Origin of the sequence: Clostridium puniceum (assembly GCF_002006345.1) — a bacterium.
In the GTDB taxonomy this organism is placed as follows: domain Bacteria; phylum Bacillota; class Clostridia; order Clostridiales; family Clostridiaceae; genus Clostridium; species Clostridium puniceum.
Map to the genome: position 1 here is coordinate 1 of NZ_LZZM01000199.1, position 40,408 is coordinate 40,408.

Genomic DNA, 40,408 nt, shown 5'->3' on the forward strand with positions numbered 1-40,408 from the left:
CTTTCGGGTATTTTTTGTATAGATAACTTATTAATTGTCTTGTCTTATAAGAATTGAAGTGCTTTTTTATTATTTCTAACAAAACCTTTTGCCATGATTTTTTAAAATATGGATATGGAATATATTCAACTTGCTTCCACCACTTTGTTTTTTTATCAACAGCACCTTCAGTTACTAACGCATGTACATGTGGATTCCATTTTAAATCTCCACCAAAAGTATGAATTACTGCAATTACTCCAACTTCATAATTAGAGCCTTTCTTTTTATTATGCCAATACTTAATTACCTCATTTACTCCATCTTGTAATTCCTTTAATAATTCTCTCTTAGAATAAAAATAATTTCTTAGTTCCTTCGGTAGTGTAAATACACTGTGTCGATGTACAACTCTTAGCATGTTTTATCTTTGTTTTTCAGCCCATTTCATTGTATATAATCTACCACATCTATTACAAAATTTACTTTTACATGTAAATGGAACTTTTGTGCTCTCTCCACATGTTTCACACTTATATTCTGCAAATCCATACTTAATATCACTACACTTTAAAGCCTTACTTACTGCTTCATCAATATGCTTTCGCATATATTTCGGTACCTTATTCCAATATTTATTTTTGAAATCATTATAGTTATCATTTAATATGTCTTTTACTGTTATTTTCTCTTTCATCATAATATCTATATTTTATTAATTATCCACAGATTGTCCAACAATATAATTTCCTAGAGAATTATATTTATAACTTGCCATAATCCTGTCACAAATTCATCTTATAATAAAAACATAAAGTAATTAAAGCATTATTATTTCCCCAAATAATAATTTATTTATTAACCTAGTATTCAGGATAGTCTGTTACACCCTAGCAGACTATCCTTTTTTCATTTTTATTTAACTATATGTATTTTTATGTAAAATTTTAATATTATTTGTATTACGTTTTGTTTTGCTAAATAATTCTATATAGTTTATAATCTATAAATGTGTTCCAAGTAAATTATGTAAAAAGAGGCATTATTATGAATAACTTTAAATTTTTTCGACTAAAATATAATATACGTTTAAGAAAGTCTATTCTAAATAAAATGTTGAATACTCTTTCACCCAATAACAAATTTGTTATTATTGTTTCTCAAAATTTAGACAAGCATATTGTTGCATATCATAAAAAAATGCATGCAGTATATCGTTCAAAACTTCTAAAACACTAATTAGTCATTCTTCTCTATTTCTAAATCTCCTCTCAACTCTTGTTTCAATGTATTATAAGATTTATTTATATAAAATAGTCTTTTGTTTTTACACCTTGACATTTTTTACATTTTTATCCTATAATATTATTGTTCAATATCTCTAAAACATTTTATTTTTTCCCTATAAATAAAAAGAATGATTCATACGTGCATGTGAACCATTCTTTTTGTTTGTGTAGATTATCTATTAACTTCAAGTATATTGCCAAAGGCTGGATTATAACTTTCTTGTCTTTTGTTCTAAGTACTTCTAAATAACTTAGAATTTAGTAATATATTTTAAAGTTTACTACTTGACTTTGTGTTGCGTCAGTGATATTGTTTGGGAATTTGCGAGTTATTTTTTGACGTAATTATTTTACCTACATCTACACAAAATTAATTATGTAGACATAAGTAAAATAATTATTGATTGTTTGGTTTATTCGCTGAGAATCCCCTTTCATACTCTTATTATTACGCTATTAAGCACTAAGTTTTACCATTAATATCTTTTCCTTAATGTTGAATTACTTAGCTTTACCGACTCATTAGAGTCCCAAAATACCACCATGACTATTATTTTATAGGTTATTGGATGCCACGCTCCTACGCTTATATACTACCCTGCTATAGTTACAATAAGAGAAAATACTATAGAATATATAAGCATGGTCATTTTATAGCATCGGCTGACCAAACCCTATGAGATGTTTTATACTTGTCCCATTGCATAGCAAGTAAATCCACCATTTTTAAGCGACTTTAACTAAGCCCTATTGACATCCCATTTTTTTGAATTTATAATATAAATAGCGCATGGTTGATATGAGAATGTCAATAAGAATAATTAAAACAGTATTCAGTTTTAGGGTAGGAAGTGTTGCAGCACCTCCTATTTTTTTATTGCAAAATTTCTATAATCTTTGTTAATTTTTTAATCTCACTTTCTGTATTAGGTATAAATTTCTTTAATCTTTCATCATCAGATTTTTTATATTCTTTATTTTTTTCTTCTAAAGTTTCTAATCTAATTTTAAGACAAATAACAATTTCTGTGTATTCTTCTACTTCTATATTGGTAATATCTCTTGTTGCATAACCTTTTACTGTATTGGTTCTATTAATATTTACTTTCATATTAAACACCTACTTTCTTAGATTAATATTCATTAAAGGACTAGTTCTTACACTCATCTCCACTATATCTCCATCATTTATAGATTGTAAATATCTCTTCGTTATAGAAATGTTTTCATGTCCCATCAAACGACTAAGCGAATATACGTCAAGCCCATTACGGAGCTGTGCCTGAGCAAAAAAATGCCTGCAAGTATGAGGGCTACAGCGTAAATCCTTCCTAATATTAGCATTCTGACCACATACTTTAATAACTCTCTCTAAACCTTCTACAGTTAGCGCTTTAAACCTATACGATAAAAAAAATGGTGTATCACTATTTATAACCCTATCTTTAAACCTACTATCTCTACATTTTACATATCTTAGAATTAGTTTTTTTACATAAGGACTAATTGCAACTATTCTTTGCTTATTTCCTTTCCCATTCTTTATGAGTAAATTATTTTCTTTAACATCACCATCGTTGATTGAGCATAACTCTAAGCATCTTATACCAGTATCAAATAAAAATGCCATTATCAATTTATTTCTAATCACCAAGTATTCACTTCCAACATAAACTTTCATCATTCTCTCTACCTCATCATCTGTAAACGCATTAATTAATGTTTTTTTCTCTCTTAACCAATCTATATTAAGCATTGGATCGATTTTAATAACGTCTTCTTGAATTACATACTTAAAAAATGCTCTAAAACACTTTATTACACTATTGATGTAAATTGTTTTATTTCCTTTACTTTGTAAAAATTTTATACAAGCTTTTATATGAACTGGTTTTACTTTTTCAATTTCTTTCAAATTAAACTCTTTATCTATGAAAGTGAACATTAATAAATTATTATTTTTATAACTTTTTATTGTTCTTTGACTGTAATTTTGTATCTGTAATTCTAAAATAAATTCTTCTAATATATTATTTAATAACAAAAAAACCATCTCCTATCTAATTAAGATAGAAAATGGTTTCTAAAATATTACATATATCAATGTATTTTACAAAAAATGATGTATATCATAATCAATATTCATTTTTACAATTAATTCGAATTTGCTTAATGTTAGTTATATCAACGGTTCTACATCCTATTCATCCCAACCTTCTGGGAACTCTGCACTATGATAAACATTTTGAACATCATCATCGTCTTCAAGTAAATCTAACATCTTTTGGAACTTCTTAGCATCAGCTTCATCAATTTCAGTATATGTATCTGGTATCATTTTTACTGCTGCTTCTATAAATTCAATTCCTTCTGCTTCTAAAGCTTCTCGCACCTGTCCAAAATCATCTGGTGCTGTAGTTACTACAAATACTTCTTCTTCATCTGCTGAAAAATCCTCTGCACCTGAATCTAGAGCTATCATCATAATTTCATCTTCATCTTTGTCACCTTTTTCAATGATGATTTCTCCCTTTTCTTGGAACATGAATGATACACATCCTGAAGTTCCCATATTTCCGCCACCTTTTGTAAAGGCACTTCTTACATTTCCAGCTGATCTATTTTTATTATCAGTAAGAGTTTCTACTATTACTGCCACTCCACTAGGACCATAACCTTCATAAACTATATTTTCGTAGTTAACTGCTGATAATTCACCAGAAGCTTTTTTGATTGCCTTTGATATAGTATCATTAGGCATATTTTCTGCCTTTGCTTTAGCAATCACATCGCGTAATTTTGCATTTGTATCTTGTTTAGCTCCACCATTTTTAACAGCCATGACGATTTCTTTACCTAGCTTAGTAAATATTTTACCTCTTTTTGCATCTGTCTTTCCTTTTTTTGCTTGAATGTTATGCCACTTTGAGTGTCCTGACATGTGTTTTCCTCCTTACTTTAATCTAAATTCCATATTTGTAATAAATATATTCAGTTATGAAATATCCATACAAATTTTATTACAAATCTATCATCTTATTAATTTATTTAATTTTGTTTTCTAACACAAAATTCAACAAATATTATACCACATTTTTCATAAGTTAACAATGTAGATGTTTTGTTTTATCTTAAAACAGATTTTTATAGTGCACATAAAAAACTATTTTAATTACCAATCGAATTTAATTTTTATGCTTATAATTTATTTATATTTTAGCATAAAGCCTGTTTCCTTCTTTAAAATAAACACCTTCTTCACTTTTTCTAACTATGACTTTTCCATTAGTAGCTTCTACAATTTCATTTTTCATTGTATTCGAAATCGTATTTTCAGATAATATATGGACAATTACTTTATCAGTATATTCAGTATCTTCAATATGCCAAGAATTTTGACCACATATATATTGAATTTTCCCAAATAAATCATATTCTAATTCAAAGCTTAATTTTAGCCCTTCAACTTTTTCGACAACTCCAGCCGCTTTTATGGCTATGCTGGCTCCTTTTGTATATGCCCTAGTTAATCCGCCTGTACCAAGAAGTATTCCTCCAAAATATCGAGTCACAACAACTGCACAATCTGTTACCCCACTCTTTTTCATTACTTCAAGAATAGGAATTCCTGCTGTTCCTTGTGGTTCGCCATCATCCGAATATCTTTGTGTATTCATCTTACTTCCAATAATATAAGCTGAGCAATTATGTCTAGCTTGTTTGTGCATATTTTTTATTTCATTTATAAAATCTTTAGCTTCTTCTTCATTTTCAACTCTTCTGGCATATCCAATAAATTCTGACTTTTTTTCTTCAAATCTATCTTCTCCAAAATTTTTTACTGTAATGTAAGCCATCTTTACTTAACTCCTTTTCAGTTTTAATTTCCTTAGGCATATATGATAAACTTACTACTTTATGAAATAGGTCTTATTAAATAATATTTAGTTGACATCATATTTATTCTTTAAATATTCAACTTCTGGTCATTTCTGAGTTTAGTAGAAAGTAATTCTTCTTTAATTATTTTCATGCCTTTTTCTATTTTTTCAATATCAGTTTGATAAAAACCTATTCTAAAAGAATCTTGTCCATCATCTTTTGCTGTAAAAAACATAGCTCCTGGAGTGATATATACATTTTTTTGTTTAAGTCGTATAAAAAGCTCCTTTGTATTAATAATAAAACCTTCCCTTAAAGTTAAATAAAAACTCAAACCACCTTTTGGATCTTTATATGTTAATATATCTTTAAATTCTTTCTCTAATATTTCTTTCATATAAGCATATCTCTTTATATATTCACAATTTAAATTTTTTATATTTTCTCTCCATTTATTATCTGAAATATACAATTCTAATGCTCTTTGCATTAAACTAGAGGTTGTTATGTCTGTATTATGTTTTGAATTTTGAAGTGTTTCCCTAAATATATATGGCGCTACTAAGTATCCTAATCTTATTCCTGGAAGAAATATTTTTGAGAAACTTTTTATATAAATAACTCTATCGTTTTTATCTAGCCACTTAAATGGTACATATTCTAAGGAATTTTCATATATAAGTTCTGATAAATAATCATCTTCAATTATGTAAAAATCATAAATTTCCGCAAGATCTAAGATTCTTTTTTTCTTTTCTATACTGTAGCTTATACCTGTTGGATTTTGAAAATAACTCATTGTATAAAAACATCTTATTTCATTTTTTTGAAGTATTTTTTCAAATTTATTCAAGTTTATTCCATCATTTTCAATTGGAACTTCAAATACATTAACCTTTCTCCATTTAAAAACTGATAATGCTCCAACATAAGTTGGCTTTTCAACTATTATGTTATCATTTATATTCAATATTCCCTTTGAAGCTATATCTATTCCTTGTTGTGCTCCTGATACAATCAATATATCTTCATTATTTAATTTATAATCCCAAAACGCTTTGTTTATAGTATCTATAAGGTTTGTATATCCATTTCTATTATCCGAAAGTAATGCATTTGCACCGTCCCTCTCTAAAACTTCGTTTATTATATATTTTAAATCATCTATTGGAAATAGTACTTCTTTTGAAGTTTCTCCAGTAAAATCAACTATATTTGTTAAATCTTCCGTAGAAATCTTTTTTAAGGTATTTGAATATTCACGCCTAAAATTTGACACCACTTCTTTTCTCTTAGCATAACTTCCACTGCCAACCTTTTGATATGCATAACCTTCTGCTTTAAGCTTATTATAAGCACTAACTATGGTGACATTATTTACCCCTAGCTTTTTTGACAATTGCCTTATTGCTGGAAGTTTATCACCTTCTTTTATTTTCCTTTTATCAATTAAAAGCTTTATAAAATTAGCTATTTGAACATATTTAGGTATTTCCTCGTCTTTAAATTCAAAATCTTTGTAAATATCCATAAAATCCCCCATCCCAATTGACAATGTATAATACATAATTTACCATAAAACTTTCACGAAATTTTTATTAATATAGTTTTAAAACTCATAGTCTTTATTCTTTAATTGTCACTTGTAAATTAATTATAAACCTTATATGAATATACATTCTCACTTATTAATTTTTCATTAGATGATAATTCTAAACTCTTGGTATCTTTTATCACTAGTTTTCTCTTATATAATTCTTTGAGTATATCTTCTATTTTTATATCAAATTCTTTAAACGCTTCACTATTTCTTATTTCATATGAACTTAAAGCAGTGTTTTTTTCATATAAATAATCCAATAACAATTTGGCTGCTTGGTTTATATTATCATCTAAAAAATTTTCTACGTAATCTACAGTATTTTTTATATTTTCATTTGTACACTTATTATTAAACAAATTTTCAACTATTATGCCAAAATTATTATTCAGATTTGTAACCATTTTTACAGCATCTTTACTTACAGTATAACCATTTAAGTTCAAATACAACTTTGCAAAACTATCTAATACTCTTATTAACACTTCATAAGATGTAAAGACACTATCATTTTGTAAATACTTTTTAGTCACTCTTAAATCTTTTATAATGTTTCCCAAATATAACAAATTCCAATTTTCCTTATATTTATCTAAGCTATATTTAGCTTTATTAAAAACACTTTCAATTTCTTCATCTCTTGAAAATATTATTTTTGAGGATACAAGTAAATTTCTTATACTCCCCTTCTTACCATCACTTTTATATAATTCTAAAAATTTCCCCTTATTTAACACTTTCATATGTACTGGTATATCTAATATTTCTGAATATATGTCTCTAACATCCTCAAATATATCTTTATATACAATAAATAAGTCTATGTCAGATTCTTCCCAAAGATCTCCGCTAATTATGCTTCCAAATGCAAATATAGCTAGCACTTTCTTATTGACCTTTAGTACATTAATTAACTGCTCAGAGGATCTTTGATAATCCACTATAGATTTTGACATCTAATCTTCACCTTCTTTGTCTAAATAAAACCCATTAACATTATAACTTATAGAAATCTTTATTTAAAGTTAATGTCTTTTTTTATTTGTATATGTTGTAATTTTAATTATTTACCAAATTAAGTTTCAATAACTAATTTTAATTCAGATTATTTTTAGCAGTATATATTATCTTTTAAATATCAAAAAGATTCTTAAATCATTAAATCTAAGAATCTTTCCTTGAATTGAATGGTGGACAGTTTTTATCAATATTATCTATTTGCTTAAGAAAAATTGTTAACCTTCTCCCTAAAGAATTTATAATATCATCAATTTCTCCATTCATTTTATAACTTAATTTTAATGCTTCTTTAATTTCTTTTCTATCTCCAAAAGCATTAGTTTGAAAAGCTGTTGCAGTAGCGGACATGTTTGTAGATGCAAAAGAAATTATATTTAAAGCATCTAAAAGTGGTCTTACTTGTCTTGTAAAATATAATTCTGTTAAATTATCAACTCTAATAGAATTAACATTATCTCTAATTAAGGTTATAGCTATAAGTGATTCACTTAGATTTTTAAGTTTATTGAAAATCTCTTGTTGGTTTGTTTTTATTTCTTCACAAAAATCATTGAAATCAGTGCTAGTATTACCATTAGTATTAGCGGTACTATCTGTAGAAGTTTCTGTAGGATTAGTTTCTGATCCTTTATCTGATGAAGCTTGAGCTCCACTTTCATCAGTATGTATATCACTAACATTGGATTCTAAATCATCCTGCATTATATTTTCAATATAAACTTCCTCTCCTACTTTTTGCGTATTTTCTTCTTCTATTGTATATATCTCAGCTGCATTTTTTTTCTCTCTATGCTTCTTTGATTTATGCTTTTTATGACTACTTTTAGACTTTCTATGTGCCATATTTACACAATCCTTAATCAATGCTCATATTTAATATATTATTTAAAATCTTTAATTATTCTTCGATGACATATTCTCTAGTCTTGTTATATACCTCATCATCAACCTCAGCCACCATATAAGTACCATTATCTCTATATTCTTCTTCTATAATCCTAGCATTTCTATGTAAGAAGGATTGTATATCACCTTTTTCATAAGGTATTAAATATCCTACTTTTCTATAATTATATGGCAATTTTTCTTCAATTAAACCTAAAAATTCTTCTAAATTAGTTCCTTCCTTAGCTGATATTTCTATTAATTCCTTATCACCTATGGCTTCTTTTATAATTGCTATTTGTTCTTCTGTTGCTTTATCTATTTTATTTAAAACTAATATCATTTCTTTATCAGCTGCACCAAGTTCGTTTAAAACTTCATTTACAGCAATATACTGTTCTACTGCAGTATCTGAAGATGTGTCTATAACATGACACAAAAGATCTGAAAATATCACTTCTTCTAAAGTTGATTTAAATGCTTCCACTAAATCGTGCGGCAGTTTCCTTACAAATCCAACTGTATCTGTAAGGGTTATTACTCCCTTATTTTTTAAAGTTATTGCTCTTGTTGTCGTATCTAAAGTTGCAAAAAGCATATCTGCTTCAAATACCTTTTCTTTTGTTTGATTATCTTTTTTAGACGCTAAATCACAAAGTGTATTTCTCAATGTAGATTTACCTGCATTTGTATACCCAACTAAAGATACTTTAGGTATATTTTCTTTATTTCTCTTTTCTCTTTGAACTTCTCTAGTCTTTTTAATCTTTTTAAGTTCATTTTTCAGGTCGTATATAGTTTCCATTATATGTCTTCTATCTGTTTCTAGTTTCTTTTCCCCCGGGCCTCTGGTTCCTATTCCTCCTCCAGTTCTAGATAATACAGTTCCTAATCCTTGTAATCTAGTCAACCTATATTTAAGCTGTGCTAATTCTACCTGTATCTTAGCTTCTTTCGTTTTTGCTCTAGTTGCAAATATTTCTAATATTAATGTGGTTCTATCAATTACTTTGGCACCTATTGCCGATTCTAAATTTCTAACTTGAGAGCCTGAAAGTTCATCATCGAATATTATTACATTAGCTCTCTCTACTTGCCTCATAGATGCAATTTCTAAAACTTTACCTCTTCCTATAAAAAAAGCCGCATCAATTTTATTTCTACTTTGGAATACTGTTTCTAAAACAGGTACATTGCATGCTTCTGCAAGTTCCTTTAATTCTTCTAGACTTTCTTTAGTGTCTGCTCCAACTAATATTGTTTTTTCTTGCATATCCTCTATAACATCGTTAGTTTTAATTAAATTTTCCACAAATCTTATTTTGTCTAATATATGTATAGATGTTATTTCTTCTAATGAAAGATTCTTTTTCTCTTCAAATTCTAATTTATTATTATATAATGTAAGCATTCCTAGCGAAAAATCTATTATCTTTCCCTCCACTATTGCTACTGATACAATTGCATCTAATTTTAATTTTAAAAGTGCTGTTAAATCTAAAGCTGAAAGATTACAATAACCATTTGGATGAGTATGAATTACTCTGACTCCTGATAATCTTTTTTCTTCTATATCTATTAGTGGAACTTCAACTGATGTAGAATCACCAATTGCAACAGATGTAACAGTTCCCTTTCTATTTATTCCTACACTTACTTCTCTTTCGATAAAGCTAGAAACTCTAGAAATTATATTTAAAATTTCTAAATCACAAACTTCATCTTTTAAATTTTTAATTGAATAAATACTCTCTAATTCATCTATTATAGATTTTCTAATTCCTTCAATATTTCCATATATCATATAAACACCTCGCTTAAGTTATCTTGACAACTTTCATATAATTTTATACTATTAATTCATTAATTACAACTTATACAATTTCCAATGCACAATTGACAATATGTAGTTAAGTATGAAATCTCACAAAGAAAGTTCATGTTTCAAAATATTTATTTAGACATTCACTTTTCCTTTTGAATTTCTATGCCTATAAATTTATCTATCATTGTCAATTATACATTTTTAATTGTCTAAATAAATATAAAGGAGTTTTAGAAATATGGATGATAAAAAACGTAACATTCTTTTTTCAGAAGAACAAATAAATTCTAGGATAAAGGAACTTGGTGAAATTATTACTAAAGATTATAAAGATAAAAAACTTTATGTTTTATCTTTACTTCGTGGAAGTTTTGTATATGCTGCTGATTTAGTTAGAGCTATAGACTTAAATACAAAGATAGGTTTTATGACTACATCAAGTTATGAACATAGCGAAACCTCTTCTGGAAGTGTTAAAGTAGTTAGTGATATTTCTGATAATATTGAAGGATGGGACGTTCTTATAGTTGATGATATTGTTGATACTGGTATAACAATGGATTTTGTTGTTAATTACATAAAAAATTTAAATCCTGCATCTGTTAATACTTGTGTTCTTCTTGATAAACCTTCTAGAAGAAAAGTAGAAATAGTTCCAGATTATTGCTGCTTTGAAATTGAAGATTTATTTGTAGTTGGATATGGATTAAATTACGGTGATTTTTACAGAAATGTACCTTATGTATTTAATTGGGAATAAAAATTAAAGATTTGAGACTGTTGAAACTTTGACATCATTATAAAGAAACCATATTTTGGTTTCTTTTTTATTATAATTTAATATTTAAGAGTTCTCCATTATTATCTTCTTTTCTATTATTGCTTCTATAATTTTTTATAAAAAAACATTATTCCATTTAAAGTGACAATCATCAATATGAATATTATCTGTAAATTAAATATATTGCCGCTTTTTATTCTTCCATAATATTGCATTATCAGCACCTTTATATTGAGTTATTGATTTACTCATACTATAATTATGCTATAATAATATAAACTATTATTAATTTTAAAAAGTTATTTTTAGCATCAAGTAAAGTTTTTTATAATAACTTTTTCCACTTGAAGCTTAAAATACCCTATCCATAAGCATGCAGTCGTTATATATGATTTCAAAGAAGTATTAATATTACGAATGTGGACTATTGGATACACCTTATATATTTAGGAGGATAAAATGGCAGTTAACAATAATGCAAAAAAAGCAGATAGTATTCCGCGAAATAAAAAGCCACGTAAACGAAAGAAATCAAGAAAAGTATTAAAGGGCATATGTTTTGGATTTCTATTTTGTTTTTTAGCAGTTTTAGTGGTAGGATTTGGTTATACCTTTGCTATTATAAAAGCTACACCTCCTCTAAATGTTAATGATGTATTATCATTAAATCAACCTTCAAGCTTATATGACAGCAGTGGAACATTTATGGATAATCTTCATACAGATGAGGAACGGTATGTTATAGATTCTAAAAAAATACCTACTAACTTAAAAAATGCTTTTGTATCTATAGAAGATGAGAGATTCTATAAGCACAATGGAATAGACATTCAAAGAATTCTTGGTGCTGCCTTTTTGGATGCAAAAAAAATACTAACAAATCAAAAAGGATTGCATGGAGCTTCTACATTAACTCAACAATTACTAAAAAATACAATCCTAACTAATGATTTTTCTATTGAAAGAAAAATTAAAGAAGCTTATTTGGCAATGAATTTAGAAGAAAAATTAACAAAAGATCAAATACTAACAGCATATTTAAATACAATACCATTAGGTGGCCATGTATACGGAGTAGAAGCTGCTTCGTTATTATATTTCAGCAAAAGCACTTCTGATTTATCATTAATAGAATGTGCATATCTTGCTGGTATAACTCAAGCTCCAACTACATATAGTGCGTATAATGAAAATAATGTTAAAGATCCAACTCCATACATTAACAGAACTCTTACTGTTTTAAACATGATGCATAATTTGCAATATATAACTGATGCTGAATATAACAAAGCAGTTTCCGATGTAAAGAATGGCGGTTTAGTATTTAAATCAAGTAAAAAAGATTATAGGTTAAACTATGAGTGGTTTGTATACCCAACTGTATCTCAAGTGAAAGAAGATTTAAAAGAAAAATATAACTATACTGACGAGCAAGCATCAAAATTAATGGTAAATGGTGGACTTAAGATTTATACGACAATGAATAAAGATCTTCAAGATTTTACTCAAGCTACTTTAGATGATTATCGTAATCTACAAATTAGTAATAAAGAAAAATTTGATAAAGATGGTGTTCCTTTATTACAATCATCTGCTACTATTATGGATTATAGAACAGGTCATGTTCTTGCAATGGTTGGTGGACGTGGTAAACAACAGCCACAGTCAATTAATAGAGCATATAATGATTTAAGACCTATTGGTTCTACTACAAAACCATTAACTGTGTATGGACCTGGTATTGATCAAAAAATCATAACAGCTGCTACACCTATAGATGATGCACCAATTCCAGAAGAAATTGGGAAAAAATATCCTACATCTGATGGACCTTATAACCCTTTAAATTCTCCTAATGAGTACTCAGGACTTATTACATCAAGAGAAGCTCTTACTCATTCTAAAAATACTGGTGCAGTTTTGACAGAACATAAAATCGGATTGAAAACTGGTATATCATACGGAGAAAAATTAGGTTTAAAATATAATTCTGCCTCAAAAACATCAATTGCAGCCCTTGCATTAGGTCAAGTTAATAATTCGCCTAGTGATAGAGATGGTGGTAATACCTTTGTTTTAGCTGCCGCCTTTGGTACTTTTGGTAATGATGGTATGTATACAAAACCTGTATTATATACTAAAGTTGTTGATGCAACAGGTAAAACATTACTTAGCAATACTGAACCAAAGCAAAGCAAAGTATTTTCACCACAATCTGCTTATATCTTATATGATATGTTAAAAGGTCCAGTAAATGAATACAATGCTACTGGAGCAAGATGGAACAGCATGCCTGTTTCAGGTAAAACTGGTACTACTACAAATTCTACAGATTTATGGTTTGCAGGACTTTCTCCCTATTTATCTGGTTCAGTTTGGATTGGATATGATAAACCAGATAAGCTTATTGGTAGTTCAAGCGGCTGTGCTAGTCTTTGGGGAAAATTAATGGCAAAGGCTCACGAAGGCTTAACTGTAAAAGAAATTGAAGCTCCTAGTGGTATAGTTAAGGTTAACGTCTGCAAGGATTCAGGGTTACTTCCTAGTGCATTATGTAGTCAAGATCCTAGAGGAAGTAGAGTTATTGAAGAATTATTTATTGAGGGAACAGAACCAACAACAACTTGTACAACTCATGTTACTGCAAATGTAAATAGATTCACAAATAAGCTTGTTAATTCTGAAATTCCTTCTTTATTAACTAAAAGTGGAATTTTTATAAAAAAAGATCATCCAAATTCAGCTACAGCAGATTATCCATATGTTTTACCAACAACTTATGATACTACAACCCAACCGCCAACTGATAATAGTGGAGAGGCAACTACAACTGAGCCACCTTTAACTCCTCCTCCTATTACAAATTCAACTGAAGAAAACATTAATGGTAATAGTGATACTACTGCTAATGCTAATAACAATAAAAAGACTAAACATAACCCTGTAGGACCTGGTGCTAGCACTAATACTGAGTCACCATTTATAACTCCTACTAATTAATCCAATTATATATATTTTTTGTAATTTAATTATTTATTAAGATATTTACAATCAGAAAATTTTGTGTAAAATCAAAAACCATGCATAAACAGAGAAATAAAATGTAAACTTCTCTCGATATGCATGGTTTTCTTAGAAATTTATAAATTTTTTACAACATCCTAATTAGTCTTAACCTCTTTTTCAGCACCATCTTTTAATATATTTAATACTTTACCATTTTCAGCACTAATAAAAATTTTCCAACTAACATTAACATCTTTTTCATTTTTACCATCTATAATTACAGTGTAACAAACCTCATAAATTTGACTTGTTTCTTTATCTATCTTATTATCTGCATAAACCAAGTCTATTTCATTTCTAACAACACCTTCTTTGTTATACTTTTCAAAAGCTTCTAAAGCCATATTCTTAGCTTCTTGTTTAGAAACATTTATTACAGGTTCCTTACATTCTTTTTGCATTGTTGAATTTGAATATCCATCTAAAAAACCGTTTTCTTTATTAATATTTAACTTTATCTCATCAAAATAAAATGGATATCCATTTTTTTGTTTAGTATATATAAGCGAATAGTATGGTAAATATTTAGAATTCTCATTAGTATTAATTGTCTTTATTACTACATCCCCATTATAAATATTCTGTAAGTATTTTTCTGCTAATATTTTTGCATCTTGTAAACTAACTTTTGTAATATTGATTGAAATTTCCTTTTTAGCAAATCCTATTACATTATTATCTTTATCTAAATCTATTCCAAAATTTTGAGTTGATATGCTTCTATGAACCAATTCACTTTGACTATTTAAAGTTTTAATTCTTTCATATTTTATAGTATCTAATTTTTGTTCTGTATTTACTGCATCAATTGAATATAATTTAGCTATAAACTCTTTAGATGATTTAATTTCCTTTGCACCTGGTCCAATAAAATTATATAGTATTATAGCTATGATTATAAGAAGAGAAACTAAAACTATTCCACCTACAATACTAGCTCTTTTTAATATCATCAATAACCTCCCATCTTATTATAAGTTTATTTTTATTATATCATATTTTCTATTTTTTATCTTTCACAATTTCTCATTGATATTAAAAATTGCATAATTAAATTACTATATACTGTAATGGAATTTATTTTAATATATACTATTTTAGTAATATATTATTTATAAATCTTCATTGATATAAAAATAATATTTAAACATAAAAGGCCTATCATCAAATATTATTTTGAAGATAAGCCTTTTTAATAAATTCAAGTTATCAAGATATATTTGAATTTATTTTTAGTTATTTAATTCTGGAAACCAAAGTGCAATTTCTTCTTTTGCACTTTCCACAGTATCTGATGCATGAACACAATTTTCTGTTTTACTTCTAGCATATCTATGTCTTATAGATCCTTCTTCTGCATCTGTTGGGCTCGTTGCTCCATTAATTTTTCTTATTCTTGCTACTGCATCTTCACCCTTTAGAATTATTGCACATAATGGACTTCTTGTTATAAAAGTTATAAGTTCTTCATAAAAATCTTTACCTTTATGCTGACAGTAATGCTTTTCTGCAATTTCTCTTGTTGCTTTCATAAGTTTTAATTCTGCTACTTTAAGTCCATTAGCTTCATAGCAGCTTATTATATTTCCTATTATATTTCTTTCAACTCCATCTGGTTTAATTAATACCACGCTCTTTTCAATCATTTTTAAGCCCTCCCTATTATGTAAATTATTTGATATTATTACCCTCTATAAGAATATTATACTAAAATTTCTGAAAATTATAAATAGTTTTATAATTTTATTCTATCTTTATTATATTATGATATAATTTCTATAAATCGAACTCAAAACTTGTAGTTTTAATAAGCAGGAGGATAAAATGGTTAGATATTTAATAAACGTAGATGGTAGAGTACAAGGTGTTGGCTTTCGTTATTTTACTCAAATTGCAGCTAATACATTAAATTTAACTGGTTGGTGTGAAAACCTTATGAATGGCAAAGTACAAATAGAAGTTCAAGGCAGCGAACAATATGTTCATTTATTTATTGCTAAAATAAAACAAGGAAATACTTTTTGCCGGGTTAGTAATATGGAATTAGTTAATATTCCTGTAATAAATGACGAAAAGAAATTTTCAATCAAATATTAATCAGTAAAAAATTAAGCAAAGCAAATATAATATTATTCAAAAATAAAAATTTTTAAATACACAATTGTTTACTAAATATAATTTCTTATACCCAAAATTGATTTATAAATTTAGAACTATAATTATATATATTGCCACTATTTTTAATCAAAGAAAAAGTTAATTTGGAATAATATTATTACAAATTAACTTAATGACATTGCTAGTTGTACAGAGATTCTTGACTTTAGCATTTCAATAAATTTAATATAAAAAATAGTATTCAACAACTGTTAAAATTTAAACCCATTTTAGTATTATCCTATGCTATATTTCTTTTTACAACTTCTTCATTTTTCTTTTTTGATTTAACCATATTGTAAATAATTCCAAGCATTATAAACCATGCAGGTGTTACAAATAAGGCTATACGAGTTTCATTATTAAGTGCCAATGTAACTATAACAAAAGCAAAAAATGCTAGAATTACATAGTTTATGATTGGATAAAGTGGCATCTTGAATTTGCTTTTAGCCGCAAGTTCAGGATTAGTTTTGCTATATTTTAGATGGCATACGACTATAATTGCCCAAATAAAGATAAAGCAGAATGTCGATATACTTGTAATAAGTACAAATACCCCTTCTGGCATAATGTAGTTTAAAATAACTGAAATCACGATGACAGCTGCCGAGAACATTGACGCATTAGCAGGTACTTGATTAGACGTTAATTTTTTCATTGACTCAGGTGCATTATTTTCTTTAGCAAGGGAGTAAACCATACGACTTGTACTGAAGATACCACTATTACAAGCAGATGCAGCTGATGTTAGGACAACAAAGTTTACAATGCTTGCTGCTGCTGCAATTCCCACTGCTGCGAATACTTGCACAAATGGGCTTTTTTCTGGATTAATTGAATTCCATGGGTATATGCTCATAATAACTAAAAGTGCTCCAACATAAAAAATAATAATTCTAATTGGAATGTTATTAATAGCCTTTGGAATAACACGTTCTGGATCTTCAGTTTCTCCAGCTGTTAAACCAACTAATTCTATTCCAGTAAAAGCGAATACGACCATTTGGAATGAAAGTATAAAACCACTTACACCATTAGGAAACAAGCCTCCATAACTCCAAAGGTTTGCAAAGCTTGATACACCAGCATCTGTAGAAAATCCTTTAATAATCATGAATGTACCAATTATAATTAGTGCTAAAATTGCAACAACCTTAATTAAAGCAAACCAGAATTCCATTTCACCAAACAACTTTACTGCAGTAAGGTTCATAATTAATAGAATAACTAGAACTATAAGACTCGGAACCCATTGAGCTATATTGGGAAACCAGTACTGTATATAAAGTCCGGCAGCAGTTACGTCAGCCATCGCAAGTGAAATCCAGCAGAACCAGTATGTCCATCCAGTAATAAAGGCTGCTCTTTCTCCTAAATAATCATATACAAAATCTACAAATGAATGGTAATTTAAATTAGAAAGTAATAATTCACCAAGTGCACGCATAACAAAAAAGCAAATTACCCCCGTTATCATATAAGCAAATAAAATAGATGGTCCAGCCAAGTGAATAGACCTTCCTGAACCAAGGAATAATCCAGTACCAATTGCACCTCCAATTGCAAGTAATTGAACATGCCGATTTTTCAGCCCTCTTGATAAATTTTGATTTTCTGACATATATATTCCGCCTTTCTCAATCTGTATTACTATGATTACAATTTCGTGGAGTTATTATTTGGATATTTATATAGAACTTTCCATTTAAATAATCTCAAAAAGAAATTTTAGAGCAAGTGGCAACCTATATACTTAAAGTAATTTAAGACAAATTGCTAGGTATATACCAATTCCCATAGAAATTAATAAGGATAATCCTTAAATAATAATGCTAAATTTCTTTAATATATCTTGAAATATTGATGCTAATAATAATAAATTTTATAATAACATAAAAAAATCCCCCTAATTTTTATTATGGAGGAGAATACGAACTATTGAATTGACAATTAACAACTAAAAATTAACAACTAAGGCTAAAATCACTCTGTGATTTCTTATTATATTTTTAGAAATTCCTTTTGAATTTCCTCCCCAATTGTTAATTATTAAATGTTACCTGTTAACTGATAAGTTCCTTCCCCTGTCCTTTTACCTGAGAGTTTCAGCAAATCAATTCACAAATTACAATTGAGGGTGTTATAGACATTTCTTAATTATATTTCATTAGAAATCCTATAGAAAGTAATAATAAAATCTATGATTTTGTTATTCAAACTTTCTTTATACTCTTATTTCTCAATTATTAATTGTAGATTGTTAATTGAAATCGCCTTGCTCCTTCGGTGCTCATTACAAAATGAGTCTCTCCAGAGGCTCGTCCAGCAACGGTCCCATTTACCTGAAATATTTCTCTCTTCGGTGCATTATTATAACTTTATCTAAATTTATAATAACAACTCTCCCACTGCCTTCATCCGAACGTTCTATTAAATTTTAACTTTATTTTATGACTTAAATTATATAAGGATTTGTTAGTTTATGCAAGTATTTTTTATTTTTTACCAATAATTATTAAACTTTTTCTTAATTTTTTTGTATATTTTTAATCGTTTTTATAATATATTTCGATTATTTTTTATATTTTAATAAAAATATTACATTTTAACTTATGCTGATTTTTTGTTTTAAAAAATAGAAAGTACGTTTTCTTGCACCTTCTATAATAAAAATACGAACATATTTAATTAATCTCTTACTCATCAAAAATCTAAATCTTGCAATTTCCCTTTTTTCTTTAATCTTATTAACAATTCATTTGGATTGTTATTTATTATAAGTTCTTCTGGAAAATCTATAGATTCTAACATATCAATGGCTTTCGAAAATTCTCCTATTAATGTGCAAAAATGTGCATCACTATTCATTATTAATTTACCTTCATATTTCTTGCACAATAATGCAATTTCAGTACAATTGCTTAAGCTTCCTATTCTTGATGTTGTAAATGAACTATTATTAATTTCTATTAATACATCATTTTCAACAGCACATTTGACTATCTTTTCGAAATCAACTGGAACTTGTGGATTTCCAAGATGCCCTATAATATCCACATTCCCACTTTTTATTACATTAATAAAAGCTCTTGTGTTTTCTTCTGTATTACCTACTTTATAAACTTCATCATGTATGCTTCCAATTACAATATCCATTTTCTCTATTGTAATATCATCCATATCTAAATTTCCATCATAATCAATTATATTAGCTTCTGTTCCATAAAGCATAGTAACTCCATACATTTCTCTTGGTAAAACTTTATAATTATGAAAATACCAAATATGTGGAGAATGTGGCATACTAATTCCATGTTCTGTAGTTCCAAGCACCTTTATTCCCTTTTCAGATGCAGCCTTCGCATTTTCCATTAAAGTTGAATAAGCATGCCCACTAGCTATAGTATGAGTATGTACATCTAATGCATATTTCATTAAATCACCCTTTTTCATTATAATTTCTTTACGTATTTATATTACCATAATTCACTTACTATTTAAACCGGATTCAATGAAACTCTTTTTCACAAGCTTAGATAAATTTCCAAACATTATATTAAAATATTTATAGTTACAAAGTACATAAAAATCATGCAATGCTTCTTATTCTATATAAATCATTTTCTTTGTGACTCCACCATTAATAACTATATTTTTCCATCAACAAAATCATTTTTTCTTCTGTTAAAAATACGCATGTTCTTGCAATCTTCTCTGATTTCCTAACTCTTTTAGATTGGTTTTGAAATTCATATTCCTATTCACTACAACATAAAAGTAATTACTATCCCACCTATAATTCCACCCACTATACCAGCACCAATATTAACAAATGATTTTTTTAATTTTCCTCCAGCCACAATTGAAGCTGTAAAAACACCTATAGCAGCTGCCCAAGCCATATCTATCCAGGCACCTCCACTTTGCTGTATTAAATGATTATCTATGCCATGATTTATTATCCAAATTGTTCCTACTATAATTATTGCAGCTAAAAAACCGCCAATTGCTCCAAATTTATTTACAAGTCTGCCCCAAAAAAGTCTAAGAAAAATTGGAAATAAAAAAGCTCCAAGTATTGTTGTAATTATAGCTTGTCCTGACATAATCCTCCTCCTAATTTTTTATCTATAATTTCTAAATTTACTTTTTCAAAATTCTTCTTTTTTGTATTTGCTTCTACTATACTTTTTTCTATTACTACAGATACATATCCACCTAATATTGCACCAATTGCTACACATAAAAAAGTAGGTATTGAACTTACTACTGAATTTATTCCATTAAGTATATATCCTTTGGTTACTAAACATATAGCAACTCCTAATCCCATATCAATAAATGCAGAATCTTCATCATGTTTTATTAAACCTAAATAATGATTTATATACCAAGCTGATCCTGTGAGAGAAAGTGCTGCAATATATCCTCCAAAAACACCAAATTTATTCGTAAAAATCCCCCAAAATCCATTTATTATAATTGAAGCTAAAAAATAACCTACAGTGCTTTTTAAAAATTTCATTTAATCTCACCCTTAATTTATATTTTTCTCAAATAGCATATTACTAACTGATATTTATTAAATACAAACTCAAATTTAAACTTTAAAATAATATAATTAAAGTTATCACCTACATTAACTATATTATTTTAATATGATGTCCTATATCTTATATCATACATGTTTAAACTTACTAAAGCAATATAGACAAATTCACCTATTAGAGTGCAAAATAGTATTTAAACATTAATATATACTCTTATAAAAAATTAGAATTAGGATTTAACAATTAATCTCACAATCCTTTGAAATATATTATTTAAGTTTTTATTCTTTTTTAACTAGTTCTAATTCTTTCAAGTGTTCATACAAATTAATAAAATCTTTTTGTTCCATTGTTGGACTAATTATAGCAAATGGAATTTTCGTTCTCCCTGCTAATGTTGCAGTTGTAATTATAAAATCTATTTCTTCTAAATTTTCCACTAATCCAAAGATAAATTGTTGATAAGTGTAAAAACCACAAAATGAGATTTTTTCACTTAGATATGTAAAAATTTTATTTTTTATAAAACTTATAATACTTTGGTCAAAATCAGATACTATAATAGTTTTTAATTTTTTATTCCATACCTCTTTTGTTGAAACTAATTGCATAGTTATATATGATAGTTCAATTACGCTTATGTTTAAATCTAATTCTTTTTTAATTATATTTAACATTTCCATTGCCATTCTATATTCGGATGGATAAGTCTGTATTACATTTTCATCTATACTATTAACTATACAATGTTTAAGTCTTAGTCTATGTATCATTGGAGCAACATATAGCAATAAATTTTCTTTTATTTTAGGATAAACTGCTAAGTTTATATTGAATTTTTTAAATACATTTTTAAAAAATTTATTTGTTATATCTATAGCTTCTTTAGTCTCTATATTTTTCAAATCTGTTCCATCAAGAAATTGTCTAGATTTAAAATACTGCTGTAAATTTAACCATTCTTTTTTAGGTAATTTTACATCGAGTTGTTTTCTTACCTTTTCTTTTATAGCAATAATTACCGGAAGAAGTTCGTCATCTATTTCATCATAGTCTAATTTAAGTCCAAATTCACATCGTTCAACTGCAATAAATATTTGATTACATAGGAATTGTGAACTATGACCTGATAAAATATATCCGTATTGCTTTACTTCAGCATTCATAATTGGAAATAACTTATCTGTAAATTTAACAATTTCCTGATGATTAAATAAATAATAGCAATTTTTCATTACTGAACTTGCATTAGATTTCTTGGCTATAATCCAACCAATAATATTTCGTTTATCTGCTTCGCTACAATTAAGTTTTATTCCCTTATTTAAAGAATAATTCAATGTTACATTTAAGTTTTCTTTTAGCCATTTTTTTATGGAACTAATATCGTTATTTATCGTTGAAGCTGATATATAAAGTTTATCAATAAGTTCGTTTACAGATATATATTCTTTCATTGTTAATTTCAAAATAATATACATTTGTCTTTCAATTGGAGTATTAGGTACTTGAGCTATATATTCACGATCCCAAACAGATCTTATAATATCGTTTTCTTTCAAAAGTTCTTTACCAATGTTTGTTAAATAATACCCCCTTTTTACACTTGAATCAACTTTTATATCATATTCTTCTAATAACTCATTAATCTTTTTAATATCTATCCTTATAGTACGGATACTAACATTACATAACTTAGACAATTCATTTCCTGTGACATAGCCATCTGTATTTAAAATTATATTTAATATCTCTCTATATCTTCTAATCACCTTAGGCTCACACCTTTTCAACGCAATTTTATTTGATTGAAACATATTATATTTTTTCTTCTTTACTTCTTTAATTATACTTCATTTTGCATAATTCATAAATGAGAAAATTTATTAGAAATACTTAACAAAGTATTTATTGTTAGACACACATACTATGACATTAGATTTAATCAGCTAAATATTTAATTATGAAGTATTATTAAATATATCAAAATTATTTCTTAATAGCTTTTATACTATGCACATAAGTTGATTGATACTCTTAAAATAGGTTATAATAATATATACTTGTAATTACATAAAAGATGAAAAGGAGGCATTGCTATTCATTCAAGATATTATAATTTATATTATTTAAAACATACTGATATCTTATTTTGAATAGTGCAAACAATATATGATTAAATTAATTGTAACAGATATGGATGGAACACTATTAGATGAAAATGGACATTTACCAGACGGATTTACTGACATTTTAGATCGCTTAAGAGCAAATGATATAAAATTAGTTGCTGCTAGTGGAAGACCTTATTACACATTACAAACTAACTTTGGTCCTATAGGAAAATATCTATCATTTATATGCGAAAATGGAGCTTTAGTTGTAGATAATAGTAAAGTAACCTATGAAAGTGTAATTGATAATAATATTGTTGCTGAAGTACTTGATACTTCAAAACAAATAGATAACAATGTAATAATTTTATGTTCAGCAAATTGTGCTTACGTTGAAAATTGTTCTGAAGAACATTTAAGTGAAATAAAAAAATATTATACTAGTTTAGAAATTGTTGATGATTTAACTAAAGTTACTAATCCTATATATAAAATCACTATTTGTAACTTAGAAAATTCTCATGAAAATTTAAATACTTTCTTTAAACCTAAATTTAAAGATAAATTAAACGTAGTTGGTTCTGGCGAAATATGGATAGATATTTCAAATAAAAATGCTAATAAAGGAACTGCACTTCAAAGCCTGATGAATACTTACAATGTTTCAAAAGAAGAAACTATGGTTTTTGGAGATTATTATAATGATATAGAAATGCTTGAGCAAGCTGAATATAGCTTTGTAATGGAAAATGCTCCAGAAGATATGAAGCAATATGGAAAATACATAGCTGCAAGTAACAAAGAACATGGTGTTTTAAGAGCTATACTTGAATATGCTCTTTAAAAAAGTAATCCCTACAATCATATTAATTGGTATGATTGTAGGGGTATTTTATTTTTCTTTTTTTATAAAATACTTATTCTATTTCTTAAATATTTTAATGTCTTAATATACCACTCATGCTTAATTTGCTTACAAACATTACTATCAGTTTGCTTAATACTCCTTTTAACAATATACCTGATATTAATGAAATCACCATATACACTCCTAATATTGCCATATCTCTAAATAGTATTGAATATACTATCCCTGCCATTACTTGCCTCATACCGTTTATTGCATATGTAAATGGTAGGAATGGATATATTTTTTGAAATAATATTGGTGCAACCTCAATTGGAAAATTTCCACTTGAGCCAGCCATTTGAAGTACTAATAAAACTATAATAATTGCTTTTCCAACATCATGCAGTATACTAGCTGCTGTGTAAATCACCGTAACAAATACAATACTAACAAATATACTGTAAAAAACATACATTATTGGATGAAGTGAATAACTTTTTAATATAAATAGAGCTCCTAAACTTGCTACTATTGCTTGACATATACCTATGGAAATAAACAACAATAATTTTCCTAAATACATTTCATAGGGTCTAATGTACGTTCCATCTTCAAATTCTGGTGCTTCTTGTGATAATAAAGCTGAAGCTAATAACCCACCAACCCATAAGCAAAGTACTGTATAAAAAGGTGTAGCTGCTGAGCCATAATTAGGCCATGAAAATAACCTATTATCTTCAATTTCAACTGGACTATAAATAAAGTCACTTTGATTTTCCCAGCTATTTGTCATCATGTCCAATAATTCATCAATTCTATCTTCATCATCCATCTCTCTAAGTTTATCTGCTAATTCATGAATTTTATCTTTAGCCTCTGGAACCTTATCCTTTAAATTGTTTAATTCTTCACTCGATAAACTAGTTGCATCTTTCGAAACACTTAATAAATCTTCTATTTTAGGTAATGTATCTTGTCCTTCTTTTACTAAAGTTAATCCATTATCTAAGATAGCTCTAATAGAATCAAAACCACTTTCAACAGAAGATACAATTTCTGAATCGTAACTATTTAGAATATCGGCAATTGAAGCATGAACTTGATCCACTACTTTTATAGTATCTTTTAAGGTTTCCGTATCTAATCCTTCACCATTATCTAATTTGTCAATTTGATCATCAACTCTATTGATCAATATATCAAGCTTTTCATCAATAGTATCCAATTTATCTATAGTACTAGATATTATTTTGCTTATATCTTTTAAATTTCCTTGCATACTCTCTAAAGATTCTTGTTGCTTTTCAAGCTGCTCTCTCATCGCCTTCACAGATTCCAATGATTCAAGCTCTTGATTGCCTAAAGGTAATTCAATATCCATGTTGCTAACATTATTTATAAATTTTTTTATACTTTTAAGTTTAGACTTAAGGTTATTAACTGTTTCTTGAGTTGCCTTAGCAGAATCAGATGCTGTTTTTAGTGTCTTTTCTGCCATTTCAGGTAATATATTTTCATCAAGATTTTTAAGCTCTGTACTAGAATTATCAAGAATCTGCTCCGATAAAACCAAGTCTTTTTTTATTATTGGTGATATATCAGATAAGTCCCCTTCTGTTTTATCTAATGCTGCTTGGCTATCATCTAAAAAATCATTAGTTGAATTAAGAGTATCTGATATTGTAGGAATCATGTCATTAGTTTTATCTAATACTTTTGAAACATCTTCTGTTCCAGAAATGGCAGTATCTAGCAAGTTTTCTAGTTCTGACATATTGTCATCTAATTCATAAATATTATCAACTATTTTTCTTATTTTCTCTCTATTATTTTGTATATCTACGCCTTTTTCATTAAAAACTCTAAATAACACTCCTGAAATAGTTTTAGTTATGCTTTCATCTAGCTGACTTTTTAAACTTTTTATTCCTGAATCTGTCATTTTAGGAGCTATTGCATTTTTCTTTTCATTTACTGTATAAATTAATGTTGGTTTTACAACATTTTTAGAAACAAATGTTGTAACATTTTCTGAAAAGTTCTCTGGGATCTCAATTGTTGCATAATATTTTTCTAATAACAAATCTTTCTTGGCTGCTTCTTTATCATCTAAGAATACCCAGCCTAATTTATCATTCTCTTTAAGTTTATCAACTAACTCATTTCCTATATTTATATCTTGTTCTTTAAAAACTGTTCCTTTATCTTTATTTATAACAGCAATTTTTATTCCTTTAGTATTTGAATATGGATCCCATGAGGCATCTATATTTATTAAGGAATATAGTGATGGAATAACTATAATTACAATTACCATAACTAGAGCTACCCAATTAGTACATATTTTAGTAATATCTCTTTTATAAATTCCAAATGCATTCTTCATAATTTAATCCCTCTAATATATATTATATTAACCGTTCATAATTGAACTTTCTTTTAATTTTTCAATATATTTTCTTCTCTTTTTGCTTGTAGTTTTTTTAAATAATATTCCTATAACAATGGATATTATCATAAATATGCATAAAACAATACTATCCTTAATTAATATTGAATAAACTATTCCTGCCATTACTTGCCTTACTCCGCTTATAGCATAAGTAAAGGGAAGCAATGGAAACAACTTTTGAAAAATTGACGGATTAACTTCTATAGGAAAGTTACCACTAGTTCCTGCTACCTGTATTACCAGTAAAATAACTCCCATTACTATTCCTCCATGTCCTAAAACACTAACAGCTGTATAAATAATGACTGTAAATACTATACTTACAAATATAGAATACAACACAAACATTGTAGGATGAACAGCATAGGCGTGAAATATAAATAACGCCCCCGTACTAGCTACTATCGCTTGTCCTAATCCTATAACCAAAAACAATAACATTTTTCCAAAGTATATCTCATTATGATTTAATTTTTTTTCATCTTCAAAAGAATGTGCTTCTGTTCCAAGTATAATTGAAAGCATATATCCTCCAATCCAAAGACAAAGAACTGTATAAAATGGTGTAACTGTTGAACCATAATTAGGCCATGAAAATAATCTATTATCTTGAATTTCAACTGGACTGGCAAAAAAATCACTTTGTACTTCCCAATCATTGGTTATCATATCTAATAATTCATCAATATCTTCTTTATTATCAATCTTTTTAAGCCTTTGAGCTAATTCATGAACATTATTTTTAATCTCAGGAAACTTTTCCTTCAATTTATTTAACTCATCATTAGATAAACTTGCTGTATTGGCAAAAGTATTTAATAACTGTTGGACATCTGGTAAAATATCTTTCGCTTGAGCTCCTAAATTCAATCCTCCATCTGAAATTTCTCTAGCTGAATCTAAACTATTATTAATAGTTGGAATAATTTCTGAATCATAATGATCTAAAATATCAGAAACTAAAGTATGAGCATCATCTAAAACTTTTCTTGTATCTGTAAGATTTTGAGTATGTAGTCTTTCTCCATTATCTAATTTAGCAATTTTTTCATCAGTCCTGTTAATCAACACATCAAGTCTTTCATTAATAGTATCTAATCTATCTATTACTTTGGAAATTTCTTTACTTTCTTCTTTTAAAGCATTTTGAGCATTTTTTAATGATTTAACCTGCTTATCAATACTTTTTTGTACTTTCGCTATTTGCTCTGAACTTTGAAGTGATTCATCAATTGATGGGTTTGGAATTTCTACCTCACTAGCTGCCTTCATAGCTTTCTTTATTCTTTCCAACTTAGATTTAGCATCCTCAATACTTGTCTTTGTAGCTTTAGCAGAATCTGATATCTGTAATAATGTCTTTTTAGCTACTTCTGGTAAAATCTTTTCGTCAAGATTTTGAAGTACTACACTAGAAGTATCAAGTAGATTTTCAGCATTAGTCAAATCTTCTTTTATTTTTGGTGTATCGTAGTCTAAATCACCCTGAGTTTCATCTATGTAACTTTGAGTTTTATTTAAAAATTCTGTTGTTGAATCAATAGTATCTGATGCTATTGGTATAATTTCATTTCCCTTTTCCAATAATTCTGAAATACTTATTGTTCCATTAATAGCCTCATCTAATAATACTTCAAGTTCTGGCATATTATCATCCAATTCATAAACTGAATCAAATATATTTCTAAGCTCTGGTCTATTATTTTGTATATCTATCCCGATTTCATCACTTGCTCTAAACAATATTCCTGAAACAGTTTTTATTATATTATCATCTAATTGACTTCGAAGTGTTTTTACCCCTGCATCTGTCATTTTAGGTGCTATTGCATTTATTTTTTCATTTACTGTATATATTAATTTAGGTTTTACAATTTCCTTTTTTGTTATTGTTGTAACATTTTCTGAAAAATCTTCTGGAATTTCAATTGTTGCATAATATTTTTCCAATAATAAATCTTGTCTTGCAGTTTCTTTATCATCTAAAAAGACCCATCCTAATTTTTCATTATCCTGCAATTTTTCAACTAGTTCATTTCCCAAATTTATATCTTTTTCTTTATATACAGTTCCTTTATCTTCATTAATAATTGCTATCTTTATCCCACTAGTATTTGAATATGGATCCCATGATGCATATATATTTATCAAAGAATATAAAGACGGTATTACTATTAATGCTAGTACGACAATTGTTGCAGCCCAATTAGTGAATATATTTTTTATATCTCTGGTAAAAATCTTTATTACATTCTTCATTTATCTACTACCTCTATTAGAAAATTATTTATCTGATGTCTAGCTGTTCTAACACTTTTATCCTTTAGATAGATAGAAATTAATAACAGCACAGCCTTAGACCAGGCCACCCTTAAGAGTACATTGTGTATCTTTAGGGTATAATTCAGGTAGAGTCTAAAACTCCATCTGAAAAGTTTCACTTTATTTATAGATTATATCACATAAAAATGACTATGAGTCATTTTTATATTAATATTCATATAAATTTTATATTAATATGTTTGTGTTTTAATTTTTATCCATAAATTTGAAATTTTTAATAACTCTACATACTAAAGGACTATCAGAAAATTCATCTATTTTAATTAGACAAAATATTTGATAGCCTCTCTAATCCTAAACGTTAAAAATATGAATATATGCTGTGTTTTTCAATATTTGTGTTATATATTTCTTGATTAAAAGCTGCCATAATTCTAATTTTTCTCATTCTGTTTTTATACACTTACTTTCTAAATCTAAATTTAATTATCCCTTTAGGTTTTAAAAATTCTATAATTCTCTATAAATCAAAAAAACCTATCATAAATCTGGGAAGGTTTAAAAATACTATTTTCATACATTGCAACACAACACAATAAACACTCAGACTATGTTATAATAATCCATACCATTTACGGTATCCTATAATAAAATCCTCATTTTGTAAATGTAAAATCCAATTAATTTTATATTCAGCACATAGGGAGTACCATTTTACCTATAGAGCTTCTTAATCTAATATTTGAAGATTTATATAATTTGTAATAATGATTATAATTACCATTAAATTGAGATACACAATCTATAAAAAATATTAACTTAACGAAAAGAGGTGGCACCAAACTTTAAAAATAGAAGGTGCAATGAAAATGAGAGAACCAAAATCTAATTGGTATAAGAGTATATGGTCTTTTGACATTAAAATATTACTTTACCAGTTCATCACAAATCTGTTCACATAACTTAGAAGTATTAGCACTAACCTTCCATTGTAAAGAAACGGTCTCTTTTACCACTTTCAATATAAAATTATTATCTGCTTCCTCATCTATTGTAATATATTCAGATTCTGTAGCATGAATAAATTCCTTCCACTCTCTTATTATTTTATCATGTTTATTTTTAACTAAATCAGGAACTTCAATGCTTTTTAGTAGGCTTAAACACTCTCGGTATTTTTCCACACCTTTATATCCCAGTTCAATACAAACTTTAGGATTTGAAATCATTTCTTTATTATAATAAAAACATTCTTTTGATGAAGAAATAATTTTGTCTCCTATTTCATCCATATTTGTAGCATATATAATATATTTTTCATCCATCCTCTCACACCCTACATAATTAAATTTCTTCTCTTTCTTCTAATTTGGTTATATATACCATTTTTTTATTTCTCGGATAATTTGTTTATTATATCTATAATTTCACTTTTAATAATTCCTTCGTTAAGGTCAACCATTCTCTTATTTCAAGCAAGTTCTTCTTCACATTTTCATCACCCTTCATATAATTAATTATACACAAATGTGTAAATACATTCTATAAATATAAACAAATGTATATTATATATATTGTAAATATACATAATCCATCTCACTTTCGTAATAGTATCGTTTTAAACCTCTAAAATAAGTATTAATTGTTATATATTCATCGTAGATTTATTGGTCATTTCAGTCTTTTCATTACTTTAGAATTTCCTAGCACACGTTTAGTTATAAAAAATAACACACGTTTAGCTATTTTTTCATAACTAAACGTGTATTATATATAATTCTTGCGTTAAGTCCCCAAAATAGAGAAATCAACGAAGTTCTATTCGGTTTTTGGTGCAGGTGACGGGACTTGAACCCGTTACCATTGCATTATGGTAACTAAGTATTTTTGCAATCTCGATTTTTCTTTTATTAAGGGGTATATCAATTTTGATATACCCCTTATTCATTACCGAATAGTATCATATACAATATAGATTTATTCTTTGTATGTCAAATTGGATGTCAACAAATAACATCTGAAGGCTTTAAATTCAATACATTACAGATTATAATAGCTTTGGATAACTTGATTTTTGAAAATGGAAAATATATCATAAATATTAATTTTAATATATTTATATCTGTACTTTTTGATAAAATAATAATATTCAGATTGTTACCATTTATATATCTTTTAATATTATTTTTTATTGTTCTTTGAGTTATTTGTAAAACATCTTTATCTTCCTTTTTCTTTGCATTAATATTCAATATTTTTTCTTTCATGGTATACTCTTCATTATTTTCATAAGTTTTTATTCCCATAACACACACTCTCCCTCTCGTTTCTAATTTTATAGTCTTTTGTATTTCCTTTATTGTTTAATTATTGTAATTATTTTATCATGATTACTGATAAAATGCAAACATCCGTTCTCATGTTCCAAGTCATTTTATTTCATATTTTGTAATTTTGCTATCTTTAGTAGCAAATCAATACAATTTATAGATCCATTGCTAAAATTGTCTTGAGGTGATTAATAATGTTATCTACAAGACTTACATTTCTTCGGAAAGAACAAATGCTAACCCAAGAAGAACTTTCCAAGAAACTTAAAATTACACGTTCTGCTTATTCTCATTATGAATCTGGATTTCATGAACCACCAATCTCTGTTTTGGTGTTATTGGCAGATTTTTATGATGTAAACACAGATTTTCTACTCGGTAGAACTAACATTAGAAAGCCTTATCCCAAATAATGAGACCGAAATGATTTGATTTCAGGTCTTTTTTGTTTGATTTTCTAATATTAATCCTCTAATACTTCTTTTGTCACCCCATAGTTTATAAAGTACATTCTTAATTAATTTCGGGAATCTTAATATTATTTTTTCCTCTCTTTCATATCCTTTACTATATATTTATCCAATTCTCGACTTATCTTTAAAGCTTCTGGAGAATCTCTTCCATAGTTTTCAATTGCTTCATGTAATTTATCCCTAAGTATTTCTATTTTATTTTCTTCCATATGTTGCCTCCTTAAATTAAAGAAGGTTGATGCACCAACATAATCTATTTTTCTGTACAAAATAATTTTAACACCTAAAGAACTTGAATGCGAGGAAAGTTTCGACAAATTTGGCATTCGTTTTTTAGACAAAAAAAGCTAATAAATCAGATATTTTATAATTATTAGGTCTAATGTTTGAAAACAATCACATTTCATGTAGAAAAACTAAAATACAGAAAATTATTTATAACAAAAATTAAGTCTTTTTTAACTTTATTTAATAACCATGTATATTTGCCTTGAAAATTTCTTATAATATATTGGATTAGTGTTTGATTATTTTAGAATCAATCTTATTTGTATTATTATAAAAAACGACAAATATTATTATCATTTCTTGTCTAATATGAGTCTTTAAACTGATATTAACAAGCTTTTTTGTTAAATAAAGTAACTATTTTATGCGAGGTACTTATGATAAAAGAACAAAGGAAGAAAAAGGGATTAACTCAACTAGAATTAGCAAAAAAAATTGGAGTTGATTTTAGCTATTTATCTAAATTAGAAAACCATCCTAATTCTCAAAAACCATCGCTTGATTTAATATTAAAACTATCTGATGAACTTGACTTAGATATTGGTCAACTTCTTACTTTATTTTTTGGTTCCAATGATAAAAATTATGATACTTTAGTAACTTGTACTTTCAAAAAAAGAACTTACAATAAACTTGTCCGAGATGCTAAACTTCAAGATACTTCTATAAGCAACTTTGTATTAAATATAGTGGATGAACACTATAAAAAATAGAGCTAGGAATTTATATCCTAGCTTTTATCTTGAAAATGTATTTAATTTTGATTTATATTTCCCGCTTTGCAGTTCAAAAGATAATATCCCTTGATTTTCTCCATTTTTGTCATTTACGAAAATAATTATTTTATTTATGCCAATTTCTTTCATTCTAGTTTCATTATCTAATGTTAATTTTGCACATTCATAATATGTATCATCTAAATTATTTAATAATGTCATATTAATATTCATTTGCTTTGTTTTATCTTTTCCACTTATATCTTTAACTTTCATACTTTGATAACTACTTTCTATTTCCTTCATAAAATCTGCATATGTTTTGTTATTTTCTTCAATTTGTTTTTTGTTTTCTTCAATAAATTTTGTTCTTTCATTTCTTATTCTTTCAATATCGCTTTTTATAGCTGTTTTCCCTTCATCATTAAATGAATCGTATGTATCTTCTAATTTTTCAAACATATCAAATTCATCACTAGTAAAATCTTCATAATGTTTATCTAATACTTTCTTTTCTTCAGTTGTTGGTTTATAACCAATATTTGAAGCTTGTTTTTGTTCTTCAACAACTTTTCTAGCTTGCACTTCTTCTTTTGCAGAATTAATAGACATATCATGAGTAAAAACTAATATTAACAACAATGCAAGAGATGCTACACCATAATATCCCAATACCCTTTTTCTTGTCTTCTTTTCGTATTCTCCCCACCAAATTACGTTGCTGGGTTCTATAATTCCTACACATAAAAAAATAATAACTATAACAAATAGTGCCATCATAGAAACATACATTCATATTCTCCCCCTTAACTCTCTATAAGACAATTGTATATTATTAGAAACTTTTGTCAATAATACTATTGTGTTCGTAACATTCCTTTATATTTAAGCAAAGAGATAGTATTTTTAATCAAATCACCCAAATACTATCTCTTTCTTTATGAATTTATATATGTTAAAATTATATTGCAAAATGGACTGGTGGAGCTTCGGCTCTGCCTTTTTCATTTGGACAAAAAAATACAGCCAAATTAATGACTGCATCTTTTTGGTTTAGTAGTCCGTGTTAATCAGAAGCTTTTCTTTATCCATACCATATCCCTACATATAATATATATGATATTGCTATTCAAAATATTCAATAACTATTTTATTAAAAGTAGCACTTTTCCAATAGATTTATATAATATATAGTATAGAGATTCTTTTTTGGCTTACGAATTTAAGAATGAATACAATACTGTGTAACACTTTTTATGTTCATAATTAGGTATCCTATTTAATATAATATCATTTATCAATCTTTTATATTTATACTCTAAATGTACTAAAGCGGCAGTTAAATTACTTCTCCATCTGCCGCTCTTTTTTTATCTCATTTTTTATGTAAGTATATTATCTCTATAAATTAATAACATAATTGTAGTCATATACTGATAAAACTAATATTAAAACTTCCCATTACAATACGGACAAATATAATTATCATCAATATCTTCTTTACTGTTAAATCTTATAGGTAATCTTTCATTACAATGTGGACATTTCCAAAATAAAAATGAAATAACTATAAATACTATTAATAGCTCTATTCCCACAAAGGTTAAAACTTCAATTGATAGAACTCCTCCGATAAAACTTGATGGAACTGATAAAAATAAACATATTAAAGATAATTTACGAAATTTCATTATATTTTTTATTTTAACTATCATATTTTATCTCCTTTATAATATTATAGTTTATTTTTCCACAATTCACCTAATACTATGTACTATAAGGCAATTGTATATTATTAGAAACTTTTGTCAATAATACTATTGGCACTTAAAGTGCTCCTTTATGTTTTTAGCAAAGAGATAGTATTTTTACTCCAATCACCCAAATACTATCTCTTTCTTTATGAATTTATATATGTTAAAATTAAATTGCAAAATGGACTGGTGGAGCTTAGGCTCTGCCTTTTTATTTTGGATAAAAAATGCAGCCAAATTAATGACTGCATCTTTTTGGTTTAGTAGTCTCCGTTAATCTAGAAGCTTTTCTTTATCTATAGCATATGCTACATATAATACGAATTGTGTGATAATTTAAATAAAAAATACCGCAAATCTATTCTTGATGTTTTAATCATTTACATTTCCTGTAATTTACACTCTATAGTTTCTACCGGAACAGATGATAAAACTACATGGTCACTATCGCTAATTATAACTGCTCTTGTTTTTCTACCATGAGTCACGTCTATAAGTAGCCCTCTGTCTCTTGCTTCCTTAACTACTCTTTTCGCTGGAGCTGATTCCGGGCTTATTAATGCTAATACTCTATTTGCAGAAACAATATTTCCAAAACCTATGTTTATTAATTTGATACTCATAAATTCTCTCCTAAATAGTAAAAATGATATACTGATTACTTTTAGCATAACATATATTACATATTTATTCAAAAATATCCAAGTATTAATTATTACACATTTTCTAAAATAGAATAGGTAAGGCTTTGAGCTAATCTTTTGAATTAGCAACATGTCGCACTATCACACTATTCCGTTTTCGAATAATATATTTAATTACCATTGTCCATCAATTATGGCATATTATGCGAATGAATTTTGAACTGAAATAAGCAGTAGGGGTTACTGCTTTTATCTTGATATTAATTCGCTACTATAAGTTTGTCTTCATTTAGAATATGAGCATCTATCCAATTTACTACAAATTCTAATATATTTTTTACAGCTACATCTTGATTTGAATCTATTTTGCTTAAATCAATTCCATTAATTGTATTAACAAAGTTTTCATGTTCTACTTTATGTGAAAGAAATTTTTTATATCCTATACTCAGCATATAATCTTCTTCTGATTTAAAATGAAATATTGTATATTCTTTTAGTTCTTCAAGTATTTCAATGATTTTATCATACTTGTCAGTTACAAATTCATTCGTTAATAGTTTATAAGCACGATCTGCTATCTCAAATAATTTTTCATGTTGTTCATCAATATGTTCTACTCCAAGTTCATAATCTTCTTTCCAATTTATCATAAAACCACCTCATATAATAATAAAATTACCAATATTATAGCATGATGTTAACATCATTGTAATCATCTATTTAATTTATATAAATTAAAACCAAAAACAAAGCAGTAGGGGATTTCTCCTGGCTACTGCTTGTCTTTATTTTTATAATTATGTATTTATAATTAATATGTATATCAGCTTAACAAATCAATATTTTTTCTAAATTATTTTCGTTTTCATATTTTTTAATCTTAGAATATATATTAGTCTCAATAAGACTATTTTCTTGGTACGAACATCTAAGACTTGCCGATATGTCACTGTCCTTGATATGCTTACTAAAATATATATTACTATAAATTGCAAAAGTTATTAGAAAATCATGTCCTTGTGTTATTTCTAATAATTTTTTGCAAGAAACCTCTTTACAATGCTTGCTTTTAATCTTTTCCAGCTTGTCCTCATTTAATGTAAAGTAATTTGCATTATGCCTATTTATTTGTTCTATAATCATATTATTATCAATTTCTTTCTTGCTTAGATTAAAAGCATTATTAATTGAAATTCCATTTAACTTTAAGTTCATGCAATCTTCAGTACTATATTTTCTTACTAAACTTATAAATTTTAATTGTCTTAATAATAGTTCTTTAAATTCTAGTGCATTTAAAGGTCCAAAATAATATTCATCAAATATTTTCTTAAACGTGTTGTCATTATCTGCAAGCATAATTTCTAGACAACACGAATCATAGCACAATATATTCCCTTCCTCTGCAGAATTGTCATAATCTTTATCACGAATCCCTAATATCCTCTTATTATTTTTAAAAAAATCTATTACAATTTCTTTGATACCTTCTTTTCCTGAAAATGATTCAAATAAAATAACATTATCAGATATAAATTTTTTCCAGAATTTTATATCATCTTTTCCTTCAACTACTATAAATATATAATTTCTCATAATTTCATGAGTCAAAGATAACCTTATTTCTGAAATTATTTCGCCTTTACTTAAGTTATCTCTTATTGAATTCATTTTCATATATCTCCCCTAAATCTCTTTGTATATCCCAATGATTGTTAATTATTGCCGATGAATGTGTAGCAACGATAACATTTATATTTTTATATTCTACTATTTTTAATAAATCATTCATAAACATCCGTTGCCATACAATATGAAGTGATATTTCTGGTTCATCTATTAGAATTAATAATTCATCTCCTGTTTCAAATAGTAATTCATAAAATAATACTATTTCTTGTTTTTCTCCAGACGATAATTGAGTTAATGAAATTTTCTTTTCCTCATTTTCCAAATCAACTATTTTGATTCCGTCTTCTCTTGATATTTTTATTTTTTTGAATGACAATCTACTATTAATAATATCAGTAAACAAATCTAGTCTTTTAACAAAATCTTCATATACTTTGTACTTTTTATTGAAATCTTCAAAATATATTTTTAATGCTTTCGCGTGTTCTTTCTTAAACTTTAAGCTGTTTGTGCTTTTTATTTCTGATATATCATATTTATTTAGTTTATCAAACTTATCGTTCATTTCCATCATGTTTTTATTGAATTCTTCCTCATCTTTTATTCCATTATCCATCTCAAATAATCTATATGGATAAGTACTGTCTAATCCATTAGATACAGAAGAATATTGACTAGAAATATTATTTATTAGCCCTATAAATTTCTTAGGTAGTTCCTCAATAGTATCTATAAATTCGTCGTTTCTTTCTCTTAATTTATTTATTTTTTTCATTAACCTTTGCTCTTTAATAAAATGTATATCACCTATATTATCTTTTATATATTGAATTTGTTTTTCTAATTCAATAATTCTATCGTTATCTATATTTGCTTCTCCAATATATCGAGAATTTTTTACCTCATAGTAATACTCCTCTCTAATGTACTTATATCTATCTTCTACATCATCATATACATGAACCCTTCTTCTATCTCTATTCTTATTATAATTTAAAATTTCAATATATGAAAATAAGCTGTTATTTATACTCAATTTATTTTCTAGTTTCTCTATTTGAATTTTACTTTCTTCTTCATTTAGAATTAGTTCTATTTTCCTGAAATCTAAATGTATCAAATATGACAATCTTTTTTTACTTAAGGCTTCTATAATTTTCAATATTGTTGATTTTCCATACCCATTAGGACCTGTAATAATTGTAACTCCTTTCTCAAAGTTTATATTATAATCAAAACGTCCAAAAAGTTCTAATACGTTAATTCCACGAATCATTCACTTCAACTCCAATCTAAATATATAATTTTATAATACTATATTTTGTATATAATTACCATATTAATTTGAAATACTTACCTTTAAATTTACTATTACTTGGGAATTATAACATATTATATAAATGAATTTCAAACTAAAATAAGCAGTAGGGAATTTCTCCTGCTTATTGATTCTTGTTTTCTTTAAATGCATTTGATAAATCTAAATCATCTTCTTTATTATCGCCTTCTTCATTACCTTCATCGATAAATTCGAATAATAATAATAATAATATACCTATTGACCTAATACATAGCAAAACAAAATAACTCAAAAAAAATCCTAAAAAATAATAATTGGGATAAATTTTATAATTACTAGCATCGCTAATAGGAATAAACATAAGACAAATAATTATTAATATAAAACCCATCAATATAGGGATAGATAAATACCAATATAAATCTTTTATTCTTTTGTTTCTTTTTAAATATTTCATTATACTACTATCTATAGCAGTTATTAATATCGATAACATAGTGGTAAGAAATCCAATTAGGATTGAAGCAAAAGTTATTATACTCAAAATTATATCTTTCATATTAACTATTGAATTTATATTTACAAAACATATTATAACAAGAAAAATAATGCTTAATCCCAAAGGGAAAAACTTTTCACAATATTTCCCCATCTTACCACCTCAATTCTAAATAAATATTTTTTCTAGATATGGTTTTCTTTGTTTGAATAAATCTATCATCCTATCTATTATTCTTTCATAATTTATTTCATTTTCTTTAGAATATTCAAATTTTGCTTGATCAACCAATGTGCCATTTATAAATTCAACCTGTTCGATAGGTTCATCTTTAGATGTTCTATATTCTACATGTACCTTTTTAAATCCATCTTCTTCTTTTAATTTTGTAAATTCCATTACTTCCTCTTGCGTAAGTGAATTATCCTTTTTGCTATGTCCAACTGAAAAAACTACTTTAGTAGACATTGATTTCATTTTTCTTGCTCCAATAATTACTCCTGCCAATGATGAATTTTCACATGCATCATTAGTTTCGGCAAAACTGACTTCAACTTTTCGTATTATTATTTTTTTTAGTTCTCCTAAATTATTTGTAAAAGGAACCAGTTTAATTTCTACTGATTTTGTTGAGCTATTAAGTATTTGCTCAACAAACGCTCTTATACCATTCATTCCTATTGCATTTTTATTTCTTTGAACCATCAAAACATTTGTTTTTTCATGATACAATACTGCTATATCTTCTCCTATATATTCTGAATCATCTAATTCCAATTTTTTAAATTCATCACTTTTTTTATCAATTATTCCTGGAACTTCTGCACTTCTTTGTCGTATGAATTGTAATTTCCACACCCCTCCATCTGCCTTTTCTATTTTTTGCAATATTACATCCTCTCCGTAATATGGCCTTGTCCTTTCTTTAATTACTTTCTCTAAAGCAATTATTAAAATTTTTTCAAGTTTTAGCGGTTGACGATTTTTCTTTACCTTACTACCTATTGATTCTAATTCATATATATATATTCTCCCATAGTCAAACTTAATATTCTTTTTCTTATTCAATAATTTTCCTCCTATTATTTATTCATATTTGACCAATAATATGATATAATAGAGCTATCTTAATCGACTCTATTACAACAAAGAACTCATGATTGATTGGTCATCGCATGAGTTCTTTTTTATTTTATTATATTTACATAATACAACATTTTGGACAAGTTTTCCACAAAATAAAAAATGAGGTAAATGGATTATATATATTTATATACCTTATTAACAACTCTTTTGTAATACTTTTATATTAATTCTTTAAATTTATTTTGGAACAAAAAATAAAACAGTAAGTTACTACTACTGTTTTTATATTATTGGTTTGATTTTAATTTTTATAAAATGTCCTATACATTGTAATTCTGAGAGAAAAAAGCTTTCATATATCTATTTACATAATAACATACCTAATTGTATTTTTTTTATATATTTCCTATAGTTTTCATAGAATTAAGTTATAGTTTTTAGACAAAAAATAAAAGGTATAGGATTACTCCCATACCCTCTAAAATTAATGGCCAATGTGCAATTTAGCCAAATGAATTATATCAATAATTACACTATCTATCAACTAACTCGTTCTTTATATACTCATTAATTGTCTCTTCTTCACCTTCAAATATTTCTGTTAAATGTAATATAATTTCTTGTTGCTCCTCCGGAAGTCCTTTCATTGTTTCCATTATTGTATCTTTAGTTACATTACTCATAAGCCCACCCCTTAAATTAAAATATAAAGTTTAAATTTATTATCGTATGATTTATAGATATTTTAACCTAATATGATAAGATTTATTTATGCAAAATAAGAGTACAGGATTGCTCCATACCCTAAGACTTAACTTAATTTAGTTGCAACACCATCACTATCAAATCTATAGCCTACATAATCTATATTAGATACCATTTGTCCAGTAGAATATAGCATGTAGTCTTTCCCACCATCTTTTATCCAACCAGTTTGCATTGCTCCA

The 40,408-nt window shown here is 26.9% G+C and carries 37 protein-coding genes, 1 pseudogene and 1 riboswitch; of the genes and pseudogenes, 6 read left to right on the top strand and 32 right to left on the bottom strand.

What is annotated here, in order from left to right; all coding sequences use genetic code 11:
• From CLPUN_RS19330 to hflX, 10 genes are all read right to left on the bottom strand, one after another.
• The coding region (locus CLPUN_RS19330; protein ID WP_143329086.1) for a transposase at window positions 1-400 on the bottom strand (400 nt) is incomplete at its 3' end.
• A gap of 3 nt (window positions 401-403) precedes the next feature.
• Window positions 404-679 carry a transposase zinc-binding domain-containing protein gene (locus CLPUN_RS19335; RefSeq protein WP_077848871.1) on the bottom strand — a complete coding sequence of 92 codons (276 nt, stop codon included), beginning with the start codon at window positions 677-679 and terminating at the stop codon, window positions 404-406.
• Window positions 680-2,142: 1,463 nt separating this feature from the next.
• Window positions 2,143-2,379, bottom strand: coding sequence for a hypothetical protein (locus CLPUN_RS19345; protein WP_077848873.1), 237 nt, complete (start codon window positions 2,377-2,379; stop codon window positions 2,143-2,145).
• Between the two features lie 9 nt (window positions 2,380-2,388).
• Window positions 2,389-3,312 (bottom strand): tyrosine-type recombinase/integrase, encoded by a 924-nt coding sequence (locus tag CLPUN_RS19350; protein WP_077848874.1) that lies wholly within the window; start codon window positions 3,310-3,312, stop codon window positions 2,389-2,391.
• A gap of 156 nt (window positions 3,313-3,468) precedes the next feature.
• Window positions 3,469-4,209 carry a YebC/PmpR family DNA-binding transcriptional regulator gene (locus tag CLPUN_RS19355; RefSeq protein WP_077848875.1) on the bottom strand — a complete coding sequence of 247 codons (741 nt, stop codon included), beginning with the start codon at window positions 4,207-4,209 and terminating at the stop codon, window positions 3,469-3,471.
• 268 nt (window positions 4,210-4,477) lie between these two features.
• Entirely contained in the window at window positions 4,478-5,125 is a 648-nt protein-coding gene (locus tag CLPUN_RS19360; RefSeq protein ID WP_077848876.1) for a YigZ family protein, read from the bottom strand.
• 110 nt (window positions 5,126-5,235) lie between these two features.
• Entirely contained in the window at window positions 5,236-6,681 is a 1,446-nt protein-coding gene (locus tag CLPUN_RS19365) for an aminotransferase-like domain-containing protein (protein ID WP_077848877.1), read from the bottom strand.
• Window positions 6,682-6,800: 119 nt separating this feature from the next.
• On the bottom strand, window positions 6,801-7,706 hold the full coding sequence (locus CLPUN_RS19370; RefSeq protein ID WP_077848878.1) for a nucleotidyltransferase domain-containing protein: 906 nt from the start codon (window positions 7,704-7,706) through the stop codon (window positions 6,801-6,803).
• 208 nt (window positions 7,707-7,914) lie between these two features.
• Window positions 7,915-8,613: a hypothetical protein gene (locus tag CLPUN_RS19375; protein ID WP_077848879.1), complete on the bottom strand. Its 699-nt coding sequence runs from the start codon at window positions 8,611-8,613 to the stop codon at window positions 7,915-7,917.
• Between the two features lie 55 nt (window positions 8,614-8,668).
• Complete coding sequence (gene hflX, locus CLPUN_RS19380) at window positions 8,669-10,459, bottom strand: GTPase HflX (protein ID WP_077848880.1); 1,791 nt, start codon at window positions 10,457-10,459, stop codon at window positions 8,669-8,671.
• Window positions 10,460-10,718: 259 nt separating this feature from the next.
• Between hflX and hpt the strand changes: the two genes are divergently transcribed.
• Together hpt and CLPUN_RS19390 are read left to right on the top strand one after the other, a co-directional pair.
• Complete coding sequence (gene hpt, locus CLPUN_RS19385) at window positions 10,719-11,240, top strand: hypoxanthine phosphoribosyltransferase (protein WP_077848881.1); 522 nt, start codon at window positions 10,719-10,721, stop codon at window positions 11,238-11,240.
• Window positions 11,241-11,720: 480 nt separating this feature from the next.
• Entirely contained in the window at window positions 11,721-14,261 is a 2,541-nt protein-coding gene (locus CLPUN_RS19390; protein ID WP_077848882.1) for a transglycosylase domain-containing protein, read from the top strand.
• Between the two features lie 161 nt (window positions 14,262-14,422).
• Here CLPUN_RS19390 and CLPUN_RS19395 read toward each other — a convergent pair whose 3' ends face one another.
• Together CLPUN_RS19395 and ndk are read right to left on the bottom strand one after the other, a co-directional pair.
• Window positions 14,423-15,280: a peptidase propeptide domain-containing protein gene (locus CLPUN_RS19395; RefSeq protein WP_077848883.1), complete on the bottom strand. Its 858-nt coding sequence runs from the start codon at window positions 15,278-15,280 to the stop codon at window positions 14,423-14,425.
• Between the two features lie 279 nt (window positions 15,281-15,559).
• Window positions 15,560-15,973, bottom strand: coding sequence for a nucleoside-diphosphate kinase (gene ndk, locus CLPUN_RS19400; RefSeq protein ID WP_077848884.1), 414 nt, complete (start codon window positions 15,971-15,973; stop codon window positions 15,560-15,562).
• Between the two features lie 178 nt (window positions 15,974-16,151).
• On the opposite strand from ndk, the gene CLPUN_RS19405 reads away from it, so the two are divergent.
• Window positions 16,152-16,424 carry an acylphosphatase gene (locus CLPUN_RS19405; RefSeq protein WP_077848885.1) on the top strand — a complete coding sequence of 91 codons (273 nt, stop codon included), beginning with the start codon at window positions 16,152-16,154 and terminating at the stop codon, window positions 16,422-16,424.
• A 301-nt stretch (window positions 16,425-16,725) separates the two neighbouring features.
• Here CLPUN_RS19405 and CLPUN_RS19410 read toward each other — a convergent pair whose 3' ends face one another.
• From CLPUN_RS19410 to CLPUN_RS19430, 5 genes are all read right to left on the bottom strand, one after another.
• Window positions 16,726-18,108, bottom strand: coding sequence for an amino acid permease (locus CLPUN_RS19410; RefSeq protein WP_077848886.1), 1,383 nt, complete (start codon window positions 18,106-18,108; stop codon window positions 16,726-16,728).
• Window positions 18,109-18,806: 698 nt separating this feature from the next.
• A riboswitch (glycine riboswitch) is annotated at window positions 18,807-18,905 on the bottom strand.
• A gap of 285 nt (window positions 18,906-19,190) precedes the next feature.
• On the bottom strand, window positions 19,191-19,922 hold the full coding sequence (locus CLPUN_RS19415; protein ID WP_077848887.1) for a phosphatase: 732 nt from the start codon (window positions 19,920-19,922) through the stop codon (window positions 19,191-19,193).
• A gap of 329 nt (window positions 19,923-20,251) precedes the next feature.
• On the bottom strand, window positions 20,252-20,593 hold the full coding sequence (locus CLPUN_RS19420; RefSeq protein ID WP_077848888.1) for a Lin0368 family putative glycerol transporter subunit: 342 nt from the start codon (window positions 20,591-20,593) through the stop codon (window positions 20,252-20,254).
• Window positions 20,575-21,012 carry a Lin0368 family putative glycerol transporter subunit gene (locus tag CLPUN_RS19425; RefSeq protein ID WP_077848889.1) on the bottom strand — a complete coding sequence of 146 codons (438 nt, stop codon included), beginning with the start codon at window positions 21,010-21,012 and terminating at the stop codon, window positions 20,575-20,577. Before CLPUN_RS19425 ends, CLPUN_RS19420 begins: the two co-directional genes overlap by 19 nt.
• Before the next feature lie 306 nt (window positions 21,013-21,318).
• Window positions 21,319-22,854 carry a BglG family transcription antiterminator gene (locus CLPUN_RS19430; protein ID WP_242954196.1) on the bottom strand — a complete coding sequence of 512 codons (1,536 nt, stop codon included), beginning with the start codon at window positions 22,852-22,854 and terminating at the stop codon, window positions 21,319-21,321.
• A 355-nt stretch (window positions 22,855-23,209) separates the two neighbouring features.
• Between CLPUN_RS19430 and CLPUN_RS19435 the strand changes: the two genes are divergently transcribed.
• Entirely contained in the window at window positions 23,210-23,995 is a 786-nt protein-coding gene (locus CLPUN_RS19435; protein ID WP_077848890.1) for a Cof-type HAD-IIB family hydrolase, read from the top strand.
• A 94-nt stretch (window positions 23,996-24,089) separates the two neighbouring features.
• Here the strand turns inward: CLPUN_RS19435 and CLPUN_RS19440 are convergent, their stop codons facing one another.
• The 4 genes from CLPUN_RS19440 to CLPUN_RS19455 all read right to left on the bottom strand — a co-directional run bounded on the left by CLPUN_RS19440 (window position 24,090) and on the right by CLPUN_RS19455 (window position 31,042).
• On the bottom strand, window positions 24,090-26,387 hold the full coding sequence (locus tag CLPUN_RS19440; protein ID WP_077848891.1) for a YhgE/Pip domain-containing protein: 2,298 nt from the start codon (window positions 26,385-26,387) through the stop codon (window positions 24,090-24,092).
• A 27-nt stretch (window positions 26,388-26,414) separates the two neighbouring features.
• Window positions 26,415-28,712 (bottom strand): YhgE/Pip domain-containing protein, encoded by a 2,298-nt coding sequence (locus CLPUN_RS19445; RefSeq protein ID WP_077848892.1) that lies wholly within the window; start codon window positions 28,710-28,712, stop codon window positions 26,415-26,417.
• A 950-nt stretch (window positions 28,713-29,662) separates the two neighbouring features.
• Window positions 29,663-30,061 carry a hypothetical protein gene (locus CLPUN_RS19450; protein ID WP_077848893.1) on the bottom strand — a complete coding sequence of 133 codons (399 nt, stop codon included), beginning with the start codon at window positions 30,059-30,061 and terminating at the stop codon, window positions 29,663-29,665.
• A gap of 678 nt (window positions 30,062-30,739) precedes the next feature.
• The gene (locus CLPUN_RS19455) at window positions 30,740-31,042 is read right to left on the bottom strand and encodes a hypothetical protein (RefSeq protein ID WP_077848894.1); all 303 of its coding nucleotides are present in this window, start codon (window positions 31,040-31,042) and stop codon (window positions 30,740-30,742) included.
• Window positions 31,043-31,260: 218 nt separating this feature from the next.
• On the opposite strand from CLPUN_RS19455, the gene CLPUN_RS19460 reads away from it, so the two are divergent.
• Window positions 31,261-31,479 (top strand): helix-turn-helix domain-containing protein, encoded by a 219-nt coding sequence (locus CLPUN_RS19460; RefSeq protein ID WP_077848895.1) that lies wholly within the window; start codon window positions 31,261-31,263, stop codon window positions 31,477-31,479.
• A gap of 125 nt (window positions 31,480-31,604) precedes the next feature.
• On the opposite strand, the gene CLPUN_RS27235 is transcribed toward CLPUN_RS19460, so the two are convergent.
• Window positions 31,605-31,748: an aspartyl-phosphate phosphatase Spo0E family protein gene (locus CLPUN_RS27235; protein WP_143329087.1), complete on the bottom strand. Its 144-nt coding sequence runs from the start codon at window positions 31,746-31,748 to the stop codon at window positions 31,605-31,607.
• A gap of 456 nt (window positions 31,749-32,204) precedes the next feature.
• Here CLPUN_RS27235 and CLPUN_RS19470 point away from each other — a divergent pair, with 456 nt between their 5' ends.
• Window positions 32,205-32,540 carry a helix-turn-helix domain-containing protein gene (locus tag CLPUN_RS19470; RefSeq protein WP_077848897.1) on the top strand — a complete coding sequence of 112 codons (336 nt, stop codon included), beginning with the start codon at window positions 32,205-32,207 and terminating at the stop codon, window positions 32,538-32,540.
• A 24-nt stretch (window positions 32,541-32,564) separates the two neighbouring features.
• On the opposite strand, the gene CLPUN_RS19475 is transcribed toward CLPUN_RS19470, so the two are convergent.
• The 10 genes and pseudogenes from CLPUN_RS19475 to CLPUN_RS28870 all read right to left on the bottom strand — a co-directional run.
• Entirely contained in the window at window positions 32,565-33,335 is a 771-nt protein-coding gene (locus CLPUN_RS19475; RefSeq protein WP_077848898.1) for a hypothetical protein, read from the bottom strand.
• Window positions 33,336-33,991: 656 nt separating this feature from the next.
• Window positions 33,992-34,258, bottom strand: a complete 267-nt coding sequence (locus CLPUN_RS19480) for a hypothetical protein (RefSeq protein ID WP_077848899.1) — start codon at window positions 34,256-34,258, stop codon at window positions 33,992-33,994.
• 419 nt (window positions 34,259-34,677) lie between these two features.
• On the bottom strand, window positions 34,678-34,920 hold the full coding sequence (locus CLPUN_RS19485; RefSeq protein WP_077848900.1) for a DUF370 domain-containing protein: 243 nt from the start codon (window positions 34,918-34,920) through the stop codon (window positions 34,678-34,680).
• Between the two features lie 281 nt (window positions 34,921-35,201).
• Window positions 35,202-35,594, bottom strand: coding sequence for a bacteriohemerythrin (locus CLPUN_RS19490; RefSeq protein WP_077848901.1), 393 nt, complete (start codon window positions 35,592-35,594; stop codon window positions 35,202-35,204).
• A 178-nt stretch (window positions 35,595-35,772) separates the two neighbouring features.
• Complete coding sequence (locus CLPUN_RS19495) at window positions 35,773-36,615, bottom strand: DUF4435 domain-containing protein (RefSeq protein ID WP_158078805.1); 843 nt, start codon at window positions 36,613-36,615, stop codon at window positions 35,773-35,775.
• Entirely contained in the window at window positions 36,596-37,852 is a 1,257-nt protein-coding gene (locus tag CLPUN_RS19500) for an AAA family ATPase (protein WP_077848903.1), read from the bottom strand. The genes CLPUN_RS19495 and CLPUN_RS19500 overlap by 20 nt, the downstream gene beginning before the upstream one ends.
• Window positions 37,853-38,018: 166 nt before the next feature.
• The gene (locus CLPUN_RS19505; RefSeq protein WP_077848904.1) at window positions 38,019-38,528 is read right to left on the bottom strand and encodes a hypothetical protein; all 510 of its coding nucleotides are present in this window, start codon (window positions 38,526-38,528) and stop codon (window positions 38,019-38,021) included.
• Window positions 38,529-38,543: 15 nt separating this feature from the next.
• Complete coding sequence (locus CLPUN_RS19510) at window positions 38,544-39,443, bottom strand: DUF6731 family protein (RefSeq protein WP_077848905.1); 900 nt, start codon at window positions 39,441-39,443, stop codon at window positions 38,544-38,546.
• Window positions 39,444-39,994: 551 nt separating this feature from the next.
• A complete protein-coding gene (locus tag CLPUN_RS28200) occupies window positions 39,995-40,144 on the bottom strand; it encodes a hypothetical protein (RefSeq protein WP_198944373.1) in 150 nt (49 codons plus the stop codon).
• A 128-nt stretch (window positions 40,145-40,272) separates the two neighbouring features.
• Window positions 40,273-40,408, bottom strand: a pseudogene (locus CLPUN_RS28870) (GH25 family lysozyme); the annotation flags it as partial.

Bases quoted from the DNA above. Each gene is read 5' to 3' on its own strand.
- CLPUN_RS19335 (WP_077848871.1), bottom strand. From the start codon at position 679: ATGATGAAAGAGAAAATAACAGTAAAAGACATATTAAATGATAACTAT.
- CLPUN_RS19345 (WP_077848873.1), bottom strand. From the start codon at position 2,379: ATGAAAGTAAATATTAATAGAACCAATACAGTAAAAGGTTATGCAACA.
- CLPUN_RS19355 (WP_077848875.1), bottom strand. From the start codon at position 4,209: ATGTCAGGACACTCAAAGTGGCATAACATTCAAGCAAAAAAAGGAAAG.
- CLPUN_RS19360 (WP_077848876.1), bottom strand. From the start codon at position 5,125: ATGGCTTACATTACAGTAAAAAATTTTGGAGAAGATAGATTTGAAGAA.
- CLPUN_RS19365 (WP_077848877.1), bottom strand. From the start codon at position 6,681: ATGGATATTTACAAAGATTTTGAATTTAAAGACGAGGAAATACCTAAA.
- CLPUN_RS19370 (WP_077848878.1), bottom strand. From the start codon at position 7,706: ATGTCAAAATCTATAGTGGATTATCAAAGATCCTCTGAGCAGTTAATT.
- CLPUN_RS19375 (WP_077848879.1), bottom strand. From the start codon at position 8,613: ATGGCACATAGAAAGTCTAAAAGTAGTCATAAAAAGCATAAATCAAAG.
- hflX (WP_077848880.1), bottom strand. From the start codon at position 10,459: ATGATATATGGAAATATTGAAGGAATTAGAAAATCTATAATAGATGAA.
- hpt (WP_077848881.1), top strand. From the start codon at position 10,719: ATGGATGATAAAAAACGTAACATTCTTTTTTCAGAAGAACAAATAAAT.
- CLPUN_RS19390 (WP_077848882.1), top strand. From the start codon at position 11,721: ATGGCAGTTAACAATAATGCAAAAAAAGCAGATAGTATTCCGCGAAAT.
- CLPUN_RS19395 (WP_077848883.1), bottom strand. From the start codon at position 15,280: ATGATATTAAAAAGAGCTAGTATTGTAGGTGGAATAGTTTTAGTTTCT.
- ndk (WP_077848884.1), bottom strand. From the start codon at position 15,973: ATGATTGAAAAGAGCGTGGTATTAATTAAACCAGATGGAGTTGAAAGA.
- CLPUN_RS19405 (WP_077848885.1), top strand. From the start codon at position 16,152: ATGGTTAGATATTTAATAAACGTAGATGGTAGAGTACAAGGTGTTGGC.
- CLPUN_RS19410 (WP_077848886.1), bottom strand. From the start codon at position 18,108: ATGTCAGAAAATCAAAATTTATCAAGAGGGCTGAAAAATCGGCATGTT.
- CLPUN_RS19415 (WP_077848887.1), bottom strand. From the start codon at position 19,922: ATGAAATATGCATTAGATGTACATACTCATACTATAGCTAGTGGGCAT.
- CLPUN_RS19420 (WP_077848888.1), bottom strand. From the start codon at position 20,593: ATGTCAGGACAAGCTATAATTACAACAATACTTGGAGCTTTTTTATTT.
- CLPUN_RS19425 (WP_077848889.1), bottom strand. From the start codon at position 21,012: ATGAAATTTTTAAAAAGCACTGTAGGTTATTTTTTAGCTTCAATTATA.
- CLPUN_RS19430 (WP_242954196.1), bottom strand. From the start codon at position 22,854: ATGTTTCAATCAAATAAAATTGCGTTGAAAAGGTGTGAGCCTAAGGTG.
- CLPUN_RS19435 (WP_077848890.1), top strand. From the start codon at position 23,210: ATGATTAAATTAATTGTAACAGATATGGATGGAACACTATTAGATGAA.
- CLPUN_RS19440 (WP_077848891.1), bottom strand. From the start codon at position 26,387: ATGAAGAATGCATTTGGAATTTATAAAAGAGATATTACTAAAATATGT.
- CLPUN_RS19445 (WP_077848892.1), bottom strand. From the start codon at position 28,712: ATGAAGAATGTAATAAAGATTTTTACCAGAGATATAAAAAATATATTC.
- CLPUN_RS19450 (WP_077848893.1), bottom strand. From the start codon at position 30,061: ATGGATGAAAAATATATTATATATGCTACAAATATGGATGAAATAGGA.
- CLPUN_RS19455 (WP_077848894.1), bottom strand. From the start codon at position 31,042: ATGGGAATAAAAACTTATGAAAATAATGAAGAGTATACCATGAAAGAA.
- CLPUN_RS19460 (WP_077848895.1), top strand. From the start codon at position 31,261: ATGTTATCTACAAGACTTACATTTCTTCGGAAAGAACAAATGCTAACC.
- CLPUN_RS27235 (WP_143329087.1), bottom strand. From the start codon at position 31,748: ATGGAAGAAAATAAAATAGAAATACTTAGGGATAAATTACATGAAGCA.
- CLPUN_RS19470 (WP_077848897.1), top strand. From the start codon at position 32,205: ATGATAAAAGAACAAAGGAAGAAAAAGGGATTAACTCAACTAGAATTA.
- CLPUN_RS19475 (WP_077848898.1), bottom strand. From the start codon at position 33,335: ATGTATGTTTCTATGATGGCACTATTTGTTATAGTTATTATTTTTTTA.
- CLPUN_RS19480 (WP_077848899.1), bottom strand. From the start codon at position 34,258: ATGATAGTTAAAATAAAAAATATAATGAAATTTCGTAAATTATCTTTA.
- CLPUN_RS19485 (WP_077848900.1), bottom strand. From the start codon at position 34,920: ATGAGTATCAAATTAATAAACATAGGTTTTGGAAATATTGTTTCTGCA.
- CLPUN_RS19490 (WP_077848901.1), bottom strand. From the start codon at position 35,594: ATGATAAATTGGAAAGAAGATTATGAACTTGGAGTAGAACATATTGAT.
- CLPUN_RS19495 (WP_158078805.1), bottom strand. From the start codon at position 36,615: ATGAATTCAATAAGAGATAACTTAAGTAAAGGCGAAATAATTTCAGAA.
- CLPUN_RS19500 (WP_077848903.1), bottom strand. From the start codon at position 37,852: ATGATTCGTGGAATTAACGTATTAGAACTTTTTGGACGTTTTGATTAT.
- CLPUN_RS19505 (WP_077848904.1), bottom strand. From the start codon at position 38,528: ATGGGGAAATATTGTGAAAAGTTTTTCCCTTTGGGATTAAGCATTATT.
- CLPUN_RS28200 (WP_198944373.1), bottom strand. From the start codon at position 40,144: ATGAGTAATGTAACTAAAGATACAATAATGGAAACAATGAAAGGACTT.